This is a genomic window from Streptomyces sp. ACA25 (assembly GCF_028200735.1).
Taxonomy (GTDB): domain Bacteria; phylum Actinomycetota; class Actinomycetes; order Streptomycetales; family Streptomycetaceae; genus Streptomyces.
Genome location: NZ_JAQKPV010000002.1, coordinates 1 through 57,671, shown reverse-complemented (window position 1 = coordinate 57,671; position 57,671 = coordinate 1). Strand labels below are relative to the sequence as shown.

43 protein-coding genes and 2 tRNA genes (1 of these 45 running past the window's edge) are annotated in these 57,671 nt (G+C 69.0%); 34 read left to right on the top strand and 11 right to left on the bottom strand.

The features are described from left to right. From pepN (PJ985_RS04035) to PJ985_RS04025, 3 genes are all read right to left on the bottom strand, one after another. Positions 1–355: the beginning of an aminopeptidase N gene (gene pepN, locus PJ985_RS04035; RefSeq protein WP_271682131.1), read on the bottom strand. 2,234 nt of this gene lie to the left of the window's left edge; only the first 355 of its 2,589 coding nucleotides appear in the window; it begins with the start codon at positions 353–355; its stop codon lies beyond the left edge, outside the window. A gap of 192 nt (positions 356–547) precedes the next feature. Continuing rightward, the gene (locus PJ985_RS04030; protein WP_271682130.1) at positions 548–763 is read right to left on the bottom strand and encodes a DUF397 domain-containing protein; all 216 of its coding nucleotides are present in this window, start codon (positions 761–763) and stop codon (positions 548–550) included. Beyond that, positions 760–1,611, bottom strand: coding sequence for a helix-turn-helix domain-containing protein (locus PJ985_RS04025; protein WP_271682129.1), 852 nt, complete (start codon positions 1,609–1,611; stop codon positions 760–762). Before PJ985_RS04025 ends, PJ985_RS04030 begins: the two co-directional genes overlap by 4 nt. 234 nt (positions 1,612–1,845) lie before the next feature. Between PJ985_RS04025 and PJ985_RS04020 the strand changes: the two genes are divergently transcribed. Beyond that, the gene (locus PJ985_RS04020; RefSeq protein ID WP_271682128.1) at positions 1,846–2,277 is read left to right on the top strand and encodes an ATP-binding protein; all 432 of its coding nucleotides are present in this window, start codon (positions 1,846–1,848) and stop codon (positions 2,275–2,277) included. Then, positions 2,271–2,681, top strand: a complete 411-nt coding sequence (locus tag PJ985_RS04015; RefSeq protein WP_271682127.1) for a hypothetical protein — start codon at positions 2,271–2,273, stop codon at positions 2,679–2,681. Before PJ985_RS04020 ends, PJ985_RS04015 begins: the two co-directional genes overlap by 7 nt. Before the next feature lie 95 nt (positions 2,682–2,776). Here the strand turns inward: PJ985_RS04015 and PJ985_RS04010 are convergent, their stop codons facing one another. After that, a complete protein-coding gene (locus PJ985_RS04010) occupies positions 2,777–6,085 on the bottom strand; it encodes a S8 family serine peptidase (protein WP_271682126.1) in 3,309 nt (1,102 codons plus the stop codon). 323 nt (positions 6,086–6,408) lie between these two features. Between PJ985_RS04010 and PJ985_RS04005 the strand changes: the two genes are divergently transcribed. Continuing rightward, on the top strand, positions 6,409–8,115 hold the full coding sequence (locus PJ985_RS04005) for a TIGR03767 family metallophosphoesterase (RefSeq protein WP_271682125.1): 1,707 nt from the start codon (positions 6,409–6,411) through the stop codon (positions 8,113–8,115). 8 nt (positions 8,116–8,123) lie between these two features. Here the strand turns inward: PJ985_RS04005 and pepN (PJ985_RS04000) are convergent, their stop codons facing one another. After that, on the bottom strand, positions 8,124–10,757 hold the full coding sequence (gene pepN, locus PJ985_RS04000; protein ID WP_271682124.1) for an aminopeptidase N: 2,634 nt from the start codon (positions 10,755–10,757) through the stop codon (positions 8,124–8,126). A gap of 156 nt (positions 10,758–10,913) precedes the next feature. Between pepN (PJ985_RS04000) and PJ985_RS03995 the strand changes: the two genes are divergently transcribed. The 4 genes from PJ985_RS03995 (at position 10,914) to PJ985_RS03980 (ending at position 14,022) form a co-directional block, all read left to right on the top strand. Further along, positions 10,914–11,555 (top strand): mycothiol-dependent nitroreductase Rv2466c family protein, encoded by a 642-nt coding sequence (locus tag PJ985_RS03995; RefSeq protein WP_271682123.1) that lies wholly within the window; start codon positions 10,914–10,916, stop codon positions 11,553–11,555. Positions 11,556–11,923: 368 nt separating this feature from the next. Continuing rightward, positions 11,924–12,529 carry a biotin transporter BioY gene (locus tag PJ985_RS03990; RefSeq protein ID WP_271682122.1) on the top strand — a complete coding sequence of 202 codons (606 nt, stop codon included), beginning with the start codon at positions 11,924–11,926 and terminating at the stop codon, positions 12,527–12,529. Between the two features lie 133 nt (positions 12,530–12,662). Next, positions 12,663–13,151 (top strand): ribose-5-phosphate isomerase, encoded by a 489-nt coding sequence (locus PJ985_RS03985; protein ID WP_271682121.1) that lies wholly within the window; start codon positions 12,663–12,665, stop codon positions 13,149–13,151. A 19-nt stretch (positions 13,152–13,170) separates the two neighbouring features. Next, positions 13,171–14,022 carry an Fpg/Nei family DNA glycosylase gene (locus PJ985_RS03980; protein WP_271682120.1) on the top strand — a complete coding sequence of 284 codons (852 nt, stop codon included), beginning with the start codon at positions 13,171–13,173 and terminating at the stop codon, positions 14,020–14,022. Between the two features lie 35 nt (positions 14,023–14,057). Here the strand turns inward: PJ985_RS03980 and PJ985_RS03975 are convergent, their stop codons facing one another. Further along, positions 14,058–15,290, bottom strand: coding sequence for a GNAT family N-acetyltransferase (locus tag PJ985_RS03975; protein WP_271682119.1), 1,233 nt, complete (start codon positions 15,288–15,290; stop codon positions 14,058–14,060). Between the two features lie 126 nt (positions 15,291–15,416). Between PJ985_RS03975 and PJ985_RS03970 the strand changes: the two genes are divergently transcribed. Continuing rightward, positions 15,417–16,571, top strand: a complete 1,155-nt coding sequence (locus PJ985_RS03970) for a PP2C family protein-serine/threonine phosphatase (protein ID WP_271682118.1) — start codon at positions 15,417–15,419, stop codon at positions 16,569–16,571. A gap of 282 nt (positions 16,572–16,853) precedes the next feature. Beyond that, on the top strand, positions 16,854–17,663 hold the full coding sequence (locus PJ985_RS03965) for a M23 family metallopeptidase (protein WP_271682117.1): 810 nt from the start codon (positions 16,854–16,856) through the stop codon (positions 17,661–17,663). 51 nt (positions 17,664–17,714) lie between these two features. Here the strand turns inward: PJ985_RS03965 and PJ985_RS03960 are convergent, their stop codons facing one another. Continuing rightward, positions 17,715–18,515, bottom strand: a complete 801-nt coding sequence (locus PJ985_RS03960) for an SDR family NAD(P)-dependent oxidoreductase (protein WP_271682116.1) — start codon at positions 18,513–18,515, stop codon at positions 17,715–17,717. 148 nt (positions 18,516–18,663) lie between these two features. Then, positions 18,664–19,776 carry an acyltransferase family protein gene (locus PJ985_RS03955; protein ID WP_271682115.1) on the bottom strand — a complete coding sequence of 371 codons (1,113 nt, stop codon included), beginning with the start codon at positions 19,774–19,776 and terminating at the stop codon, positions 18,664–18,666. Between the two features lie 462 nt (positions 19,777–20,238). Between PJ985_RS03955 and PJ985_RS03950 the strand changes: the two genes are divergently transcribed. Beyond that, on the top strand, positions 20,239–20,457 hold the full coding sequence (locus PJ985_RS03950; RefSeq protein WP_271682114.1) for a hypothetical protein: 219 nt from the start codon (positions 20,239–20,241) through the stop codon (positions 20,455–20,457). Positions 20,458–20,516: 59 nt separating this feature from the next. Here PJ985_RS03950 and PJ985_RS03945 read toward each other — a convergent pair. Further along, positions 20,517–20,590 (bottom strand) — tRNA-Gly (locus PJ985_RS03945). 145 nt (positions 20,591–20,735) lie between these two features. Here PJ985_RS03945 and PJ985_RS03940 point away from each other — a divergent pair. The 5 genes from PJ985_RS03940 (at position 20,736) to clpX (ending at position 25,357) form a co-directional block, all read left to right on the top strand. Beyond that, positions 20,736–20,812 (top strand) — tRNA-Pro (locus tag PJ985_RS03940). Positions 20,813–20,911: 99 nt separating this feature from the next. Next, complete coding sequence (gene tig, locus PJ985_RS03935) at positions 20,912–22,333, top strand: trigger factor (protein ID WP_271682113.1); 1,422 nt, start codon at positions 20,912–20,914, stop codon at positions 22,331–22,333. 227 nt (positions 22,334–22,560) lie between these two features. Next, the gene (locus tag PJ985_RS03930) at positions 22,561–23,175 is read left to right on the top strand and encodes an ATP-dependent Clp protease proteolytic subunit (RefSeq protein ID WP_271682112.1); all 615 of its coding nucleotides are present in this window, start codon (positions 22,561–22,563) and stop codon (positions 23,173–23,175) included. A gap of 58 nt (positions 23,176–23,233) precedes the next feature. Then, complete coding sequence (locus PJ985_RS03925) at positions 23,234–23,890, top strand: ATP-dependent Clp protease proteolytic subunit (RefSeq protein ID WP_271682111.1); 657 nt, start codon at positions 23,234–23,236, stop codon at positions 23,888–23,890. 165 nt (positions 23,891–24,055) lie between these two features. Then, positions 24,056–25,357, top strand: coding sequence for an ATP-dependent Clp protease ATP-binding subunit ClpX (gene clpX / locus PJ985_RS03920; RefSeq protein WP_271682110.1), 1,302 nt, complete (start codon positions 24,056–24,058; stop codon positions 25,355–25,357). 135 nt (positions 25,358–25,492) lie between these two features. Here the strand turns inward: clpX and PJ985_RS03915 are convergent, their stop codons facing one another. Then, positions 25,493–26,584: a hypothetical protein gene (locus tag PJ985_RS03915; protein ID WP_271682109.1), complete on the bottom strand. Its 1,092-nt coding sequence runs from the start codon at positions 26,582–26,584 to the stop codon at positions 25,493–25,495. Positions 26,585–26,731: 147 nt separating this feature from the next. On the opposite strand from PJ985_RS03915, the gene PJ985_RS03910 reads away from it, so the two are divergent. The 18 genes from PJ985_RS03910 to PJ985_RS03825 all read left to right on the top strand — a co-directional run bounded on the left by PJ985_RS03910 (position 26,732) and on the right by PJ985_RS03825 (position 52,755). Beyond that, a complete protein-coding gene (locus PJ985_RS03910; protein WP_271682108.1) occupies positions 26,732–29,365 on the top strand; it encodes a valine--tRNA ligase in 2,634 nt (877 codons plus the stop codon). Between the two features lie 156 nt (positions 29,366–29,521). Further along, entirely contained in the window at positions 29,522–31,081 is a 1,560-nt protein-coding gene (folC, locus tag PJ985_RS03905; protein WP_271682107.1) for a bifunctional tetrahydrofolate synthase/dihydrofolate synthase, read from the top strand. Further along, positions 31,081–31,419, top strand: a complete 339-nt coding sequence (locus PJ985_RS03900) for a DUF4233 domain-containing protein (protein WP_271682106.1) — start codon at positions 31,081–31,083, stop codon at positions 31,417–31,419. Before folC ends, PJ985_RS03900 begins: the two co-directional genes overlap by 1 nt. Before the next feature lie 177 nt (positions 31,420–31,596). Then, on the top strand, positions 31,597–32,013 hold the full coding sequence (gene ndk, locus PJ985_RS03895) for a nucleoside-diphosphate kinase (protein WP_271682105.1): 417 nt from the start codon (positions 31,597–31,599) through the stop codon (positions 32,011–32,013). Positions 32,014–32,440: 427 nt separating this feature from the next. After that, positions 32,441–33,460: a rod shape-determining protein gene (locus PJ985_RS03890; protein WP_271682509.1), complete on the top strand. Its 1,020-nt coding sequence runs from the start codon at positions 32,441–32,443 to the stop codon at positions 33,458–33,460. 140 nt (positions 33,461–33,600) lie between these two features. Further along, complete coding sequence (gene mreC, locus PJ985_RS03885; RefSeq protein ID WP_271682104.1) at positions 33,601–34,647, top strand: rod shape-determining protein MreC; 1,047 nt, start codon at positions 33,601–33,603, stop codon at positions 34,645–34,647. Between the two features lie 2 nt (positions 34,648–34,649). Continuing rightward, positions 34,650–35,324 carry a rod shape-determining protein MreD gene (mreD, locus tag PJ985_RS03880; protein WP_271682103.1) on the top strand — a complete coding sequence of 225 codons (675 nt, stop codon included), beginning with the start codon at positions 34,650–34,652 and terminating at the stop codon, positions 35,322–35,324. Continuing rightward, positions 35,321–37,420, top strand: coding sequence for a penicillin-binding protein 2 (gene mrdA, locus PJ985_RS03875; RefSeq protein ID WP_271682102.1), 2,100 nt, complete (start codon positions 35,321–35,323; stop codon positions 37,418–37,420). The genes mreD and mrdA overlap by 4 nt, the downstream gene beginning before the upstream one ends. 7 nt (positions 37,421–37,427) lie before the next feature. Beyond that, positions 37,428–38,618, top strand: a complete 1,191-nt coding sequence (gene rodA, locus PJ985_RS03870) for a rod shape-determining protein RodA (RefSeq protein ID WP_271682101.1) — start codon at positions 37,428–37,430, stop codon at positions 38,616–38,618. A 178-nt stretch (positions 38,619–38,796) separates the two neighbouring features. Further along, complete coding sequence (locus PJ985_RS03865; protein ID WP_271682100.1) at positions 38,797–40,725, top strand: TIGR03960 family B12-binding radical SAM protein; 1,929 nt, start codon at positions 38,797–38,799, stop codon at positions 40,723–40,725. Between the two features lie 108 nt (positions 40,726–40,833). After that, the gene (locus tag PJ985_RS03860) at positions 40,834–41,208 is read left to right on the top strand and encodes a DUF4259 domain-containing protein (RefSeq protein ID WP_271682099.1); all 375 of its coding nucleotides are present in this window, start codon (positions 40,834–40,836) and stop codon (positions 41,206–41,208) included. Positions 41,209–41,428: 220 nt separating this feature from the next. Continuing rightward, on the top strand, positions 41,429–42,229 hold the full coding sequence (locus PJ985_RS03855; RefSeq protein ID WP_271682508.1) for a TIGR03936 family radical SAM-associated protein: 801 nt from the start codon (positions 41,429–41,431) through the stop codon (positions 42,227–42,229). A gap of 198 nt (positions 42,230–42,427) precedes the next feature. Then, positions 42,428–46,540 (top strand): ribonuclease E/G, encoded by a 4,113-nt coding sequence (locus PJ985_RS03850; RefSeq protein ID WP_271682098.1) that lies wholly within the window; start codon positions 42,428–42,430, stop codon positions 46,538–46,540. A 276-nt stretch (positions 46,541–46,816) separates the two neighbouring features. Beyond that, positions 46,817–47,137 carry a 50S ribosomal protein L21 gene (rplU, locus tag PJ985_RS03845; RefSeq protein WP_271682097.1) on the top strand — a complete coding sequence of 107 codons (321 nt, stop codon included), beginning with the start codon at positions 46,817–46,819 and terminating at the stop codon, positions 47,135–47,137. 15 nt (positions 47,138–47,152) lie between these two features. Continuing rightward, positions 47,153–47,410 carry a 50S ribosomal protein L27 gene (gene rpmA / locus PJ985_RS03840; RefSeq protein ID WP_271682096.1) on the top strand — a complete coding sequence of 86 codons (258 nt, stop codon included), beginning with the start codon at positions 47,153–47,155 and terminating at the stop codon, positions 47,408–47,410. Between the two features lie 124 nt (positions 47,411–47,534). Continuing rightward, positions 47,535–48,986, top strand: a complete 1,452-nt coding sequence (gene obgE, locus PJ985_RS03835; protein ID WP_271682095.1) for a GTPase ObgE — start codon at positions 47,535–47,537, stop codon at positions 48,984–48,986. Between the two features lie 144 nt (positions 48,987–49,130). Continuing rightward, entirely contained in the window at positions 49,131–50,630 is a 1,500-nt protein-coding gene (locus PJ985_RS03830; RefSeq protein ID WP_271682507.1) for a bifunctional cytidylyltransferase/SDR family oxidoreductase, read from the top strand. Beyond that, positions 50,623–52,755 carry a hypothetical protein gene (locus tag PJ985_RS03825; RefSeq protein ID WP_271682094.1) on the top strand — a complete coding sequence of 711 codons (2,133 nt, stop codon included), beginning with the start codon at positions 50,623–50,625 and terminating at the stop codon, positions 52,753–52,755. The genes PJ985_RS03830 and PJ985_RS03825 overlap by 8 nt, the downstream gene beginning before the upstream one ends. A gap of 232 nt (positions 52,756–52,987) precedes the next feature. On the opposite strand, the gene PJ985_RS03820 is transcribed toward PJ985_RS03825, so the two are convergent. After that, complete coding sequence (locus PJ985_RS03820) at positions 52,988–54,145, bottom strand: acyltransferase family protein (protein ID WP_271682093.1); 1,158 nt, start codon at positions 54,143–54,145, stop codon at positions 52,988–52,990. A gap of 416 nt (positions 54,146–54,561) precedes the next feature. Here PJ985_RS03820 and PJ985_RS23430 point away from each other — a divergent pair, with 416 nt between their 5' ends. Further along, positions 54,562–57,153 (top strand): glycosyltransferase family 2 protein, encoded by a 2,592-nt coding sequence (locus tag PJ985_RS23430; protein ID WP_443033395.1) that lies wholly within the window; start codon positions 54,562–54,564, stop codon positions 57,151–57,153. Positions 57,154–57,671: the final 518 nt, after the last annotated feature.

Here is a 57,671-nt window from a genome sequence, read left to right as displayed (position 1 = left end):
CGACGGGGTCGACGAAGCGGTGCAGCCCTTCACCGGTGTTGGTGTACTCGCAGTCGGCCACCACCCGCAGCTCATTGGGGCCGGCGATCAGTGCCGGCAGCACGATCCGGGAGTCCGCGAAGACGTCGGACACCTCCAGCGCCTCACCGTTCAGGACCACCGCGTGCACCGTCGGGGCTACCAGGTCGATGAAGCTCGCACCGGCCTCCCGGGCGGTGAAACGCACCGTTGTCTCGGACCGGAAGGTGCCGCCCTGCTGGGCACCGGACAGGTCCAGCGTGATGTCGTAACTCTCCACACCGAGCCGCCGCGCCCGCTCCTGCGCCTCTTCCCGTGTCAGATTCGTGCCAGGCACCTGGTGATCTCCTCGTGTGTGACGGCCAGCTGTCCGTTCATCCTTCCACGCCGCCCGTGCTGCTCCGGGCTCCCCCGCGTGGCGGCGCCCGCAGCACGCGAAAGGGCGCGTTTCCACGTCGGAAACGGCCTTCTCGACGTGGAAACGCGCCCTCCCCGGAGCGGGGGGTGACGGGCGGGCGGGTGCAGTGCGTCAGCGGGGGTGGGGTGCGGGTATGGAAGGGGCGTGGGAGACGAAGGTCTGCCAGGCGGTGGTGCTGAGGGTGAGGGTGCCGTGCCGGGGGTTCTTGCTGTCGCGGACCGCGACGCGCCGGCCCCCGTCGCGACGCCACTCCAGGCAATTGTTGGCCTCCGTGCCGCTGTGGCTGGACCTCGTCCAGGCCGTGGGGAGGGCGGGGTCGTCTGTCATGGCTGCTTCCTGCCGTCAGCTGACTCGTCGAACTCCTGAGCCAAGCGGTCGATAAGGCTTCGGGACTGTGGCGACGATAGGGCCATCGAACGAATATGGTCAAAAAGCGTTCGATAGGCGTTCACTTGCTCCTCTTCCTCCAGCCAGATACCGGAATACCTGTGATCCAGCAGGGCGACATCGAAGCCCGCATCCGGGGCGTAGGAGATGAGGTGGAAGGGGCCGTCGATGCCTGGATGGACCCCAAGGTTCAAGGGGAGCACGTGGATGGCCAAGCTGGGCGGGGAAGTGATCTCGTTGAGATGCCGTAGCTGCCGAGCCATCACCGAAGGGCCGCCAACGGGCCGGCGAAGAGCGGCTTCGTCAATGAGGGCGATCAGCCGCGGTGGGGTCACCTGGTTGAACAAGCTCTGCCGCTCCATGCGGAGTTTGACCAACGCCTCGGTGGTCTCCTCAGAGCTGGTACACACCCCGCCTCCAGCGATCAGCGCACGAGCGTATTCCTCCGTCTGCAACAGCCCGGGCACCAGGGACATCTCGAACGAGAAGATGGTGTCGGCGTCCGCTTCCATGTCGAACAGGTCGCGCGAGGAAGGGCGTAGCAGATCGTCGTACTGGTGCCACCAACCCTTCGTCCGTGACGTTCGGGAGATGGCGAGCAGAGCGGTCCTCTTCGCTCGGTCGGTCACGCCGTACATGTCGAGCATGGTCTCCAGTTCAACCTTGCGTACGCCGCTTCGGCCGAGCTCGATGCGTGAGATTTTCGTCAGATCGCACCCGAGACGCTCTGCCACTTCCTCGCGAGTCGCGCTCGCCGCTTCGCGGAGGCTCTTCAGCTCCCGTCCCATACGCCGGCGTCGGACCGTGGGCTGTTGATTCGCCGCCACTGGACAATCCTCCTCGGTTTCGGTGCCAGTCTGCCTGACGGACAGCGCCCCACTGGCCGTCATATGCCCGATAGGTATACCACCTTGGGTGTAAGTGCATGTGGGTACTTTGCTTTTCTTGATTTGTGCCTATGGGTAATGACACTCTGGGTGCTCGACCGATCACTCGATGGGTCCGATCGTCAAGGAGGTCCCGTGCAGGCATCACCACAGGCCGCGTCACAGAAGGTCACGACCCGCCGCTTGTGCGTCCGGCCGGACCAGGTGGCGGTGGCGCGCGGACTCGTCGCCCGGCAGCTCGTGCTGTGGGGGCAGCCCGGCCTGGTGGATTCGGCGGTGCTGATCGTCAGTGAGCTGGCCACAAACGTGGTGCGGCATGCGGGAGGAGCCGGGGGGACCTTCGCACTGACGCTGCGTCTGGAGACCGGCGCGCTGGTTGTGGAGGTGTCCGACTGCGGACGGCAGGGCCGGCCCGAGCCCCGGGAGGCCGGGACGGAGGAGGAGTCGGGACGAGGGCTGGCGCTGGTGGGGGCGCTCGCTCAGACCTGGGGTGTCCGGACCGGACAGGGTGGCAGGACGGTGTGGGTGAGGCTCGCCACTGAGGCGGGGGAGACATGCGGATGCTGATCGTCGCCCCGGTGTTCCCGGCACCGGTGCCGCTTGCGGTGCGGGTCTACGGTTGCGAGGCGGTGGCCTGGACCCGGGGCCGGACCGGTCTGTTCCGGCTCGGTGCCTGCACGGTCGGCTCGGCGTGGGGGGCGGTGCTGTGGCTGTGCTGGCGCGGGTCGCATGTCGCCGACCAGCTCGATGCGGCGGCCGCCCGTCCGGTACGGGCCTGGCTTGCCGACCGGGAGGAGACCGAGCGGGCCTGCGCCGCGCTGGAGGCAGGTCGCGGGTACGCCCACGTGGTGGCCGACGGTCCGGTCCGGTATGTGCTCTCTGCCGTCCCACGGCCGGCCGCGGGACCCGACTCGGGCCGTTCCGGCACCCCGCGGGCGGCCCCGCAGGGCCCTTCCCCGGAGCGGGGGTGACGGGCGGGCGGGGAACGGCGAACGGCGGAGGGGCGGGCACCCCTGGCTGGGGTGCCCGCCCCGGTGTTCACCGTTGCGGCTCGGTCAGGCGGGAGTTACAGCGCCTGGCCGATCTGGACGTGACCGGAGCCCGTCGCGGTGCCGCGCTCGTTGAGGAGCTTGACCTCGCCGAAGAACTCGCGGCCCTCGGGGGCGGCCGTCTCGACGGTGACCTCGGCGCCGACCGTGACGGTCTCTCCGGCGCCCAGGCTGATGGTCGTGCCGGAGTCCACGTCGACCGAGCCGAGGCCCGGGCTGTAGTAGACGTCGCGGTAGTCGTAGTCGGTGGAGCCGGCCGGAACCGACCAGGCGTGGACCTCCACGACGTAGGTGCCCGGCTGCGGGTCGGTGATCCGGACGAGCTCCTCCGAGTCGCCGGTGGTACCGCTGCCGACCGTCACACCGTCGCGGTAGACGTACAGGTCCAGGTCGGCGGAGGCATCGGACGGGTTGCCGATGACCGCCTCGAAGAGGGTCACGCCCTCACCGATCTCGACCGTGCTGACGGTCACCCAGTCGTCATCGGCGATGGTGGGCCGGTCGGTCTTCGCCGAGCCGAGGGCGCCGCCCTCGAGGGTGCCCTCGATCGCCGCGAAGTTGTTGGTGACCTCCCAGCTGACCGGGGCGGGGGTGCCGGTCTCGGCCTCCTCGATGACCTGCGTCGCCGGGTCGAACACGGTGCCCAGCGCCGAAGCGGTCAGGTTGTACGGGTTGTTCAGCATCGGCGAGGTGCGGCGGCTGTCGACCGCCAGTTCCCAGACCCCCGGCATCGGGTTGTCGTAGGAGCGCAGGTCGGGCCGGCAGGTGTTCCGCGGGTCGTCCAGGTTGTTGTAGCAGGAGAAGACGGCCTGGTTGTCGGCCGGGATGCCCCACGGGTTGATGGCCAGCCAGCGGGTCTGGCTGTCGTCGAGCAGACCGTCCATCGCCACCTCGAGCGACTGGGCGCCCTCGGGCACCCGGACGAAGTAGGAGACGGGGCCGTTGCGCTGCACGGTGCCGGAGGTCTCGAAGGAGAAGTCCGGAGCACCCAGCTCCTCGGGCACGACGACCGTGGCCATCATCTGGTGGCTGACACCACCGGTACGACCGTCGCTGACGTTGAGCAGGGCGCTGTGTACGCCCGTGGAACGGGGCTTGGCCTGCACCTTCACCGTCACCGGCTGGTTCAGCGGCAGGTTGACCGAGGACTTGCCGACGATCCGGAAGGTCTTGTCGTGGTTGTTGCTGAGCTTCAGCGAGTGGCGCAGCGCCCGGTCCGGACCGGTGGTCCGGGTGAGGGTGACGTCGTACACCTTCTTCTTGCCGACGGCCGGGCCGCTCTCCCGGTCGTAGATGCCGGTGCCGGAGCCCGGGGTGGCCAGGAACTCGGAGAGCTCGTGGCTCACCGGGGCCTGCACGCTGTACTCGTAGGCCGAGGTGGCGCGTGCCAGGTGCCGCCAGGCGCCGGCGGTGTCCATCAGGCCGGCGCCCTGCTCGTACGCCTGGACGCCCTTGATGGGCTTGGCCGAGCTGGCCAGCGCGGTGCGCAGGTCAGCGGGCGAGACGTCGAAACCGCGCTGGTCGGCCGCGGACAGCAGCAGCGCCGAGGCGCCCGCCACCTGCGGAGCCGACATCGAGGTGCCGTTGAACATGCCGTAGCCGGGGGGCAGCGTGTAGCCCGCGTCGGGAACGGCCGACCCGGCCTGCCAGGTCGGGATGGTGTTGATGGAGGCGCCGGGGCCGACGATGGTCGGCTTGAAGCCGCCGTCCGCGCGCGGGCCGCGCGAGGAGAAGGGGAAGAGCGCGTACTTGGCCTTCACCTCGGAGCCGTAGTTGGCGGCCCAGGTCTCCTTGGAGACGCCGGCGCCGACGCTGATCACCTTGTCGGCCACCGACGGGTCGCCGACGGTGTTCATGCCGGGGCCGCTGTTGCCCGCGGAGATGATCAGCTGGACGCCGTAGGTGTCGATCAGCTCGGTGTAGAGCCGGGCCCGGGCGTTGTTGCCGTCGTTCAGCGCGGGCAGGCCGCCGATCGACATGTTGACGATGTCGACGTCGCGGTTGACGACGAGATCGATCATGCCTTCGGTCAGCGCGGTGGCGGTGCAGCCGCCGGCCCACGAACAGGCGCGGGAGGAGACGACCTTGGCGCCGGGTGCGGCGCCGTTCATCTTGCCGCCGAACAGGCCGTTGGCGGCGGTGATGCCCGCGACGTGGGTGCCGTGAGCGGCGGAGACGATGCCGATGTTGACGAAGTCGGCGGTCTCACCGACCCAGTCGCCGCCGTAGGGGTCCATCGGGACGTCCTCGCGGATCTCCACCACGAACGGGATGCGCTCGGCGATGGCGGTGTCCGGGTCGTCCTCACCGAAGTAACCGACGTCGTAGTTCTCGGCGTACGGCTTCATCGCGGTGTCGTTGCGGAAGTCGCCGTCGTCGTCGAGGTCGACGGTGACGGTGCCGGACTCCGGGTCGTACAGCACGGCCCAGGAGCCGTCGGTGCTGCCGTCGCGGTTCAGGTCGCCGTTCATGTCGCCGCCGACAGTGGCGTTCTCACGGAACAGGCTGATCAGGTAGTCGCCTTCAGGAGCCTTGTACTCGCGGCCGTTGAAGGTGAAGACCTCGCCCGACACCTCGGTGACCATCGGCCGCCAGGTGGCGTCGCTGTCGACGATCGGGTCGGTCGCGGTCGTCCAGTCGACGATCTTGCGTTCGCCGGTGGTGGTCTCCTGGAGAGCCGGGTGCTCCAGGTCGACGCCGGTGTCGATGACACCGATGGTGACGCCGCGGCCGTCCGCGGTCCGGTTCTTCTTGATCCAGTCGACCGTGCCGATCTCGTGGGACGGCTGGTACGGGTTCTTGTCCGGCGTACTGGCGTCCGGTCCGGGGTAACTCTTGCTCGGTTTGCCCGGCTTGCCGCCCTTGCCGCCCTCCGGGTCGGGATCCGGGAGCTTGATCTCCTCATTGAGGTCGATCGCGTGCACCGCGGTCTTCTTCGTGCTCCGCTCGATGGCGTTGTCCGCCTGGGCCGTGGGCACGGTGGCGCGCACGTAACCGATCGAGTCATCGGTGTAGCCCACTGAGGCGCCGGCGATGGACTCGAGGTCCGCGGTGACCTCAGCGGTTCCGCCCGGTTCGGTGGCGATCAGCAGGGTGACGTTCGCTTCGCCACCGGCCTTGGCCTCGGCCAGCCGGTTCGCGTCGGCGGTGCTGAACTTTTCGTCCAGCGGCTTGCCCAGCTCCGTGCCAGGGGTTTCCTCGGCAGCGAATGCGGCGGGCGCGGTGGTGGCAGCCAGGGTGATTGCCACGCCTGCGGCCAGCGCCGCCCGTGTGACGCGTCTCCGCCCAGGAGATTGGGCGGATATGAGGGACGGGGTCCGTTTCATGACCATCCTTGTTCGTTATCCGAGACAGGGTGGCCGGTAAGCATACGGAAGTGCCCTGTATTTGGGAGGGGTTGAAGAAAAACTCGACAAGTATCTGCAGATACATGCGAAATTGTCGCCGGCGCGAAAGTCACCGGCAGGTTTCGAATGGTTCACGTCAAGCCATCGGGCCGGATTGAGTGGCCGCGAGTGGGGGAGACTGGCAGGCGCGTCTCCTTCGGCGGACCCTTTCTGCCTGCCGCACCCTGTCCCACCCGGGGCCGGCGACGGGGTGCGTCATGCTCGGCGGAGGGAACGCGGCACCACCGACCCCAGGAGAGCCGATGCCCGGCGCGCAGCGCTTCACCGAGACCGTCGCCGACCGCCGGACGGTGCTGGGCGCCGTGGGCGGCGCGGCCCTGGCCACCGCGGGGGCCGTGGCACTCAGCGGCCGGCGCGGCAGGGCCGAGGCCCAGGACGAACGCACGGGTCCGGCCTCCGGGGAGCACGCGGAGGCCGGCACCACCCTGGAACGGGTCGCGACCGGCTCCGGCACCGGCCCCTACCGGCAGCTGACAGCCGGCTCCGGCTGGCCGCGCGTCCTGCGGGAGGACCTCGTCGCGGCCCGGTCCGGGCGCCAGGGGCGCGGCACGCCCCTGGCAGCGTTCGTCCAGTTCACCGACACCCACGTGACCGACGTCCAGCACCCGGTGCGTTTCGAAATGCTGCGGTCCGCCTGGCTGCCCGGCTGGCGCCCCCAGGAGGCGCTGACCGTGCAAGGCCTGGTCTCCCTGGTCGAGAAGGTCAACACCTTGCGGACCGGGCCGGCCACCGGGGAGCCGCTCGGCTTCGTCATGACCACGGGCGACAACACGGACAACAACTCCCGCAACGAGCTGGAGTGGTTCCTCACGGTGATGACCGGAGGCCGGATCACCCCGAACTCCGGTGACCCGCAGCGCTACGAGGGGGTTCAGAACAGCGGGCTCACCCAGTTCTGGCAGCCGGAGGACGAGCTCGCCGACGTCGACAAGCAGCTCGGCTTCCCCCACATCGAGGGCTTCCTGCGGGCCGCTGTGCGAGAGGTCAACAGCCCCGGCCTCACCGTGCCGTGGTACTCCACCGTCGGCAACCACGACGCCCTGCCCGGCGGCTGCTACGGGCGCGGGGACGGCGCCGCGGCCGAACTCGCCGTGGGGGACCGCAAACTGCTCGAGCTGCCCGGTGACGTCGCCCGGCCCCTGCGGGAGAGCCTGCGCGCGGGGGACGACCCGCTCGGGGAGGGGTACTTCGAGGTCACCCGTCGGCACGCCCGGTCCATGCGTCCGGTGACCGCCGACGAGTCCCGCGCACCCTTCACCCATCGCGGCTACGCGGAGGCCCACCTCGAGGAGCGGTTCACCGGCGCCGGACCGCGCGGCCACGGCTACGAGGCGGAGGACGCCGCGGCGGGCCGCCTCCACTACTCCTTCCGGATAGCCGACGGGGTCCTGGGGATCAGCCTGGACACCACCGTCCCCGGCGGTCACTGGCAGGGATCCCTCGGCACCCGTCAGCTCCGCTGGCTGGCCGCGCTGCTCGAACAGCACGCGGACGATCACGTCCTGGTCTTCAGCCACCACGCCAGCTGGTCCATGACCAACGGCAGTCCGGACCCGGAACACCCGGACGAGGAGCGGCACCTCGGTGAGGAGCTCGTCGCGCTGCTGCAGCGGCACCGCAACGTGCTGGCCTGGATATCCGGCCACAGCCACCGCAACCGCATCGTGGCGCGTGAGACGTTCTGGGAGATCAACACCGCCTCGCACGTCGACCACCCGCAGCTGGCCCGGGTCGTCGAGCTGACCGACAACGGCGACGGGACGCTCTCGCTGTTCACCACCCTGATCGAATCGGGCGCCCCGTACGCCACCACGCCCGAGGACCTCTCCCAGACCGGGCTTGCCGCGTACTACCGTGAGCTGGCCTTCAACGCGCCCGGCGCGCCGCTCGACGAGCGGCTGGGCGCGCCGAAGGATCTCAACGCCGAACTCCTGGTGCCGAAACGGTGACCGGGCCCTCAGAGGCGGGGGGCCGTCGGAGTTCCCGCGTCGCAGGCCTGGGCCCGTAGCGCCCGCGCCAGGTCGTCCCGGGCCTCCAGCACCAGCCGGCGCAGCGCCGGGGCCGCGCCCTCGTGCGACGAGAGCCAGGCGTCGGTGGCCTCGAGCGTGGACCGGTCGCCCTGCAGCGAGGGGAACATGCCGCGCACGACCGCCATGCCGATCTCGATGCTGCGCTCCGTCCACACCTGCTCCAGGACACTGAAGTACGGCTCGCTGTAGGGGGCGAGCAGCTCGCGCTGCCCGCTCCGCTGGAAGCCGTCGATGGTGGCCTCGATGAGGGCGTTGGACAGCTGGTCGGACTCCACCACGTCCCGCCAGGCCTGGGCCTTGACTTCGGGGGACGGCCGCGCCGCGAGGCACCGCACCAGATGCCGGTTGCCGGAGGCGGTGTCGTCCCTGGCCAGCTCCGCCCGCAGCTCCTGCTCACCGACGGCCGCGTGCGCGGCCAGCGGTAGCAGGAAGGTCCAGCGCAGCTCCTGGTCCACCTCCAGGCCGTCGATCCGGCCCGTGCCGGCCAGCAGGCCCCGCAGCAGCTGGAAGTCGGCCTCCGTGCCGGCGCAGGCGGCGAAGAAGCGCGCCCAGGCCAGCTGGTGGTCGCTTCCGGGCTCGGCAAGCCGCAGCTCGCGCAGTGCGGCCTCGGCGAGAGCGGCCTCGGCGGCCGTCCGCCGGGGCGGGGCGGTGTAGTCCACGAGGGCCTGGCGGGCCCAGGAGTGCACCATCTGCAGCACCCCGATGTCGGTCTCCGCACCGCCGAACCGGCTTACCAGGGTGAGGAAGTCCCGGGCGGGCATCAGCCCGTCCCGGGTCATGTTCCACAGGGCGGACCAGCACAGCGCACGGGCCAGCGGGTCCTCCACGGACCCGAGGTGTTCGCGCAGCGTGTCCAGGGACGCGGCGTCGAAGCGTGTCTTGCAGTACGTCAGGTCCTCGTCGTTGACCAGAATCAGGTCGGGGCGTTCCTGTCCGGCGAGCGCACCCACCACGCTGCGGATGCCGGTCACGTCGGTCCCGGCCTGCGCGTAGCGCACGAGTGTGCCCTGCACGCCCTCCCGCCGGTACAGGCCGACGGCGATCCGGTGCGGGCGGAGGGTCTGCCCGGTGCCGTCGTCCTCCGTCCCGGAGGCCTCCTGGAGCACGGCCAGCTCGGTGATCCGGCCGGCGGAGTCGTACACGGCCTGCGGGGTCAGTGAGTTGACCCCCGCGGTCTGCAGCCAGGCCTTGGCCCACTCGCCCATGTCGCGGCCGGAGGTCTCCTCCAGCACCGAGAGGAGGTCCTCCAGCCGGGTGTTGCCGTACGCGTGCCGCTGGAAGTACCGCCGGCAGCCCTCCAGGAAGGCGTCCCGCCCGGCATAGGCCACCAGTTGCTTGAGTACGGAGGCACCCTTGGCGTAGGTGATGCCGTCGAAGTTGAGCTTGGCGTCCTGCAGATCGCGGATGTCGGCGGTGACCGGGTGCGTGGAGGGCAGCTGATCGGCCCGGTACGCCCATGCCTTGCGCCGGTTGGCGAAGGTGATCCACCCTTCGGTGAAGCGGGTGGCTTCCACGCCGGCGAAGGCGCCCATGAAGTCCGCGAAGGACTCCTTGAGCCACAGGTCGTCCCACCACTCCATGGTGACGAGATCGCCGAACCACATGTGGGCCATCTCGTGCAGCAGCGTGTTGGCCCGGCTCTGGTAGGCAGCCCGGGTGGTGCGCCCGCGGAAGACGTACTCCTCACGGAACGTCACACAGCCCGGGTTCTCCATCGCGCCGATGTTGTACTCCGGCACGAACGCCTGGTCGTACTTCCCGAAGGGGTACGGGAAGGCGAAGTGCTCGTGGAAGAAGTCCAGGCCCTGCTTGGTCGTCGTGAAGATCTCCTCGGCGTCGAAGTGCCTGGCAAGGCCCTTGCGGCACAGCGCGCCGAGCGGGATCTCCAGCGTGGAGCCGTCCTCGAGACGCCGCGTGTAGTGGTCGCGCTCGTAGTGGTACGGGCCGGCCACCACGGCCGTGATGTAGGTGGAGATGGGCTTGGTCCGCAGGAACCGCCGGGTGGCCGCCCGGCCGCCGTCGACGGGCACCGCTTCGCCGTCCTGTGCGCCGTTGCTCAGCACGGTCCACCCGGCCGGGGCGGTGACCTCGAAGTCGAAGGGCGCCTTCAGGTCGGGCTGCTCGAAGTTGGCGAACACGCGTCGGGCGTCCGCCGGTTCGTACTGCGTGTAGAGATAGGTCTCACCGTCCTCCGGGTCCTGGAAGTGGTGGAGACCTTCACCGGTGCGGCTGTAGGCGCACTGGGCGTCGACGATCAGCTCGTTCTCCGCCCGCAGGCCGCCGAGCGCGATCCGGGTGCCGTCGAAGACCTGGTCGACGTTGAGGGAGATGCCGTTCAGGGTGACCGAGTGGAGGTGCGGGGCCACGAGGTCCACGAAGCTCAGGGCGTCCTCTTCGGCGCAGCGGAAGCGGATCGTGGTGGTGGAGCGGAAGGTGCGCGGTCCCCCGGCCGGTGCCGGCCCGCTCGCGGACCGCAGGTCGAGTGCCACCCGGTACCCGTCGACGGTCAGCAGCCGGGCTCGCTCACGGGCCTCGTCACGAGTCAGGTTCTCTCCGGGCACGGGGGTGACTCCCTTGTCTCCACAGGTCGAGTTGATGCGAGCGGTGCACGCCGCGTGACAGCATCCCATGGGAGAGCGACCGGCTGCACGGGAATGCTGCCCTTGTGCGGGGTGTTGCAGGGGGGTGACAGGCCCTTCACACTTCGAGGAGTGCGCATGCCCGAGAACAGCGCTGCCGGGACGACCGTGGCGGACTTCTGGTTCGATCCGCTGTGTCCCTGGGCCTGGATCACCTCGCGCTGGATGACGGAGGTCGAGAAGGTCCGGCCCGTGCGGGTGCGCTGGCACGTGATGAGCCTGGCGGTGCTCAACGAGAAGGCGGAGGACCTGCCGGAGCAGTACCGGGAGTTGCTGGCCACCGCCTGGGGCCCGGTGCGGGTGGGCATCGCGGTGGAGCAGGCGTACGGTCAGGACGCCCTCGGCCGCTACTACACCGCGGTCGGCACCCGCCGGCACGACAACGGCGAGGAGGACATCGCTGCCCTCCTGCCGGCCGCCCTCAAGGAAGCCGGCCTGCCGGAGGAGTTGGCTGATGCCGCCTCCTCCACCGAGTACGACGAGGCGCTCCGCGCCTCGCACAAGGCGGGCATCGACCTGGTCGGCCAGGATGTCGGCACTCCGGTGATCGCCGTGCCGGGCAGCGACGGCGAGCCGATCGCCTTCTTCGGTCCGGTCGTCACCCCTGCTCCCCGGGGCGAGGCCGCGGGCCGGCTCTGGGACGGCACCCTGCTGGTGGCCGGGACCCCGGGGTTCTACGAGCTGAAGCGCACCCGGGACGCGGAGCCGTCCTTCGAGTGACCGCGCCGCGGTGAGGCTCCCGAGGCGCTGCCGGGCAGCGGCGCCCCGGGCGGAGGAGTCCCGCACGTCACATCCGTGCGGGACTTCTCCTTCTTGCCGCCTGCCGGTGAACGGTGAGAAGACGATCACGCGGGCAGGCCGCGCCCTGCACCTTGCGGGGTGCCTCTTGCCCATACTGCCTTATTGCGAGTGATGTGCAATAGTGCCGCGTGAGCTCCGGTGGGGACTCCCCGGGAGACGGCGGGGCCCAGGGGCGGAACCGGACAGCGTGCGCCGCGATGCTTTGTCGTCAAGCTCACGCCGCCGATCACGCACCGGTCGGCTAGCGTCGATGCGTTCCCTGTCCACGTACCTTCTGGAGTCCTCGCATGAGCACAGCAGTCGCCCCGGTCCGGCCGGGCGCCGTCCTCGCGGACATCCTGCCCGCCGGCACCGCCGCGCGGGCCCGCGCCCGGGACGTGGCGCTGGTCGTCGGCGGCGCCGCCCTCACCGGCATCGCCGCGCAGTTCGCCGTCCCCCTCCCCGGGTCCCCCGTCCCGGTGACCGGCCAGACCTTCGCCGTCCTGCTCATCGGCGCCTCGTTCGGCCCGGTCCGCGCCTTCCTTTCCCTGCTGCTCTACGCGCTGGCCGGCATGGCCGGCATGCCGTGGTTCGCCGAGGGTGCCTCCGGCTACGGCATGCCCAGCTTCGGATACGTCATCGGCATGGTGCTCGCCGCGGTGGCCGTCGGCGCCCTCGCCCGGCGCGGCGGCGACCGCACGGTACTGCGTACCGCCGGCACGATGCTGCTCGGCAGCGCCCTCATCTACGCCGTGGGCGTCCCCTACCTGGCGCTGGCCACCGGCATGTCCGCCGGACAGGCCATCGCGGCGGGCCTGGTGCCCTTCCTCATCGGTGACGCGCTCAAGGCCGCCCTGGCGATGGGCGCGCTCCCGACGGCCTGGCGGCTGATCGGACGCCGGGGGAGCAACTGACCCGACCGCCGCTGGACCCCGTCGCGCCGGCCCCGGCCCCTGCCGGCGGCCGGCGCGACCGCTTCACCCGCTTCACCCGCTCCGCCCGGGAGCCGGTGGCGCACAGCCATCGGGCCCGTGCCACACTCGTCCCATGCGTGTCTACCTCGGCTCTGATCACGCCGGATACGATCTCAAGAACCACCTCGTCGACTGGCTCACGGAGCACGGGCACGAGCCCGTCGACTGCGGCCCGCACATCCACGACGCCCAGGACGACTACCCGCCGTTCTGCCTCCGGGCCGCCGAGCGCGCCGCCGCCGACCCCGACGCGCTGGGCATCGTCATCGGCGGTTCCGGCAACGGGGAGGCCATCGCCGCCAACAAGGTGACGGGCGTCCGCTGCGCGCTCGCCTGGAGCGAGGAGACCGCCAAGCTGGGGCGCGAGCACAACAACGCCAACGTCATGAGCGTCGGCGCACGGATGCACAGCACCGACGAGGCCACCTCGTTCGTCGCGGTGTTCCTGGCCACCCCGTACTCGGGCGAGGAGCGCCACACCCGCCGCATCGAGATGCTCGCGGCCTACGAGACCGAAGGCACCATGCCGCCGGTCCCCGCCCACCACCCGCAGCAGGACTGACGGAGCAGGACACCCCGCGATGCCCGAAGGGCACACCCTTCACCGGCTGGCCGCCGGTCACCGGGAACGGTTCGGCGGCCGGCTGGTGCGGGCCTCCAGCCCGCAGGGCAAGTTCGCGGACGGCGCGGCTCTCATCGACGGCCGGCCGCTGACCGCTGCCGAGGCCCACGGCAAGCACCTCTTCCTCGGCTTCGGCACGCACGGACCCGACGCCGCCCCCGCCCAGTGGGTGCACATCCACCTCGGCCTGTACGGCAAGGTCGGCTTCGGTACCGGCCCGGCCCCCGCCCCGGTCGGCCAGGTGCGGCTGCGGCTCACCACCCCGGACGCCTACGCGGACCTGCGCGGACCCACCACCTGCGCCCTCCTCACCGGCGGCGAGAGGCAACTGGTCCGCGCCCGCCTCGGCCCCGACCCGCTGCGCGCGGACTCCGACCCCGAACCGGCCTGGACACGGATATCCCGCAGCCGCAGCAGCGTCGCTGCTCTCCTGATGGACCAGCGGATCATCGCCGGCATCGGCAACATCTACCGCGCCGAGATTCTTTTCCGGCACGGCATCGACCCCTACCGCGCGGGCCGGGACCTCACCCGGCTCGAATGGGACGCCCTGTGGGCCGACCTCGGCGTCCTGATGCGCGAGGGCGTGCGCACCGGACGCATCGACACTGTCCGTCCGGAACACACCCCCGAGGCGATGGGCCGTCCGCCCCGTTCCGACCGGCACGGCGGCGAGGTGTACGTCTACCGGCGGGCCGGCCGCGCCTGCCACCTGTGCGGCGGTGAGATCCGCACCGCCGCCCTCGTCGCCCGCAGCCTGTACTGGTGCCCCCGCTGCCAGCACGGCCCGGGCCCGGCAGCCGCGGCCTGACAGCCGAACGGGCGGCCCGACAAGCCGGGTGGTGTTCAGAACCCGTGCGGAAGCCAAGGGGCGACCGGGCTGGAGAACGCTGTGGCGGCCTCGGTCAGCGCGCCGCCCCGCAGCTCCCGCACCCGCCCGGCCCGGGCCAGCGACACCAGCGACACGCCGCCCAGGTAGGCGGCTCCCAACTCCCGTACGGACAACTCCAGGTCGGCCGGGCCGTCGGTGCGCACGCAGGAAGCCCCGTCGGTGCCGCCGGTCAGCCGCCACCGGCCCTCGTTCCACGGACAGAACCCGTCCGTCACTTCCAGTACCACGTCCACCCCCGCGGCGTAACTCCGTGCGGACAACGCGGCCCCCACCTCCACGGGCCGCAGGTACAGGCTGTCCCGGAGCTGCACCCGGCACTGCCGGATGTCGGACACCAGATGCTGCCAGGCGTCGTCCACCGGACGGTCCGGCACCGTCACCGAGGAAGTCAGGTCGATGTCGAACAGGAAGCGCCACAACGACGCGTAGGCGTCGAGGTCATCGGCCTCCAGCCCGCGCAGCAGGACGGAACGGGCGACGACACCCGGAGCGTTCGGCTCACGCCTGATCGCGTAACGGGCGTACCCCACGACCTCGCCCCCGCGCTCCGCCAGGACGCACTGGAGCGGTGATCCGTCGTTCCGCTCGCCCGGCGGGTCCAGTACCTCCACCTGCTCCCAGCCCGGCCGCCGCTCCAGCATCCCCGGCCGCTCGGTGACCCGCCGGGCGTACACCTCCTCGCACCGTGGGAGCGCCTCCACCGGGTCCGCAAGCCGCAGCCGGATACCGCCCGCCCCCTCCGGTACCTGCAGCCGGACCCGGCCCGTGTCGATCCGGGCGGACAACAGCTGAGTGGCGGCGCCGTAACCGAAGCGTCCATAGATGGCCGGTTCGGAAGCGGTCAGCACCGACAGCGGCTCACCACGCTGCCGCACGTCCTCCAGATGATGCCGGATCATCCGGCGCAGAATGCCTCTGCGGCGATGCGTCGGCAGCACCCCCACCATGGTCAGCCCGCCCGCGGGCACGATTGCGCCCCCGGGGACGGAGAGCCCGAAGGAGTACGTGCCCGCGGTCCCCACGAGCTCCTTGCCGTCCCACATCCCGAAAGAGCGGTCCGTTTCCGTCACCGAGCGGTCGAACGCCCGGTTCTCGGGCGGCTCAGGGATCTTGTTGAAGGCCGCGACCAGGGTCTCGTACCACTCGTCCCAGCCGTCCGGGCCCAGCTCCCGCAGCTCAGTAGTCATATCTGTATGACTACCAGCACGGACGTCACCCCGCGAGGGCATTTCCGGGGGCCTCATCCGGCCCGGCGCGCATCAATACCCGCGAGGAATCGACGTGCCGCCGAACGGTGGATAAGGTCCCAGTTCATGGCACGCGGCAGCGACACCGCCTCGACGAGGCCCCGGAACCTGAAGGTGCACAAGATGCTGCACCGCCTCCGTACGGCGCTGCGCCGCTCCGCGGTCGACTACTTCCGGGGCGGCGGTTCGGACTGGGGCGCCCTCACCGCACTGCTGCTGACGGTCCCGCTGCTCGCCGCCGCCACCCTCCGCTGGCCCGAATGGTGCCCGCCCGAAGCGCTGGTACTGCCGCTGGTGGCCGGCGGGCTGCTGCTCCGCCCCGCCAGCGTGCTCGGCCTCTACGCGGCCACCGCCGTCGCACTGGTGGTGGAGACGGCGCTGCTGGAGAGCCGCGGCGGTCCCGCGGAACCCATCAGCCCCGGCACCATCCTGGTGGTGGCCGCCGTCGCGCTCTCCGGGCTGCTCGTCGCCCAGTTCCGCAGCCGGGTCGGGGTGCCCTGGAGGCGCGGCGGCACCATGCTCTTCGACCTGCGGGAACGGATCCGCACCCAGAGCGCGCTCCCTCCGCTCCCGAAGGGCTGGCACCGCGAGATGTCCCTGCGCCCCGCCGGAGGCCAGCTGTTCTCCGGCGACTTCGTGGTGGCGGCCCGCACCGGGCCCGACCGGCGCACCCTGGAAGCGGTACTGACAGACGTCTCCGGCAAGGGCATGGACGCCGCCTCGCGGTCGCTGCTGCTCTCCGGAGCCTTCGGCGGGCTGCTCGGCTCCCTGCCGCCACACGCCTTCCTGCCCGCCGCCAACGGCTACCTGCTCCGGCAGAACTGGGACGAGGGCTTCGCCACCTCCGTGCACCTGGTGCTCGATCTGGACACCGGCGACTACGAGCTCCTGTCCGCCGGTCACCTCCCGGGCATGCAACTGAGCGCCGGCACCGGCCAGTGGCAGGAGATCACTGCCGACGGTCCGCTGCTGGGCGTCTGGGAGGGAGCCGAGTTCCACCCGGCGAAGGGCACCCTGAGGCGCGGTGACGTACTCATGCTGTTCACCGACGGCCTGGTGGAACGCTCCGACCGCGACCTCTCGGAGGGCATCGACCGGCTCATCGGGGAAGCCGACCGCTACGTCACCACCGGCTTCCACGGCGCCGCCTGGCATCTCATCGAGTCGGTGGCCAGGGACGTCAACGACGACCGCGCGCTGCTGCTGATCTGCCGCGACTGACCGGCGTCCCCGCGTCCCGGCGGCCCCGGTGGCCCGGTGACCCGGTCCCGCACACCGCCGCTCTCGCGCGCCCGCGCAGTCGGCCGTGCGCGTGTCACCCGCCGGGGCGGTTCGCCGCAGACCGGCAACCGCGGTCCCGAACCGCCGCGCTGAGCTGGGGCAACCGGCTCCGCCGTCCCGGCAGCGCGCTCCCCACCTGCTGCGCCGAACGGCGGAGCGGGCTCGTGGCGGGGGATGCGGGCCGTCGTCCGTCGGCATTTGCTACAGGACATGAGTGCAGTGATGCCACGTCAGAAACAGATCCTGCGAGCGCTCCGGGCCGGCTTCCTCGGTGCCCTGGTGTGCGGTATGACGGGCACCCTGCTGATAGCCGGTCACGGCTCCGTTCCCGCCGCCACCCGTCCGTCCCCGCCCGGGGCGGTACCCGCTCCGGGGACCTGGACCGGCCCCGCCGGCCTCGCAGCGGACACGGCGGGGCGGAACGAGCCCATTGCGCCGCGCCTCGGCGACCTGTTCCCCGGTGACCCGCGCCCCGGCCCCTGGGGCCCGGAAGACCTCCACCCCGGAGGCCGCCACCCGGCCGCAGAGCTCCCGCCACCCCCGTACCCGCCGTCCGGGACGGCCCCCGGGCAGTTCCGTCCCGAAGCGGGGGGCGTCCGCGGAGGACCGGGCGACGAGGACGGGACCCCGCATGTTCATCCGGTCCCCGGCCACCCGGTCTCCGCCCCGTACGGGATCCCCGGCAGCTGGCTGGCCGGCCGGCACACCGGGGTGGACTTCGCCACTCCCATCGGTGTCCCGGTGCTCTCGGTGGGTCCGGGCAAGGTGGTCGAGGCCGGCCGGTCGGAGTTCTACGGGAACGTCGTGATCATCCGGATGGCGGACGGCATCCACGCCCTCTACGCCCACCTCTCCCGGATCTCGGTCAGGAAGGGAGAGCGGGTGGAGGCGGGCGCCCCCGCCGGTCTGACCGGCAACACCGGCCGCTCCACCGGCCCGCACCTGCACTTCGAGATCCGCACCGGCCGGGAGTACGGAACCGACGTGGACCCGCTGGCGTATCTCCGGGATCGCGGGGTCCAAGACCTGTGACCGGGCCGGTGGCCACACCGCCCCAGGGCCCACGGTGTGGCCACCGGATCGTCAGGTCCGCAGGTGGGACGCTCCGTTCAGGTCGAGCACGGTGCCCGAACTCCACTCGGCCTCCGGCGAGGCGAGCCACAGCACGGCGGCGGCGATCTCCTCCGGAACGGCGACCCGGCCGAACGGACTCTGTCCCCGGATGGCCTCGCCTTCCTCACCGTCGAGCCGGGCGGCCACCCGTTCGGTGGCGAAGAAGCCGGGCGCCACCGACGCCACCGCGATGCGGTGGGGGGCCAGCGCCACCGCGAGGGACTGGCCCAGCGCGTGGACCGCGGCCTTGGTGGCGCCGTAGGCCGGGTGGTCGGGTTCTCCCCGGAAGGCCCCGCGCGACCCGATGTTGACGATCCGGCCGCCCGAGCCCTGCCTGATCATGTGCTGCGCCGCCTGATGACTGAGATGCGCCGTGCCCAGCAGATTCACCGCGGTGTGCTGCTGCCAGGCGGCGGCCCAGGCGGAAAAGTCCGTGGTGACGGGCGGATGCGCGGTGTTCACCGCCGCGTTGTTGACGAGCACATCGATGCCGTCCATCAGCCCGGCGGCCTCCTCCACCAGCCGTGCGGCCTCCGCGGGCACGGCCAGGTCGGCCTGCAGCAGGGCGTGCCGGCGGCCGGGCAGGCCCGCCACGGTCGCCTCGGCCTCCTCCCGGCGGGTCCCGTAGTGCACGGTGACGAGGTCACCGTTGGCGGCGAACGCCTCGGCCAGCGCTCGGCCCAGGCCGCGCGCGCCCCCGCTGACCAGCACCCGTCGGCCGGACGCCGGGAACCGGGGAAGACCCTCCACCGCTCCGGAAAGCCGCACCATTCCTCCTCGGACCTCGGACCTTCGGACTTCGGCCCCCAGCGGGCGCCGGTGCCCGGGCCGGGCGGACGGCCCGCCCGGAGCGACCGTACCTGCCCGGGGGCACGGACACCTGCGATGCCGGGCCGTTCACCGGTGCGGATCCAGGGGGTCAGCGGCGGTCCGGGGCCGTGGCGTCCGGCCGGAAGGCCCAGCTCATCGACGGCTCCACCACGAAGCGCAGCGCCCGGCGGACCGGTCCGGTGCACAGCAGTGTGACCAGTGCCGCGGCGAGGACGGTGACGCCCACGTGCCCCCAGGGCGTACCGACCCACGAGGCCTCGTACCAGTCCCACCAGCGCGATCCCTTGGCCAGGAATCCGTGCAGGAGGTAGCCGTACAGTGTCCCCGCCCCGAGTGTGGTGAACCAGGTCAACCGGGACGGGACCCAGGACAGGAACGCCACGGTGAGCAGCAGACCGCAGCCGAAGAGCGCCAGCGTCATGATGATGCCCAGCCACCACTCGTGGCCCAGTTCCTGCGCGCTGTTGGTGCGGAAGAACCACCGGGCGCTGAGCCGGGGCACGGCCCAGTAGGCGACCAGCAGCGCGCAGAGGAACGCGGGCACGGCGAGCGCGCGGACCTCGGGGCGCCGCAGGATCCGGAAGTGCTCGGGACGCAGGTGCAGGCCGAGCACGAAGAACGGCAGGAACTGCAGCACGCGTTGGATGTTCAGGTCGTCGCCGAGGTGCGGGGAGACGGAAGCCAGCGCGGCGATCCCCAGGGCGATCGGGACCGGCCAGCGCACCACCTGCCAGATCGGGGCGGTCAGCCGCCAGACGAACAGGGCGATCAGGAACCAGGTCACGTAGTAGGGGTCGAGCAGGCTGATCGGGTAGGCGGACCCGTGGGCCCAGCGGTGGAAGAGGACGTAGGCGACCTCGAAGATCACGTAGGGCACGGCGATGCCGGTGATCAGCCGCTTCAGTTGATCGGGACGTCCCTGGAAGCTGCGGGAGAAGTAGCCGGCGATGAGCACGAACGCGGGCATGTGGAAGGTGTATACGAAAATGTAGAGCGCGGCGGCAGCCTGTGAGTCGTTCCGCAGCGGTGTCCAGGCGTGGCCGACGGCCACCAGCACGATCGCCAGGTACTTGGCGTTGTCGAAGAAGGGATCGCGCGGCTTCGCCCCCGCGGCGGCATCCGAGACCGTTGCCGGTGGGGGGTCGGCCGCCTTCGTCCGGCCGGCGGCAGGCGGAGCAGTCTGATAACGAACGTGCAACATCGGCCGCACCTTAGCGCCCGGCACCCTGTCGCGTAAACCGGGACGTGCGGGTGGGGCGCCGGAATTTGAAGGTACCGCCGGAATTTCGCAACGATGTGGTGCGAGTGAGCACACCTGGCCCGGGAAAATGCCTGCATAGGGTGATGAGGCTGCCCGTGTTGCCCCGCACATAAGTGCGAGTGGCGTCACTCGGAAACCTGTTCGGTGGATACGCCGAGACGTGCGGCGGGAAGAACGCCACGCTCTCCGGGTGAGCAGAATTCGCCCGCTTGATCCGTCCTCCGAGGTAACAGACAGGCAACGGCGCGTGGTTGGGGAGTGACGGATCAGGCATCGGACGGGGCGTCAGTGGGCTCCACTACCGGCGCCGTTGGTGGCACGATGGTCTTGTGTTCGGGGGTGTGCCCTCAGGGAAAGGCCCCCGCCGGAGATGTGGCGATACGTCCGAGGGTGTGATCAGTTGTGATTATCCAGTTCTCCCTGGTGCTACTTCTGGGAGTGGTCCTGTTTGTGATGATCCGTGGGGGGTCGATCAAGTGGGGGCCGGCCATCGTGGCGATCCTCTTCGGTTTCTCACTCGCCTTCACCGGAGCGGCCGATCCGATACAGAACTTCCTGGAGTCGATCAGCGACTCCCTGGGCTCCGTCGACGACAGCCTGCGCTCCGGGGGTGGCTCCTGACACACGGACGGCCCGGGCCCTCCGGGGGAGGGTGCCGGGCCGACGGGCTGCCGGAGCAGTGGAGCGGGCGACGGGAATCGAACCCGCGTAGCTGGTTTGGAAGACCAGGGCTCTACCATTGAGCTACGCCCGCGAACGGCCGGACGATCATGCGGTGCACCGCAAGATCCGGCTCGGCCAGTAGCCTACCAGCGCGGGCGAGGGACGCGTGCAAGGTCCCCGGGGGAAACCGGAGGGCGTGCGGGGCTGTACGCTACGTGTCGCGTCGTGGGCATTGGCGGGGTGTGGCGCAGCTTGGTAGCGCGTCCGCTTTGGGAGCGGAAGGTCGTCGGTTCGAATCCGGCCACCCCGACCACGTACCATGAGAGGCGCGCGTGCCTGTGTCGTGTCCGCATACGCCGCATACGGGGCGCCTCCGTCATACCCCCAGCAGTCAGCCCCAAGGAGACCGACCGTGAAGAGCGCCGTGGAGACCCTGAACCCGACCCGGGTTCGGCTCACTATTGAGGTGCCCTTCGAGGAGCTCAAGCCCAGCCTCGACGCGGCGTACAAGAAGATCAACCAGCAGGTGAGCGTTCCGGGCTTCCGGAAGGGCAAGATCCCCGCGCGCGTCATCGACCAGCGCTTCGGCCGCGGCGCGGTCCTCGAGGAGGCCGTCAACGACGCCCTCCCGAAGCTCTACACCGAGGCCGTCAACGAGGGCGAGCTCAACCCGCTGGGCCAGCCCGAGGTGGACATCACCGAGCTGAAGGACAACGAGCTGCTGACCTTCACCGCCGAGGTGGATGTCCGTCCCGAGATCGAGATCCCCGACTACTCCGGCATCGAGGTCACCGTGGACGCCACGGAGATCTCCGACGAGGAGGTCGGCCAGGCCGTCGATCAGCTCCGTGAGCGCTTCGCGACCACGAGCCCGGTCGAGCGGGCGGCAGCCGAGGGCGACATCGTCAAGGTCGACCTGGAGGCCAGCGTCGACGGCGAGGTCCTGGAGGACGGTGTCGCCCAGGGTGTCGACTACACCATCGGTTCCGGCAGGCTGCTGGACGGCATCGACGAGGCCGTCACCGGCCTGGAGGCCGGCGGCAGCGCCACCTTCACCACCGAGCTCAAGGGCGGCTCCGCGGCCGGCCGCGAGGCCGAGGTGAAGGTCACCGTCCAGTCCGTCTCCAGCCGTGAGCTGCCTGAGCTGGACGACGAGTTCGCCCAGCTCGCCAGCGAGTTCGACACGCTCGAGGAGGTCCGCGAGGACAGCCGGAAGCGGCTCGGCCGGCAGAAGAAGTACGAGCAGGCCACCCAGGCGCAGGAGAAGGTCCTGGACGCCCTGCTGGAGATCGTTGAGGTCCCGGTTCCGGAGAAGCTGCTCGCGGACGAGATCGAGACCCGCAAGCACAACCTGGTGAACCACCAGTTGTCGCAGCTCGGCATGGACCTCGACCGCTACCTCGAGATGCAGGAGAAGACGGCCGAGGAATTCGACGCCGAGCTCAAGGAGCAGGCCGAGAAGGGCATCCGCACGCAGTTCGTGCTCGACGCGATCGCCCGGCGGGAGAACCTGAACGTCAGCCAGGAGGAGCTCACCGAGCACCTCATGCGCCGCGCCCAGTCCTCCAACATGAGCCCGGACCAGTTCGCGCAGGCCGTCGTCGAGGGCGGCCAGGTGCCGATGCTCGTCGGTGAGGTCAGCCGCGGCAAGGCCCTCGCCACGGTCGTGGAGGCGGTCAAGGTCACCGACACCAACGGTGACACCGTCGATCTGGACGACGAGGACGAGACCGCCGAGACCGTCAACGCGTCCGACGGGACCCCCGAGCCCGCCGAGGCGGCGGAGACCCCCGCGGCGGACGAGCCGGCCGCGGAGAAGAAGTCCGACGCCTGAGGCACACGCACTCCCGGAACGGGGCCCGACGTGATCACGTCCGGCCCCGTTCGCGCACAGCGTCGCCCCCGGTGGATCCGGAGCGGAACCGTACCTGCGCCCACAGCGAACAGTTCCCCGGCCGGGATGGGTCCGTCCCGGCCGCGCGTTAGGGTCCGTAAGGACAACGAATGACGTCAAGTGACGGCGGGCAGTACGCCGCCGTCCGAGAATGAGCAGGTGGATACGTGACGCTCCCGATGCCTTCCGCCGCCGCTGAGTCGATGAACGGCGGCCTCGGCGACCAGGTCTACAATCGGCTGCTCAACGAGAGGATCATCTTCCTGGGGCAGCCGGTCGATGACGACATCGCCAACCGGATCACGGCGCAGCTCCTCCTCCTCGCGGCGGACCCGGACAAGGACATCAACCTCTACATCAACAGCCCCGGCGGCTCCATCACCGCGGGCATGGCGATCTACGACACCATGCAGTTCATCAAGAACGATGTCGTGACGATTGCGATGGGCATGGCCGCCTCGATGGGGCAGTTCCTGCTCAGCGCGGGCACCCCCGGCAAGCGCTTCGCGCTGCCGAACGCCGAGGTGCTGATCCACCAGCCGTCGGCCGGTCTGGCGGGATCCGCCTCCGATATCAAGATCCACGCCGAGTGGCTGCTGCGCACCAAGCGGAAGATGGCGGAGCTCTCCGCGCGGCACACCGGCCAGTCCGTGGAGCAGTGGACGCGGGACGCCGACCGTGACCGCTGGTTCTCGGCGGAAGAGGCCCGCGACTACGGACTGGTCGATGCGGTCATCGCCGATGCCGCGGACATCCCCGGCAGCGGTGGTACGGGTGCCTGATCCCGCCGCCCGCACGGGCACCCACCCGCAGCCAGTTCCCTACCAGGAGACACCGAAGATGGCTCAGCCCTCAGGCCTTTCCGGCTCCGGTCTCTATGCCGGCCCGCAGGTCGATTCCCGCTACATCCTCCCGCGTTTCGTCGAGCGCACCTCGCAGGGGGTGCGGGAGTACGACCCGTACGCCAAGCTCTTCGAGGAGCGGGTGATCTTCCTCGGCGTGCAGATCGATGACGCGTCGGCCAACGATGTCATGGCGCAGCTGCTGTGCCTGGAGTCGATGGACCCGGACCGGGACATTCAGATCTACATCAACAGCCCCGGTGGTTCTTTCACCGCGCTGACGGCGATCTACGACACCATGCAGTTCGTGAAGCCGGAGATCCAGACGGTCTGCATGGGCCAGGCGGCCTCGGCCGCCGCCGTGCTGCTCGCGGCCGGCACCCCCGGCAAGCGGATGGCACTGCCCAACGCCCGGATCCTGATCCATCAGCCGTACAGCGAGACCGGCCGTGGACAGGTCTCCGACCTGGAGATCGCGGCCAACGAGATCCAGCGGATGCGTGTCCAGCTCGAGGAGATGCTCGCCGAGCACTCGACCAAGCCGATCGAGCAGATCCGTGAGGACATCGAGCGGGACAAGATTCTCACCGCTGCGGACGCCGTCGAGTACGGCCTGATCGACCAGATCATCACCACCCGCGCAACCAGCGTCTGACACCCGCTGTCCCACGCGGGACAGTCGCCCCTCTTCGGCGGGACATTCCCCACACCGGGGGATTCCCGCCAAGGGGGGCATTCCGTCCGGGCGACAGGGTACCGTCGTCGATACAAGCACCAGGCACCGTCCCCGGGCGGTGCGCAGGCGAAGGGGAAGCACCTCGTGGCACGCATCGGTGACGGCGGCGATCTGCTCAAGTGCTCGTTCTGCGGGAAGAGTCAGAAGCAGGTGAAGAAGCTTATCGCAGGCCCGGGGGTCTATATCTGCGATGAGTGCATCGAGCTCTGCAACGAGATCATCGAGGAGGAGCTCGCGGAGTCCCCCGACTCCGGCTTCAGTGAGCTCCCCAAGCCTCGGGAGATCTACGAGTTCCTCGAGAGCTACGTGGTGGGCCAGGACGACGCGAAGAAGGCGCTGTCGGTGGCCGTGTACAACCACTACAAGCGGGTCCGGGCGAACGAGAGCGACGCGAACCAGCCGCGGGACGAGGACATCGAGCTGGCGAAGTCCAACATCCTGCTGCTCGGCCCCACCGGCTCGGGCAAGACCTTGCTCGCCCAGACCCTGGCCCGGATGCTCAACGTCCCCTTCGCGATCACCGATGCCACCGCCCTGACCGAGGCCGGTTATGTCGGTGAGGACGTCGAGAACATCCTGCTGAAGCTGATCCAGTCGGCCGACTACGACATCAAGAAGGCCGAGCAGGGGATTATTTACATCGATGAGATCGACAAGGTCGCGCGCAAGAGCGAGAACCCGTCGATCACCCGTGACGTGTCCGGGGAAGGCGTCCAGCAGGCGCTGCTGAAGATCATCGAAGGCACCACGGCGGCAGTTCCGCCGCAGGGCGGGCGCAAACACCCGCACCAGGAGTTCCTCCAGATCGACACCTCCAACGTGCTGTTCATCGTCGGCGGCGCCTTCGCCGGCCTGGACGACATCATCCGGGCCCGGTCCGGCGGCCGGGGCATCGGCTTCGGTGCGGACATCCGCTCCCAGCGTGACCGGGGCTCCTCGGAGCTGCTCGGCGAGGTGCTGCCCGAGGACATGGTCAAGTACGGCATGATCCCCGAGTTCATCGGGCGGTTGCCGGTGATCACCTCCGTGCACAACCTCGACCGGGTCGCCCTGCTCCGCATTCTGCGGGAGCCGCGCAACGCGCTCGTGAAGCAGTACCAGCGGCTCTTCGAAATCGACGGCGTGGAGCTGGAGTTCGACCTTCCCGCACTGGAGGCCATCGCCGACCAGGCGATCCTCCGCGGCACCGGCGCCCGTGGCCTGCGCGCCATCATGGAAGAGGTGCTGATGTCGGTGATGTACGAGGTGCCCTCCCGCCAGGACGTCGGCCAGGTGGTCATCACCGAGGATGTGGTCCGCTCCAACGTGAACCCCACTCTCGTGCCGCGGTCCCGGCTGAAGAAGGGCGGCGCCGCACCCGGGGCGCCGCAGGAGCGCACCGCCTGACCGCCGCAGCCCGGACGTGCGGGCCCCTGGCGGGGGCGGGCGCGGTCAGGCCTTCTCCGCGACAGTGAACGGCGGGGTGCGGGACCGTAACGGTCCCGCACCCCGCCGTTCCGCCTGTCGGCCCGGAGCCCGGCCTCAGTGCTCGGCGCCCTCGATCTCCTGCAGGGAGTCGAGCCGGAGCTGCTTGCTGCTCTCCGCCGCCATTTCGGTGCTGAGGTCCTCCGGCGGGTCCAGCTGGTGCTCGGTGCCGTCGTAGGGGTCGAAGTCCTCGGGGAAGGTGGGGAAGGGCAAGAAGTAGGTGATGCCCATGGTGCTGTAGTCGGCCCAGACGCAGAAGGTGACCCGCATCGGATAGCCGAACTCGGCGTCCGGCTCGGTGCCCTCCGCCTGCTGACACTTCATCGCCACGTCGTCGTCGGTGAAGGAATCCCCGCTGCCGATCAGCTCGACCTCGCCGATGTCGTCCCCGGCCGCGGACTCGGCGATCTGGCTGAAGAGCAGGTCGATGGTCTGCTGCGGGTTCTCGATCTCGCCCCACGCACCGCCGAAACCCATCACGGAGCTGCCCGGCTCCGGCAGCGGAGCGTTCAGGTCACCGGTCATGTAGGTGCCGCTGAGCGCTTCCATGTCTTCGAGTCCGGCATCCGAGAGGTCGTCCTCGGGGGGCATGATCTCCGAGGGGTCGTTCGTCTCGGCCAGGGTGTAGTCGCCGCTCTCCTGCGGAAGGGTCAGCTCGTACCGGGTGCCGTCGTCCGCGCCGATCGTGCCGTTGCCGCCGCTCAGTACCACGTACAGGCCCGTGCCGAGCAGCGCGAGTGCCGCCACGACCGCGACGCCGATGCCGATCGTCCTGCCGCTGCCGCCGCCACCGGGCGGCGGCGGGGGCACCTGGCCGTAGGGCGGCTGACCCGGGTACTGCCCGGGCGGACCGGGTGGCTGCTGCCCGTACGGTCCCGGCTGCTGCGGCGCCCCGTACGGCCCCGGCTGGCCAGGTTGCTGCGGCGCCCCGTACGGCCCGGGCTGACCCGGCTGCTGCTGCCCGTAGGGACCGGGCGGGGGTGTCTGCGGATACCCGTACCCCGGGGCGCCCGGAGCTCCCCCGTGCGCGTACGGGTTCGGGCCGCCCGGCGGCTGGCCCTGCTGCGGCGCCCCGTACGGGCCGGGCTGTCCGGGCGGCGGGCCCGGCGGGGGCTGCTGCCCGTACGGACCCGGCTGGTTGTGACTCATGGTGCTTCCCCTCACGAGCATGCGGGGAAGGACCCCCGCGCTCATCCTGAATGCCTGCGCACATCCTGTCGGACGAGATACCCGGATGTACATCGCGGCCCGGAAACCGATGGGGAGCCGGTACCTTCCCGTAGATAGACTGGGCCGGTGACCGAGAATCCTCAGCAGCCCGCCCACGGGCCCCACAGCGCTCCCACCGACCTGCCGACCCAGTACGCGCCGGCCGAGGTAGAGGGGAAACTGTACGAGCGCTGGGTAGAACACGGTTACTTCCGGGCGGACGCCCGGAGCGAGAAGCCCCCGTACACGGTCGTCATCCCGCCGCCGAACGTCACCGGCAGCCTGCACCTCGGCCATGCCCTGGAACACACCATCATCGACGCCGTTACCCGCCGGAAGCGGATGCAGGGGCACGAGACGCTGTGGCAGCCCGGCATGGACCACGCGGGCATCGCCACGCAGAACGTCGTCGAAAGGCAACTGGGCGGTGAGGGCAAGTCCCGGCACGACCTGGGCCGGGAGCAGTTCGTCGAGCGTGTCTGGCAGTGGAAGGCCGAGTCGGGCGGGCAGATCACCGGGCAGATGCGGCGCCTCGGTGACGGGGTCGACTGGTCGCGGGAACGCTTCACCATGGACGAAGGGCTCTCCCGCGCCGTCCAGACCATCTTCAAGCGGCTCTTCGACGACGAGCTGATCTACCGCGCCGAACGCATCATCAACTGGTGCCCGCGTTGCCTCACCGCACTGTCCGACATCGAGGTCGAGCACCAGGACGACGCCGGCGAGCTGGTCTCCCTGCGTTACGGCGACGGCGAGGACAGCGTGGTCGTGGCGACCACCCGGGCGGAGACCATGCTGGGCGACACCGCGGTCGCGGTGCACCCCGACGACGAGCGGTACGCCCACCTGATCGGCCGGCTGATCCCGCTGCCGCTCACCGACCGCAGCATCCCCGTGGTCGCCGACAAGCACGTCGACCCGGAGTTCGGCTCCGGGGCGGTCAAGGTCACTCCGGCGCACGACCCCAACGACTTCGAGATCGGCCGCCGGCACGACCTGCCGCAGCTCACCGTCATGGACGAGCACGCGGTCATCACCGTCCACGGGCCGTTCCAGGGCCTGGACCGGCTGGAAGCCCGCTCGGCCATCGTCGCCGCGCTGCGGGCCGAGGGCCGGGTCGTCGAGGAGAAGCGCCCCTACACCCACTCGGTCGGGCACTGCGGCCGGTGCAAGACGACGGTCGAGCCGCGGCTGTCCCTGCAGTGGTGGGTCAGGGTCGGGCCGCTGGCGAAGGCGGCCGGGGACGCCGTCCGCGACGGCCGGGTCGCCATCCACCCCAAGGACATGGAGTCCCGGTACTTCGGCTGGGTCGACAACCTGCACGACTGGTGCATCTCCCGGCAGCTCTGGTGGGGCCACCGGATTCCGGTCTGGTACGGCCCGGCCGGCGAAGTGGTGTGTGTCGGGCCCGGCGAGACCCCCCCCTCCGGTGAGGGCTGGCGGCAGGACCCGGACGTTCTCGACACCTGGTTCTCGTCCGGCCTGTGGCCGTTCTCCACCCTCGGCTGGCCCGACCAGACCGAGAGCCTGGAGAAGTTCTATCCGAACTCCGTCCTGATCACCGGATACGACATCCTGTTCTTCTGGGTCGCCCGGATGATGATGTTCGGCCTCTACGCGATGGACGGCACCCCGCCGTTCCACACCATCGCGCTGCACGGCATGGTGCGCGACCAGCTGGGCAAGAAGATGTCCAAGTCCTTCGGGAACGCGGTCGATCCGCTGGACTGGATGGACACCTACGGCGCCGACGCGGTGCGTTTCACCCTCGCGCGCGGCGCCAACCCGGGAGTGGACGTCCCGATCGGTGAGGACTGGGTGCAGGCCTCCCGGAACTTCGCCAACAAGCTCTGGAACGCCACCCGCTTCGCGCTGCTCAACGGGGCGACCGTGCAGGGCGGCCTGCCGGCCGCGGACGAGCTGTCCCCCGCCGACCGCTGGATCCTCTCCCGGCTCAACTCCGTGGTCGCCGAGGCGGACGCCCATTACGAGGACTACCAGCTCGCGAAAGTGAGCGATCTGCTCTTCCACTTCGCCTGGGACGAGGTCTTCGACTGGTATGTCGAGCTGAGCAAGACCACCTTCCAGCAGGGCGGCCGGGAGGCCGAGGTCTCCCGGCGGGTGCTCGGCGAGGTCCTGGACGTCCAGCTGCGGCTGCTCCACCCGGTGATCCCGTTCGTCACCGAGGAGCTGTGGACGACGCTGACCGGCCGGGAGTCGGTGGTCGTCGCCGACTGGCCGCAGGACTCCGGGTTCCGGGACGAGGCCGCCGAGCAGGAGCTCGCCGCGGTCCGGCAACTGGTCACCGAGGTCCGCCGGTTCCGTGCCGACCAGGGTCTGCAGCCGGGACAGCGGGTCCCCGCCCGGCTGGAGCTGGCCGGCACCTCGCTGCGGCTGCACGAGGAGGCCATGCGCGCCCTGCTGCGGCTCCAGCCGCCGGGGGAGGGCTTCACCGCCACCGCCTCGCTGCCCGTCGCCGGCGCCACCGTCGCCCTGGACCTGTCCGGTGCGATCGACTTCGAGGCTGAGCGCAAGCGCCTGCGGAAGGACCTCGCGGCGGCCGAGAAGGAGCTCGCGCAGACCACCGCGAAGCTGGGGAACGAAGGCTTCCTGGCGAAGGCCCCCGGGCAGGTGGTGGAGAAGATCCGGGCCCGGCAGGAGGCGGCCCGGTCCGACATCGAGCGGCTCACCGCCCAGCTGGACGCACTGCCGCAGAACTGAGGGCACGGGCGGCACGAGCCGAAGCGGGGGCACCCCCCCGGTGCGGGCTCGTGCCTCCCCGCCCTGCCGGCCGCCTCGCCCCGCCGGGCCGCGCGCTCCCGGGTGCCGGGTGCTCCCGGTCCGAGGCCGCGGCCCCCGCTCCGTAGACTGGGGTCCGTGAGCGATCGCCCCCCTTATGACGCAGACGCACCCGAGCCCGGCAACCACGACACGTCCGGCGAGTCCGGCGCATCCGGTGACCCCTTCGAGGAGATCGTCGGAGCCGAGACGGAACGCGACCCGGACCTTGCCGTCATCGAGGCGGGCAGCCGTACGCTGCGGGCCCAGGCAGGCCCCCCGTCCGGTGACGACACGCCGGGCCGGCCGGCTGACCCCGAGACCGACCGGGCGCTGCGTGAGGTGGAGGCCGAGCTGGCCGCCCGCTGGCCCGAGACCAAGCTGGACCCCTCGCTGGTACGCATCCAGGCCCTGATGGAGGTGCTCGGCGATCCGCAGCGTGCCTTCCCCTCCGTGCACATCACCGGCACCAACGGCAAGACCAGTACCGCGCGCATGATCGAGTCCCTGCTGGGCGCCTTCGAGCTTCGCACCGGCCGGTACAGCAGCCCGCATGTGCAGTCCATCACCGAGCGGATCAGCCTGGACCGGGCACCCATCGCACCCGAGCGGTTCGTCGAGACCTACCGGGACATCCAGCCGTACGTGACCCTGGTCGACGAGCGGCAGGAGCACCGGCTGTCCTTCTTCGAGGTGCTGACGGCGATGGCGTACGCCGCCTTCTCCGACGCCCCCGTGGACGTCGGGGTCGTCGAGGTCGGTATGGGCGGTGAGTGGGACTGCACCAACGTCATCGACGCGAGCGTCGCCGTGATCACGCCGATCGCCCTGGACCACACCGACCGGCTGGGCAGCACTCCTGAGGAGATCGCGGTCGAGAAGTCGGGGATCATCAAGCCGGGCAGCGTCGTGGTGCTCGCCCAGCAGCCCGTCGAGGCCGCTTCCGTCGTGCTGAAGCGGGCGGTCGAGGAGGACGCCACGGTCGCCCGGGAGGGCATGGAGTTCGGGGTGGCCGCCCGGGAGGTCGCCGTCGGCGGCCAGCTGCTGACGCTGCGCGGCCTGGGTGGTGAGTACCCGGACATCTTCCTGCCGCTGCACGGCGCCCACATGGCGCACAACGCCGCGGTCGCGCTCGCGGCCGTCGAGGCGTTCTTCGGTATCGGCGCCACCCAGACGCGCACGCTGGACCCCGGCATCGTCCGGGAGGCCTTCGCGGCTGTGACCTCCCCGGGCCGGCTGGAGACCCTGCGGACCAGTCCGACGGTCCTGCTGGACGCCGCCCACAACCCGGCGGGCGCCCGCGCCGCTGCTGCGGCCGTCACCGAGGCGTTCAGCTTCAGCCGCCTCGTCGGCGTGGTCGGGCCGAGCCGCGACAAGGACGTCAGAGGGCTGCTGGAAGCCTTCGAGCCGGTGTTCTCCGAGATCGTGGTCACCCGGAACTCCACGCACCGCTCGATGGACGTGGACGCGCTCGCGGCGGTGGCGGTCGAGGTCTTCGGCGAGGACCGCGTCCAGGTCGAGCCGCGGCTCGACGACGCGCTGGAAGCGGCGGTCACCCTGGCCGAGGAGTCCGACGAGTACGCCGGAGCCGGCGTGCTCGTGACCGGCTCGGTGATCACCGTCGGAGAAGCCCGCCTGCTCCTGGGGAAGGAACACTGATGCGCACTCTCTGCGCCTCCACCCTGATCGGGGAGTTCTTCGTCATCGGCCTCGCCGGCCTGGTTGCCATGCAGCTGTCGGAGGTACCCACGGGCACCCTCTGGGCGGTCTGCGGGGTGGCCATGACGCTCGCCCTGCTGCTGTGCGGCATGGTCGGCCGGCCCGGCGGAGTCCAGTTGGGCTGGGTGCTGCAGGCCGGGCTGATCGCCGCCGGCTTCGTCGTGCCGATCATGTTCTTCCTGGGTGGCTGCTTCGCCGCCCTGTGGTGGGCCTCGGTGCACTACGGCCGTGAGGTGGACCGGATCAAGGCCCGGCACGCGGCGCACGCCGCCTCCTGAGCCCGAGCGGCCACACCTTTCCCTTGCCCGTACGCCCCGCACGCCTTCCCGGCCGGTGCGGACCGGCACGGAAGGCCCGGATGCGACTCCTCCGTGCCGTACCGGTATTGTGCGGCGCACCCCTGCCACTGACATCCGTTCAGTGTTGCCGAACCTCTGAGTATGCGGAGCCGCCTCATGAGCCAGCGCACCCTTGTTCTTCTCAAGCCGGACGCGGTCAGGCGCGGCCTCATCGGTGAGATCATCCGACGAATCGAAAGCAAGGACGGCTGGCGGATCACCGCTCTGGAAATGCGTGAGCTGGACCGGACGGCACTGGAGACGCATTACGCGGAGCACGAGGGCAAGGCCTTCCATCTCCCGCTGCTCGACTTCATGAGCTCCGGACCTTCCGTGGTCATGGTGGTGGAAGGCGAGCGGGTCGTCGAAGGCGTGCGCACACTGGCCGGGCCGACCGACCCGATCGCCGCCGCGCCCGGCTCGATCCGGGGGGACTTCGGCACCATCGTGCGCGAGAATCTCATTCACGCTTCGGACTCCCCGGAGTCGGCGGAACGGGAACTCAAGATCTTTTTCCCCTCGCAGAGCCGCTGACCCGGCCGGCACCGCCGCCGGTCAGCCGGCCCGCTCCTGCCCCGCTCCGGCGGCACCGCCGCGTGCGACGGAGTGCCGCCGGGACCGCTGACGCGGGCCGCACCCCCCAAGGGCCTTCCCGGCGCGAGCTGACCGGCCGTCACCCCACAGGGGCACGTCAACGGGACGTCTCCCGAATGCGCTACTCCATCAGGGTATGTCCGGGCCGTCAGGGGAAGCCTTCACCCGAACACGACGTCCCACAACAGAGGGCGAGCGCGGGTTCCCCTGACAATGTCCGGAGAAGCGCTCCCGTACTTCGCGTTCGGCCGACCGTGGATACGATGTCAGTAACGTGTTCCGCGGCGCAGCTCTCCGCAGCCCCCTGCCGACCTCCCGCACACATCGCTCCAGCTGGAAGGCCAGACGTATCCCTATGGCGAACAATATGTCCTTCATGGGACGAGACATGGCAGTCGACCTCGGGACGGCCAATACGCTGGTGTACGTCAGAGGGCGCGGAATCGTCCTCAACGAGCCCTCGGTCGTCGCCATCAACACCAACACCGGCGGCATTCTCGCCGTGGGTGCCGAAGCGAAGAAGATGATCGGCCGCACCCCCGGCAACATCGTCGCGGTACGCCCCCTCAAGGACGGCGTCATCGCCGATTTCGAGATCACCGAGCGGATGCTCCGCTACTTCATCCTCAAAATCCACAAGCGCCGCTATCTCGCACGCCCCCGGGTCGTCGTCTGCGTACCGTCCGGTATCACCGGAGTGGAGCGCCGCGCGGTCATCGAGGCGTCCACCCAGGCCGGCGCGCGCCAAGTGCACATCATCGAGGAGCCGATGGCCGCCGCGATCGGCTCCGGGCTGCCGGTGCACGAGGCCACCGGCAACATGGTCGTCGACATCGGCGGCGGCACCACCGAGGTCGCGGTCATCTCGCTCGGCGGCATCGTCACCGCGCAGTCCATCCGGGTCGCCGGTGACGAGCTCGACAACGCGATCATTCAGCACGTCAAGAAGGAGTACAGCCTGCTGCTCGGCGAGCGCAGTGCCGAAAACATCAAGATCACCATCGGTTCGGCCTTCGACCTGGAGAAGGACGAGCACACCGAGATCCGCGGCCGTGACCTGGTCAGCGGGCTCCCCAAGACCGTGATCATCACCGCCGCAGAAGTCCGCAAGGCCATCGAGGAGCCGGTCAACTCCATTGTCGACGCGGTGAAGACCACTCTCGACAAGTGCCCGCCGGAACTGTCCGGGGACGTCATGGACCGCGGCATCGTCCTCACCGGAGGCGGCGCGCTGCTGCGCGGTCTGGACGAACGGCTCCGCCACGAGACCGGCATGCCGATCCACATCGCCGAGGACCCGCTGGACTCCGTCGCCCTGGGCTCGGGGAAGTGCGTGGAGGAGTTCGACGCCCTGCAGCAGGTCCTGGACGCGCAGCCCCGGCGCTGACGCCGGCACCGTACGTGACGGGCACAGCCGGTACCGCGGTACCGGCAGCACCGCCGACCGGTGCGAGGGACACCGAACCACCCGCCGGTCGTCAGCACCGCTGAGACCCGGACCGATCCAGAAAGGCACGGCCGCCGCACGTGAGGGACACCCGAGAGAGCCGGCTGCTTCTCGTACTGCTGGTCTCCATCGCATTCGCACTCATCACGATGGACATCCGCGGCGGCGAGAAGTCGCCGCTCGACGGCCCGCGGCAGGTCGCCGCCACCATCCTCGGACCCGTGGAGTCCGGCGTCGCGTCAGCGGTGGACCCGATCGGAAACGCCATCGGCGCCGTCCGCGACTCCGGCAAACGCCACGACCGGGTGAGCGAGCTGGAGCGGGAGAACGCCGAGCTGCAGCAGCAACTCGGCAACTCCGTCCACCGCGACTCGCGCATGGCACAGCTGGACAGCCTGCTGCAGACCGCCGGCGCCGGTCAGTACGGCGTCGTCGGAGCCCAGGTCATCGCCATAGGGCCGACCCAGGGCTTCTCCTGGACCATCACCATCGACGCCGGCCGCGAGGACGGCCTCGCCCGGGACATGACCGTGCTCAACGGTGACGGCCTGGTCGGCCGCGTCACCACGGTCGGCCCCCGCACAGCGACCGTGCTGCTGGCCAACGACCCCAACTTCACCGTGGGCACCCGGATGGAGGGCACAGACGAGCTGGGCTTCGCCACCGGCCGCGGCACCGACGCCCTCGACGTGCAGCTCCTCAACCACGAGGCCAAGGTGAAGACGGGCGACCGGCTGGTCACCTTCGGTTCCGAGGGCAACAAGCCGTTCGTGCCCGGCGTGCCGGTCGGCGAGGTCGTCGGAGTGGAGGCCGCCGCCGGAGACCTCACCCGCACCGTCCGCGTCCGCCCCTACGTCTCCTTCTCCCGGCTCGACCTCGTCGGGGTGGTGGTGGAGCCTCCCCGGGAGAACCCCCGGGACGTCGTGCTCCCGGAGAGACCCGACGTCAAACAGGAGAAGGCCGCCGAGCCGGAGGACGAGACCGAGGCCGAGGAGGACGCCGACGCGGACTCCGGCCCGGACACCGACCTCGGCCCGGACGCCGGCTACGACGCCGACGGCGGATACGACTACGGATACGACGACGACTGGGGCTTCGAGTCCGACGCCGCACCGGGAGCTGACTGACCATGCGCCTCCATCGCACCCTCCTCGCGGGCGTCCTGGTGGTCGTCGCGCTGGTCCTGCAGGTCAGCGTGCTGGCCCGGCTGCAACTGCCAGGCGCGGTCCCCGACCTGCTGCTCCTGACCGTGCTCGGCCTCGCCCTCGTCTACGGACACGTGGGCGGCGCACTCGTCGGCTTCGGAGCCGGCCTGCTCGCCGACCTCGCCCCGCCGGCCGACCACGCCGTCGGCCGCTACGCCCTGGTGCTGTGCCTGGTCGGCTACGTGGCCGGGCTGACCAAGCCCGAGACCGGACAGCACCGTTCGGCCACCCTCCCGATGCTTGTCGTCGCCGCTGCCGCGGTCTCCTCCACGCTGCTGTACGCCGGCGTGGGGACCCTCGTCGGTGACACCGCGGTCAACCAGTCCGGCCTGCTGACACTGGTCCTCACCGCCACCCTCTACGACCTGCTGCTCGCTCCCTTCACCGTCCCGCTGATCATGACGATGGCCCGCCGGCTGGAATCCGATCCGCTCGCCGCCGATGGCTCCGGTTCGGTCGGCGGTGACAGTCCCGCATGGTCCGGAGCGGGCGCCGCCGGATACGGAAAGAGTCTTGCCCCGGCGAACCGCCGCGGCTCTCTGCTCAGCCGCACGGTCCGCAGCCGGGCCGGCCGCATCAAGGGGGTGAAACGCCTGTGACCAACATTCCGGAAACCGGAAGGACCTCCCGGGTCACGATCCGGCTCATCGTCCTCCAGGTACTGGTCTTCTCGCTGCTGCTGACCCTGGGCGGGCGGCTGTGGTACCTGCAGATCCGGCAGGGCGACGAATTCGCCGCCGAGGCCGCGGGCAACCACGTCCAGCAGGTCGTGCAGCCCGCCGTGCGGGGCGCGGTCCTGGACGCCCGCGGGGTGCCGCTGGCCGACAACGAGACCCGGCTCGTCGTCTCGGCGGACCGCACCGACCTCATGCGCATGCGGGACGGCGGACAGCAGGTGCTGGCCGAACTCGCCGAAGTCCTCGGCATGGACGAGGAAGAGGTCGCCCACCGGGTCCGGCTGTGCAACGCCGACACCCCGAAGCCCTGCTGGAACGGCTCCCCCTACCAGCCGATCCCGATCACCGATGAGGCGACCACCCAGCAGGCCCTGCAGATCCGTGAGCGGGCCGAGGACTTTCCCGGCATCAGCGCCGAGCCGACCGCCGTGCGCCGCTACCCCGCCCCGTACGACGCGCAGACCGCTCAGGTGCTCGGCTATCTCTCTCCCGTCACCGACGAGGAGGTGGAGGAGGCCAAGGACACCCCCTCGCCCCTGCTGCGCTCCGACCAGGTCGGCCGCTCCGGACTGGAGCGCACCTACGACAGCCACCTGCGGGGCAGCGCCGGCATCACCCGGTACGAGGTGGACAAGCTCGGCCGGGTCATCGGCGAAGCCGAGGGCGAGCCCGCACGGGCCGGCGCGAACGTCGTCACCAGCATCGACGCCCGGGTCCAGGGACTGCTGGAGAAGGAGCTCTCGCAGGCCATGGAGGACGCCCGCAACGAACGCGACTCCATCACGGGCCGCAACTACGAGGCCGACTCCGGCGCGGCGGTCATCATGGAGACGAAGACCGGCCGGGTGGTCGCCATGGCCTCCTACCCGGACTACGACCCCAACGTCTGGATCGGCGGCATCGCCAGCGACGAGTACGAGCGGCTCACCGGCGAGGACGCCAACCACCCGCTGCTCAACCGCGCCATCCAGGGACAGTCCGCGCCCGGTTCCACCTTCAAGGTGGTCACCTCCGCCGGCGCGGTGAACGCCGGGTACGACTTCGACGGCCGGTACAACTGCTCGTCCTCCTACAGCGCCGGCGGACAGTCCTTCCGGAACTTCGAGAGCCGCGGCTACGGCCCGATCGGCCTCGCGCAGGCGCTGGAGGTGTCCTGCAACACCGTCTTCTACGCGCTGGCCCACCAGGAGTGGCTGAAGGACGGCGGCACCAAGCCCAAGGAGGACCCCGGGGACTGGCTGTTCAGGGCGGCCCACGACTTCGGACTGGGCAGCCCCACCGGCATCGATCTCCCCAACGAGGTGGCCGGCCGGATCCCCGACCGGAAGTGGAAGCAGGACTACTACGACGGCATGAAGGACACCTGGTGTTCGATGGCCGAGTCCGACAGCAACGACCTGGCCCACCAGATCGCCCGGGAGAACTGCGTCGACGGCTACGTGATGCGGGCCGGTGACGCCATCAACTTCGCCATCGGCCAGGGGGACGTCCTGGTCACGCCGATCCAGATGGCCACGATCTACGCGGCGCTCGGCAACGGCGGCACGCTGTTCCAGCCGGCCATAGGGAAAGCCGTCATCGGCGCCGACGGCAGCGTCGTCGAGGAGATCGTGCCCGAGGCCGCCGGCACGCTGCCCGCCAGTGAGCAGACGATCCGCAAGATCGACAACGCCCTGCGGGACGTCATCACCCGGGGCACCGCCTCGTGGCGGTTCGTCGGCTGGCCGCAGGACCACATCCCGCTGCGCGCGAAGACCGGCACCGGTGAGGTCGCGAACAAGCAGACGACCTCCTGGCTCGCCACCTACTCCGACGACTTCAGCGTCGTCATGACCATCTCGCAGGCCGGTACCGGTTCAGGCGCCTCCGGCCCCGCGATAAGAAACGTGTACGACGCCCTCTACGGCGTCCAGGAGGACGGCACCATCGACCCGGACGCCGCGCTGCTGCCCAAGCCCGAGGAAGGGCTTCCGGAGATCGACGAGAACGGCACCATCGTCGCGCAACGGGACGAGTGAGGGCCGCATGAGTACCCGCTCCTACACCATCGGCCGGCTGTCCCCGGAGAAGTCCGGGCTGCGCAAGCTCCTCGCCCGCGGCTCGGTGTTCCGCCGGGTGGACTGGATCCTGGTGCTGGCGGCGTCGGCGCTGTCCCTGCTGGGCACCGTCCTGGTCTACTCCGCGACCCGCAACCGCACCGGCATCACCGGCGGGGACCCGCAGTACTTCGTCACCCGGCAGGTCCTCAACCTGGCGATCGGCGCGACCCTCGCCGTCGGTGTGATGTGGCTGGGCCATCACCGGCTGCGCACCGCAGTGCCGGTGTTCTACGGCCTGTCCGTACTGCTGATGCTGCTGGTCTTCACCCCCATGGGCACCGAGATCAACGGCCAGCGCGCCTGGATCTCGATCGGCGACTACACCCTCCAGCCCGGGGAGTTCGCCAAGGTCGCCGTCATCCTCAGCATGGCGATGGTGCTCGCCGCCAAGGTGGACGCCGGTGACCGGGAGCACCCCGACCACCGCACCGTGCTGCAGTCGCTCGGGCTCGCCGCGATACCCCTGGCGATCGTCCTGGTCGACGACATGGGCATGGCCATGGTCCTCGGGGTCATCATCCTCGGGGTCCTGCTGGCCTCCGGCGCCCGGCTCGCCTGGACCCTCGGGCTGGTCCTCGCCGGCGCGGTGGGAGCCGTGCTGGTGTGGCTCCTCGGCATCCTCGACGAATACCAGATCAACCGGTTCGCGGCGTTCGCCAACCCCGCGCTGGACCCCTCGGGCGTCGGTTACAACACCAACCAGGCCCGAATAGCCATCGGCTCCGGCGGCCTGGACGGCAAGGGCCTGTTCCAGGGCACCCAGACGACCGGGCAGTTCGTGCCCGAGCAGCACACCGACTTCATCTTCACCGTGGCGGGGGAGGAGCTCGGCTTCCTGGGCGCCGGGGGAATCATCCTGCTGCTGGGCATCGTGCTGTGGCGGGCCCTGCGCATCGCCCGGGGCGCCAGCGAGCTGTACGGCACCATCATCGCCACCGGAATCGTCGCCTGGTTCGCTTTCCAGTCCTTCGAGAACATCGGCATGGCCCTGGGCATCATGCCGGTCGCCGGGCTCCCGCTGCCCTTCGTGTCCTACGGGGGGACCTCGATGTTCGTCTCCTGGATCGCGATCGGCCTGCTCCAGTCGATCCGGATGAAGCGCACGCTGACGGCCTGACCTCCGTAACCGCCGGACCGCCCGGCCGTCCGGGCGGTCCCGTCCGGCTCTCGCCCGTGCCCGCCGGATCCGTTGCCGGACACGGGCCGGCCGGACACCCAGTAGTCTGAATGGTCAGCCATGCTGACGCCCGATCGCGGGCCCGGCCCACCAGCCTCGTTCCCCGGAGACACCATCCATGCCTGTCGAGTCGGTCTTCCCGCGCCTGGAGGCCCTCCTCCCGCACGTCCAGAAGCCGATCCAGTACGTCGGCGGTGAACTCAACTCCACCGTCAAGGACTGGGACGCCTGCGACGTCCGCTGGGCGCTGATGTACCCCGACGCCTACGAGGTGGGCCTCCCCAACCAGGGCGTCATGATCCTCTACGAGGTGCTCAACGAGCGCGAGGGCGTGCTCGCCGAGCGCACCTACAGCGTCTGGCCGGACCTGGAGAAGCTGATGCGGGAGCACGGCGTCCCGCAGTTCACGGTGGACGCCCACCGCCCCGTCGGCGCCTTCGACGTGCTCGGTGTCTCCTTCTCCACCGAGCTCGGCTACACCAACCTGCTCACCGCCCTCGACCTGGCGGACGTGCCGCTGGAGGCCGCGGACCGCACCGACGACCACCCCCTGATCGTCGCGGGCGGCCACGCCGCGTTCAACCCGGAGCCGGTCGCCGACTTCATCGACTGTGCCGTGATCGGTGACGGCGAGCAGGCCGTGCTCGACATGACGGAGACCATCCGGACCTGGAAGCAGGAGGGCCGCCCCGGCGGCCGCACCGAGCTCCTCCTGCGGCTTGCCCGCGGCGGCGGCGTCTACGTCCCGCAGTTCTACGACGTCGAGTACCTGCCGGACGGCCGGATCGCCCGCGTCGTGCCCAACCGGCCGGGCGTCCCGTGGCGGGTCTCCAAGCACACCGTGATGGACCTCGACGAGTGGCCCTACCCCAAGCAGCCGCTCGTCCCGCTGGCCGAGACCGTGCACGAGCGGATGTCGGTGGAGATCTTCCGCGGCTGCACCCGCGGCTGCCGCTTCTGCCAGGCCGGCATGATCACCCGGCCCGTCCGGGAGCGCTCCATCACCGGTGTCGGCGAGATGGTCGACAAGGGCCTGCGGGCCACCGGCTTCGAAGAGGTCGGCCTGCTGTCGCTGTCCTCCGCCGACCACAGCGAGATCGGTGACATCGCCAAGGGCCTGGCCGACCGCTACGAGGAAGACAAGATCGGCCTGTCCCTGCCGTCCACCCGGGTCGACGCCTTCAACATCGACCTCGCCAACGAGCTCACCCGCAACGGCCGCCGCTCCGGCCTCACGTTCGCGCCCGAGGGCGGCTCGGAGCGGATCCGGAAGGTCATCAACAAGATGGTCTCCGAGGAGGACCTGATCCGCACCGTCGCCACCGCCTACGGCAACGGCTGGCGTCAGGTGAAGCTCTACTTCATGTGCGGCCTCCCCACCGAGACCGACGAGGACGTCCTGCAGATCGGCGACATGGCCGTCAACGTCATCGCCAAGGGCCGCGAGGTCGCCGGCTCCTCCGACATCCGCTGCACCGTCTCGATCGGCGGGTTCGTGCCCAAGCCGCACACCCCCTTCCAGTGGGCGCCGCAGCTGTCCGCGGAGGACACCGACGCCCGGCTGAAGAAGCTGCGCGACCAGATCCGTGCCGACAAGAAGTACGGCCGGTCCATCGGCTTCCGCTACCACGACGGACGGCCCGGCATTGTCGAAGGGCTGCTGTCCCGCGGTGACCGCCGCCTCGGCTCGGTCATCCGCGCTGTCTACGAGGCCGGTGGCCGCTTCGACGGCTGGCGGGAGTACTTCTCCTACGACCAGTGGATGACGGCCGCCGAGAAGGTGCTGCCGGCCCAGGGCGTGGACGTGGACTGGTACACCACCCGGGAGCGCACCTACGAGGAGGTCCTGCCCTGGGACCACCTCGACTCCGGCCTGGACAAGGACTGGCTCTGGGAGGACTGGCAGGACGCCCTGGACGAGACCGAGGTCGAGGACTGCCGCTGGACCCCCTGCTTCGACTGCGGGGTGTGCCCGCAGCTCGATACCGAGATCCAGATCGGCCCCACCGGCCGGAAGCTCCTTCCTCTGACCGTGAAAAGCCCGTGACGACCAGCGGGAATGCCGTCACCGTCCGCTGCTTGGCCGGGACGGTGTTGTCAGGGCTGCCTGTTTCGATGGTCCCCTCGTGAGACGACACCCGGACGAGGGGAAACCGTGGGTACGTGGGGCAGTGGAAACTTCGAGAGCGACACGGCCAGGGACTACCTGTCGTCGTTCGTCGACCGGCTCGTCGCCGAAGTCGCCGAGGCGATGGACGGCGACCCGGTCGCCATCGAACCCGACGAGTACGAGGGCGTCGCCGTGCCGTGCCGGCTGGAGCTGCTGCACGTCCTCACCCGGGCCGGCCACACCTCGGACACCCCGCTGCGTCCGGAGCTGGTGGAGCAATGGAAGAAGCACTTCATGGCCGTCTGGGAGCGCACGATCGACGGCCTGGAGCCCGCGCAGGGCTTCAAGGAACAACGGCGCGCGGTACTGATCCGCACCTTCGATCAGCTTGCCGAGGCAACTGCCGCACACGGAGCGTAGCCGGCTCGGCCCCGTGGGCGGCAACCCGACAGGAACCTCCCCGGAGCCGTTGCCGGCGAGCAGCCGGTGGCTCCGTCCCCGTCCGGTGTCCCCGGCGCCCGGGCGGGGACGGAGCGGACGAGCGGGCCGCGTACCCTGGGAGGAAGATCCGACACCGACCCTGAGGGACTGAACGACACTGGGCAAGCGACAGCCCGTGGGCCCGCCGCCGGCAGCCGTGGTGCAGCGCATCCGGTTGCGGTACACCAAGCGCGACCGCCTGCGGTTCACCAGCCACCGCGACTTCCAGCGCGCGTTCGAGCGCGCCCTGCGCCGCGCCGAAGTCCCCATGGCCTACTCCGCCGGTTTCACCCCGCACCCCCGGGTCAGCTACGCCAACGCGGCACCCACCGGTACCGCGAGCGAGGCGGAGTTCCTGGAGATCGCCCTGGCCGAGCACCGCGACCCCGCCCTCCTGCGGGCACTCCTCGATGACTCGCTGCCCACCGGGCTCGACGTCACCGACGCGGTGGAGGCCCGCACCACCGGCTTCGCCGACCGGCTGACCGCCTCCCACTGGGAGCTCCGGCTCGTCGGAGTGGACCCGGCCGAGGCCGAGCGCGCGGTGCGCGCCTTCCTTGCTGCCGACCACGTGGAGGTGCAGCGGCAGACCAAGAAGGGCCTCCGCACCTTCGACACCCGCGCAGCGGTCGCCTCTCTGAGCGTGGTCCCCGGCAGTGTGGCCGGGGCCATGTCCCGGTCCACTGGGTCCGAGGGCTCACTCTGTGCGATACTGCGCCTGGTGGTACGGCACCTCACACCTGCTGTACGACCCGACGACGTCCTTTCCGGTCTCCGCGCTACGGCCGACCTGGCGCCGCCGGTCCCCGCAGCGGTGACCAGGCTGGCGCAGGGGCCGCTCGATGAGGAGTCCGGAACGGTGACCGACCCGTTCGCGCCTGACCGCGACGCCGCCACGGCCGCCCCATCCACGGCCGCCGGGCTGCATGCCGCGGCGGCGCCGGAGGGCCCCGGCCAGTGACGGCGTCGCTGCTCCGCCGAACCGCCAGGGCCCAGAGAGCCACTCGGGCCCCGGTGACCGGACCGGCGCACCGACCACAAGACTTTCGCCGTAGCCGCACCCATGGGACGCGGAACCGGCGAGTGACACGAACAGCTCCCGTGCGGCGCCCGCTGTCCTTGACGCGGCGCCCGGGAGCGTGACGGGAGAACCGCCCGCATGCACGAGCACCATGAGTCCGCCGAGGCGGACGGGCCAGAACGCACCCCGGACGGCAAAGCCCCGGAGAGCACCCCGAGCGGCACGCTGCCGCCCCGCCGCCGCCGCGCGGCCTCCCGGCCCGCCGGCCCGCCGGCTGTCGAGGGGCGGGTGACCTCGGCCGAGGCCGCGGTGGTGACCGAGGCGTCCGCTGCCGTTGACCGGGCCGAGTCGCCCGCCGTCGAGCAGTCGGCGGAGGCGCAGCCGGTGGAGGAGAAGCCCGCGCGTACGCGTCGTCGGGCGACGCGGAAGGCGACGGCACCGGAGGGCGCGCCTGCGGAGGTGGCGCCGGAGGGTGCTGCTGTGGCGCAGCAGGAGCCGGTGGCGGAGCCGGCTGCGGAGGAGAAGCCTGCGCGTACGCGTCGTCGGGCGACGCGGAAGGCGACGGCGCCGGTGACCGCGCCGGAGAGCGCCGCGGTTGCCGAGCCCGTTGAGGAGCCTGCGGCCGAGTCGCCCGCCGTCGAGCAGCCGGCGGAGGCGCAGCCGGTGGAGGAGAAGCCCGCGCGTACGCGTCGTCGGGCGACGCGGAAGGCGACCGCGCCGGAGGGCGCGCCTGCGGAGGTGGCGCCGGAGGGTGCTGCTGTGGCGCAGCAGGAGCCGGTGGTGGAGCCGGCTGCGGAGGAGAAGCCTGCGCGTACGCGTCGTCGGGCGACGCGGAAGGCGACCGCGCCGGTGACCGCGCCGGAGAGCGCCGCGGTTGCCGAGCCCGTTGAGGAGCCTGCGGCCGAGTCGCCCGCCGTCGAGCAGCCGGCGGAGGCGCAGCCGGTGGAGGAGAAGCCCACCCGCAGCCGCCGCCGGACCGCCCGCAGCAGGGCCGGCGCCCCGGAGCCGAAGCCCGAGCCTGCCCCCGTGTCGGAGCCTGAGCCGGCCGCCGCACCCGGGCCCGAGCCCGCGGCCGAAACCTCCGGCGGCGCCCCTGCGCCGGACGCTCCGCGGGCCGGCCGACGGGCCACCCGCAAGGCCACGGCCACCGCTCCCGCCGCCCCGAGCGCGGTGTTCCAGGCCCCCGTGTTCCAGGCACCCATGTTCCAGACCCCGCAGCGGGCCGCGGAGGAGGCCGCCTTCGACGCGGACGAGGACGAGGACGAGGTCCTCGAGGCCGGCGCGACCCCGGAACCGTCCGCCGCCGAACCGCAGGCCGCCCCCGTGGATGACGCCGACGAGGACGACGAGGAGCAGGCGGAGCGTCCCGGCCGTCGCCGTCGCCGTGGAGGGCGCCGTCGTCGTCGCAGTGAGACTGTCGAGCAGGCTGCCGAGGCCGCCGCGGGCGGGAACGGTGCCTCGCGGCAGGAGGAGCCGGCCGGGTCCGGCTCCGGGCAGCAGTCCGCCGAGTCCGGCGCGGACGAGGAAGAGAGCACCGGGACAACGGGCACCGACACCGCGGACGGTGGGGACGACCGTGCCGAGGACAACGGTGACGAGGGGGCCGGAGGCGGTTCCCGTCGCCGTCGCCGCCGCCGTCGGCGGACGGGGGACGACACCGAACCCGCCCCCGTGGCAGGCGACGACCCGGAGCGCACGGTCGTCAAGGTCCGTGAGCCGCGCGGCAAGAAGAAGGACGAGTTCCCCGAGGCGTCCGACGGTGTGCAGTCCATCCGCGGCTCCACCCGGCTGGAGGCCAAGAAGCAGCGTCGCCGCGAGGGGCGCGAGCAGGGCCGCCGCCGCGTTCCGATCATCACCGAGGCCGAGTTCCTGGCCCGCCGCGAAGCGGTCGAGCGGGTCATGGTCGTCCGGGAGAGCGGCGAGCGCACCCAGATCGGCGTGCTCGAGGACGATGTGCTCGTCGAGCACTACGTGAACAAGGAGGAGGCCTCCTCCTACGTCGGCAACGTGTACCTGGGCAAGGTGCAGAACGTCCTGCCGTCCATGGAGGCCGCCTTCGTCGACATCGGCAAGGGCCGCAACGCGGTCCTCTACGCCGGTGAGGTCAACTTCGAGGCTCTCGGCCTCGGCCACGGACCGCGCCGCATCGAGAGCGCGCTGAAGTCCGGCCAGCCGGTCCTCGCGCAGGTCACCAAGGACCCCATCGGCCACAAGGGCGCCCGGCTGACCAGCCAGATCTCACTCCCCGGCCGGTACCTGGTCTACGTGCCCGAGGGCTCGATGACCGGCATCAGCCGCAAGCTCCCGGACACCGAGCGCGCCCGGCTCAAGCAGATCCTCAAGAAGATCCTCCCGGAGAACGCCGGGGTCATCGTCCGCACCGCCGCGGAGGGCGCCAGCGAGGAAGAGCTGACCCGCGACGTCGAGCGGCTGCACGCGCAGTGGGCGGAGATCCAGCAGAACGCCAAGAAGGGCGCCGCGCCCAAGCTGCTCTACGGTGAGCCCGACATGACCGTCCGCGTCGTCCGGGACATCTTCAACGAGGACTTCACCAAGGTCATCGTCAGCGGCGAGCAGGCCTGGAACACCATCCACGACTACGTCAGCCACGTCGCTCCCGACCTTGTGGGCCGGCTGCAGAAGTGGACCTCCGACGTCGATGTCTTCGCCGCGAACCGGATCGACGAGCAGCTGATGAAGGCGCTGGACCGCAAGGTCTGGCTGCCGAGCGGCGGCTCGCTGGTCATCGACCGCACCGAAGCCATGATCGTGGTCGATGTGAACACCGGCCGGTTCACCGGCCAGGGCGGCAACCTCGAGGAGACCGTCACCAGGAACAACCTGGAGGCGGCGGAGGAGATCGTGCGCCAGCTGCGGCTGCGCGACCTCGGCGGCATCATCGTCATCGACTTCATCGACATGGTGCTGGAGTCCAACCGGGACCTCGTGCTGCGCCGCCTGCTGGAGTGCCTGGGCCGCGACCGCACCAAGCACCAGGTCGCCGAGGTCACCTCGCTGGGCCTGGTGCAGATGACGCGCAAGCGCGTCGGTCAGGGCCTGCTGGAGTCCTTCTCCGAGTCCTGCGTGCACTGCAACGGGCGCGGCGTGATCGTGCACATGGACCAGCCGCATGTGCACACCGCTGTCGGTACGAGCAGCAAGAAGGCCAAGCGGAAGCAGAAGCAGCAGGAAGAGCTGGAGGCGCAGCAGGCAGCCGTGGCGGCGCCCGCCGAGCCGGAGGCTGAGGCCCCGGCAGCCGTGGAGCCGCGGCCGGAGCCTGTTGCCGAGCCCGCGGCGACGGAGTTCGTCCCGGACGCGGACCTGTACAGCAGTGCCGCGGAGGCCGAGGAGGCCGCCCGCGGAGGCCGCAGCCGCCGGCGTCCGGGCCGCAGGTCGGCGGCCGCCGCGGAGGCGGAAGCCGCGGGGGCGGAAGCCGTGGGGGAGGAGAAGCCCGCGCGCAGCCGTCGTCGGAGCCGCAAGGCCGTCGCCCCGGTCGGTCCCCCGAAGTCCTCGGAGGACATCGGGGTGACGGTCGAGGCGTCCACCGCCGGTCCTGGCGCACCTGCCGAGTCCGCGCCCGAGCAGCCCGTCGCGGCAACCGAGCCCGTGCCGGCTCCCGAGCCGCAGGACGCCCCGACCGGCGCGGCCCGTCCGCGCCGCCGGGCCGTCCGCCGGGCCGGTGCGCCCGCCGGGCCGCCGAAGGCCGCCGCGCCGGAGGTCGGCGTGGTGGTCGTCAGTGGCGAGCCCGCTCCTTCGGCACCTGCCGCCGAGCCCCGGCCCGAGCCCGCTGCTCAGGCCGTCGCGGAGCCGGAGGCCGCTCCGGCGGCCCGGCCCCGTCGCCGGGCGGTCCGCCGGGCATCGGCCCCCGCGGGTTCGCCCGGTGGAGCGGCCGAGGCCGCGGAAGCGGCGGTGACGGTCGTCCCGGCCGAGCCCGCTGCTGTCCAGCCCGCTCCGGAGCCGGTGGCCGAGGAAGCGCCGGCGAAGAAGAAGGCCGCGAAGAAGAGCACGGCCAAGAAGACGGCAGCCAGGAAGAGCACGGCGAAGAAGACGGCGAAGAAGTCCGAGCCGAAGGCCGCGGAAGCGGACGGGGCGGAGGCGGCGGAGCCCGGGGCGGAGGGGAAGAAGGCGGCCAGGAAGGCGCCCGCGAAGAAGTCCGCTCCGCGCAAGTCCGCGAAGAAGGCCACCGCCGCGGCGGAGCAGCCCGCTCCTTCCACGGTTTCGGCCTCGGCCGGCCAGGACGGCCAGGACTGATCCCCGTCCCGCCCGGCACGAACACTGCTGAGCCGTACGCGTGGCCGCCCGGCCCGGCATCCGCCGGGCCGGGCGGCCACGTCACCGGAGTTGATTTGACCTGGTCGTCGGCGCGTCCGTATTCTTGACCGTCGGCGTGTTGTGTTCCTGCGCCACGCCTCCGAGCAACCCACCCTCCCGGTTCCGGGAGAGGGCGGACTCACCCCATTTCGGCTGTGTGCCGGGCAGGGGCCGCCTGGCATCGGAGGCTCCGCATCGAGTGAGAGAGAGTTCCGCGTGTACGCCATCGTGCGCACCGGCGGTCGCCAGCAGAAGGTTGCTGAAGGCGACGTCATCGAGGTTGACCGCTTGTCCACCAACGAGGTCGGCGACAGCGTCGAGCTCTCGACCCTGCTCCTCGTCGACGGCGAGTCGGTCACCAGTGACCCGTGGGTGCTGGCCGGAGTGAAGGTCCAGGCAGAGGTGCTGGACCACCACAAGGGCGAAAAGATCCGGATCCAGAAGTACAAGAACAAGACGGGCTACCGCCGGCGGATCGGTCACCGTCAGCTGCACACCCAGCTGCGGATCACCAGCATCCCCACCCCGACGAAGTAAGGGACTGAGGAAGACATGGCACACAAAAAGGGCGCATCGTCCACTCGGAACGGCCGCGATTCCAACGCGCAGTTCCTCGGTGTGAAGCGCTTCGGCGGTCAGGTCGTCAACGCGGGCGAGATTCTGGTCCGCCAGCGCGGCACCCACTTCCACCCCGGCAACGGCGTCGGCCGCGGCAAGGACGACACCCTGTTCGCGCTGCAGCCCGGCTCGGTGCAGTTCGGCCGGAGCCGTGACCGCAAGGTCGTCAACATCGTCCCGGCCGAGGCCTGAGACACCGTTGACTCACCGGCTCTGCCGGTGAACCGCACGTAACCCGAGGGCGGATGCGAACGCGCATCCGCCCTCTGCGTGCTATCGAAGCCATACCCCACCACCTGAACACCGGAGGCACCCCATGACCACCTTCGTGGACCGCGTCGAACTGCACGTCGCCGCGGGCAGCGGAGGCCACGGCTGTGCCTCCGTTCACCGGGAGAAGTTCAAACCGCTCGGCGGCCCGGACGGCGGCAACGGAGGCCGTGGCGGTGACGTGATGCTGGTCGTCGACCAGGACGTCACCACGCTGCTCGAATACCATCACCACCCGCACCGCAAGGCCACCAACGGCAAGCCGGGCGAGGGCGGGAACCGTTCCGGCGCGCACGGCAAGGACCTGGTCCTGCCCGTCCCGGACGGCACCGTGGTCCTCGACCGGCAGGGCAACGTCCTCGCCGACCTCGTCGGACACGGCACCACCTTCGTCGCCGCCCAGGGGGGCCGCGGAGGGCTGGGCAACGCCGCTCTCGCGTCCGCCCGCCGCAAGGCACCCGGTTTCGCCCTGCTCGGTGAGCCCGGGCGGGCCCGCGAGATCGTCCTGGAGCTGAAGACGGTCGCGGATGTGGCGCTCGTCGGTTACCCCAGTGCCGGGAAGTCCTCGCTCATCGCGGTGCTCTCGGCGGCCAAGCCGAAGATCGCCGACTACCCCTTCACCACCCTGGTCCCGAACCTGGGCGTGGTCTCCGCGGGCAGCACCGTCTACACCATTGCCGACGTCCCCGGGCTCATCCCGGGTGCCAGCGAGGGCAAGGGCCTGGGCCTGGAGTTCCTGCGGCACGTGGAGCGCTGCTCCGTGCTGGTGCATGTGCTGGACTGCGCGACCCTGGAGTCGGACCGGGACCCGATCACCGACCTCGACGTCATCGAGGGAGAGCTGGCCGCTTACGGCGGGCTGCAGGACCGTCCCCGTCTCATCGTCCTCAACAAGACGGACATCCCCGACGGGCAGGACCTCGCGGACCTCGTCCGTGCGGAGCTCCAGGACCGCGGCCTGCCCGTGTACGAGGTCTCCGCGGTCTCCCGCAAGGGCCTGCGGGAGCTGTCCTTCGCCCTGGCCGGGATGGTCACCGAGGCCCGTGCCGCCCGCCCGGCGGAGGAGGCGACCCGTATCGTCATCCGCCCGAAGGCCGTGAACGACGCCGGCTTCACGGTCACCCGTGAGGACGAGGGTCTGTTCCGGGTGCGGGGTGAGAAGCCCGAGCGCTGGGTGCGGCAGACCGACTTCAACAACGACGAGGCCGTCGGCTACCTCGCCGACCGGCTGAACCGTCTCGGTGTCGAGGACCAGCTCGTGAAGGCCGGCGCCCGGGAGGGCGACGGGGTGGCGATCGGCCCCGAGGACGACGCCGTCGTGTTCGACTGGGAGCCCTCGCTGTCGGCCGGGGCCGAGATGCTCGGCCGACGTGGCGAGGATCACCGTTTGGAAGCTCCCCGCCCTGCCGCGCAGCGCCGGCGTGACCGCGAGGCCGAGCGTGCCGAAGACCGGGTCAACCCGGATCAGGAGTACGACGAATTCCGCCCATTCGACTGATATTTCCCCAGGGTTCACCTGTGGTTGTCACAACACCGTAACGGACAACAACTGTTCACCTCACGTATCAGTCATGGTTCCGTGAGGGTTAGTCTTTTCCCTGCACGCGCGTATCACATCAGACCGGCAGGAGCGGTTTTGTCCATCCAGAACAATGGGGCACGCCCTCGGACCACAGCGGTCGTTCTCGCGGGCGGCACCGGGCAGCGAGTCGGCCTGTCCATCCCGAAGCAGTTGATCAAAATTGCCGGGAAGGCCGTCATTGAGCACACCCTGACGGTGTTCGAACAGGCTGAGGACATCGACGACGTCATCGTGCTGATGGCTCCCGGCTACGTGCCGGATGTACAGAAGATCGTGGCCAAAGCCGGTCTGACCAAGGTCAGCCAGGTCATCGAGGGCGGCGCCACCCGCAACGACACCACCGAGCGGGCGATCGCCGCCCTGGGGGAAGGGCTCGCAGAGGGTGAGGACCGCAACGTCCTCTTCCACGACGCCGTCCGCCCGCTGCTCTCCCAGCGCGTGATCAGCGACTGCGTCGCCGCCCTGGACCGCTACCAGGCGGTGGACGTCGCCATCCCCTCCGCCGACACCATCATCGTCACCCGCACCCACGGTGCGGACGGCGAGTTCATCACCGAGGTGCCGGACCGCTCCCGGCTGCGCCGCGGCCAGACCCCGCAGGCGTTCAAACTCTCCACCATCCGGCGCGCCTACGAAGTCGCCGCGGGAGACCCCAACTTCCAAGCCACGGACGACTGTTCAGTTGTTCTGAAGTACCTGCCGAACGTACCGATCCACGTCGTGGCGGGCGACGAGTTCAACATGAAGGTCACCCAGCCTGTCGACGTCTACATCGCCGACAAGCTCTTCCAGCTGGCCTCCTCCGCCGCCCCCGTCCAGTCGGACGAGGCGGCCTACCGCGAGCGGCTCACGGGCCGGACCGTGGTGGTCTTCGGCGGCTCCTACGGCATAGGCCAGGACATCGCCCAGCTCGCCGAGCGGTACGGCGCGAAGGTCTACGCGCTGGGCCGGTCCACCACCGGCACGCACGTCGAGAACCCGCAGGACATCGATGACGCGCTGTCCAAGGCGTACGCCGACACCGGCCGCATCGACTACGTGGTGAACACCGCGGGAGTGTTGCGAATAGGTAAACTAGCCGAAACCGACAATGCCACGATCGAAGAAGCTCTTCGGGTCAACTATCTCGCTCCGGTGAACATAGCCCGGGCAGCCCACAAGTATCTCGTCGAAAGCGCCGGACAGCTCCTTCTCTACACGTCCAGCAGTTACACCCGCGGTCGCGCCGAATACAGCCTTTACTCCTCCACCAAAGCCGCCATGGTCAATCTCACCCAGGCGCTGGCCGATGAATGGGCCCCGGACGGTATCCGCGTCAACTGTGTCAACCCCGAGCGCACCGCCACGCCGATGCGGGTCAAGGCCTTCGGCCAGGAGCCGGCCGGGACGCTGCTCTCCTCGGAAGCGGTTGCCCGCACCTCCCTCGACGTCCTGCTCTCCACGCTCACGGGCCACGTCATCGACGTCCGTCAGCAGGACCCCACAGCGGACGCCACCACCGCCAACACCTTCGAACGCGCCCTCGCCGTGGCGCTGAACGCGGAGGCCGCAAGTGAGTGAGACGAGCCGAGCTGAATCTTCCTGCAGGCCCGGCAAGTTGCGCGCCGTGGTGGATCTGATCGAACAGGCTGGTCGCTGGCCGAGTGCATTGTTCGTCGGTTACATTCTGAGTGCCGTGGCCCTGGCACTTGCCACGATGAGTGGTTCGCTGCCTCTCTTCTTCACTGTTTTTTTGATCAATTATTTGTGTGACTGGGCCCTACGCGTCCGGGGTGACTATGTTAATCGAAAGATGCAGCGCTTTGGTTTTGGAGAGCGTATACGCGACCTCAACCGCATCCTGCTCTTCATGGCTCTGGCTCTCATTACCTCCTCACCGGCGATGATGCCCTTGGCGCTCCTTCTCGGTGCGCTTTTTGGGCTTAACAGTCTGCATGAGCCCTTGGTTTCCTTTCGCATGCGGCGGCGCAATCTTCCGGTTGCGGTACTGAATATCTCCCTTGGGAAAACATCAATTCCGGATTCTCCACGAGGAGGTACATGGCAACGATACGGCCTCAACCGGATACCCGGGCCCGAACTGCTTCTCGTGGGTGCCGGAGCGGCAGTCATTGCTGGGGCGGACTCGAGGTGGCTCCTCCTTGGTGCGATTGCGCCACTCGCTTCGCTTCTTGCGGTACTTCACGCCGCCTTGCACGCCCTGCGTAACGCAACTCTTCCGCAGGCCGAAGACTTGATAGAAAGAATCAATGAACGGCTTGATGAGTACCGTCCCGAGGTCGTTCTGTACTTCACTTTCGCCTCAAACGGCCAAGATTTCATGTACCAGGTCAATATGTGGGTCGATGCGCTGGAGAACATCGACCGTCGGGCGGTGATCATCCTCCGGGAAACCGGGGCTTTGGCTCAGCTTGATCAGACACGGCTTCCTGTTGTGTGTGTCCGCAAGGCGGATCATCTGGCCATGCTGAACCTGCCAGCGGTGAGAGTGGTGCTCTACCCGGGTAACGCGGGAAAGAATGTTCATATGCTGCAGAAAGCTGAAGCGCGGCACGTGTTCATCGGCCATGGGGACAGCGACAAGCTGGCGAGCAGCAATCGGGTGAGCAGGGTATTCGATGAGATCTGGGTGGCTGGGAAGGCCGGCAGAGATCGGTACCAGCGTGTGCGTCACGCTATTGATGACTCGACGATCGTAGAGGTCGGCAGGCCCCAGCTCAGCGCTGTGCGGGCAGCTGGTCCCAAGCACGCAGACGGTGTATTGACGGTTCTTTACGGTCCGACGTGGGAGGGCTGGACCGACGAGGCATGTCACACTTCGCTGATCCCCATGGGCGAAAAAATCATCAGCGAACTGCTGCAGATCGACCGGGTACGTGTGATCTACAAGCCCCATCCGCTGACGGGTAGGCGATCCGATGCCGCTGCACGAGCCGATCAGCGTGTGCAGCAGTTGCTGCGGGCTGATAACGAACGGCGCATGTCGGCACGGGATAACAAGCGCGCTGCTGTGGTGGAAGAGCGCCTTGGGGAGTTGGAGCGGCTCATAGCAGACCGCTCAGGTTCCCTCGGTGAAGGAGATCGACTGCAGCGCACCAGGGATGCCCGATGGGGTCAAGGGGAAGTTCGCGCGGAGCTTGAGCGGCTGACTCGGCAGTGGAATGAATTGTTCTGGGGCGAGGAGTATCAAGGCGGACAGCATCTAGTGGTGCGGGGGCGACAGCCGTCGCTCTATGATTGCTTCAATCAGTCGGACCTCTTGATCAGTGACATGTCAAGCGTCATCTCTGACTTTGTTGCCAGCTGCAAGCCATATGTGGTGACCAACGCAGCAGACACGGACCCCGATGCCTACCGGCTCCAGAATCCCACAGCGGGTGCGGCATACCTGCTCGGGAGTGATTGCAGTGAGCTTTCGCATATTCTGGAACTTGTCCGGAGAAGTGACGGAGATCCGCTTGCTGGTAGGCGCCTGGAGCTCAGGGAGTACCTGCTCGGACCTCACGAGCCGACTTCGATGATGCTTTTCAACGCAGCGGTGGAGAATCTCTACCAAAAGGGCGAGCGAACATTTCCTCTGGGGTCCACTGCGGTCCCGGTGCCAACAGCACCTGTATACACCGATATTATCCCTCGCCAGTCCGTTGGGGAACGTCTCATACAGAAGGCCCCAGAAATGACGTGAGCGTCACAGCCGGACGAAGGCGGCACTTCCTGCTCGATGAGCACGCTCGATGAAGAGAGGGTGGGGCAGCACTGGAAAGTGCTGCCCCACCCTCTTGAGGATTTGCGGACTCCATGGGCGAGACAAGGCATCAGGGGAAGCGGGAAGCCTTTACCCGCCTGTTAGCGACCTCGACGTCTCACGGGGGCTGCCGTCCTGGATATGCCCAGGAAGGCGGCAGGCAGTATGTGAGTCATCGCGCCGAAGCCGTGCGACCCGTCTCTGAACTGCTGTTGTCATCCGAGTCCTTTGGTCCCCGTTGCGCCCCAATTCTTACCGCTTCAACTACAGGCTTCCTTTGAGAGTCTTGACGGATCTTCTTAGAGAAGAGCCACGGGATATTTGGCTGTACAACAGGGCGGGCCAATCTGCGGACTGGTGGTGAGGCAAGCAGAGCGGCGAGCAGTATCGCGGCCATAACGGTGAAAACCTGCTCATGCTTGCTGTCCACCCTCTCGAAAATCCCGTATTCACGGAGGGGACGGAGGACCAGCGGATGCAGAAGGAAAATGTACATTCCACCAGCGCCCAGATAGGTGACAAAGGGAATGTTCCTTCGAGGGACAAGATTGATGAGGCACAGGGCCAGCGTGAAGCCCCACATCAGCAGTCCAGCTCGGAAAGTCCACGCCCACAACGTCCCGAATGCATCGGCTTGAGTGCCGTACGGGGCACTCATCGATAGCCATCCAAGCCCTACCTCATCACGGACCAGCCAGGCAATGGCAGCTGACCCGGTGATCAGTCCCGCACCGGCGTACCGGGTCCACCGAGTGCTCAACAGTTGAGAGAAAAGACCTTGCTTGATTTTCCAGCCCAGGATAAAGAAGGGGAGGAATGCGACAGTGCGAGATGCGGAATAGGCTGATCCGAATTCATCGAAATAGCCAATGGCCAAAGAGGCAATAATGCTGAGAGTGAGTGGGAAGCGCAGAGCCGCAATGTAGGGAAGCAGAACTCGCCAGATGATGAGAGAGAAGAGAAACCAAAGGGTCCACTTCGGAAGGGCGAGCGCTACTTTCCACTCGCCCGTCAGCCACTTGATCTGCACAGTTTGAAAGGCAGTGAAGAAGAGGTAGGGAAGCGCTATGGACTCGACGATGCGGCGTATTTCACGGGCTGTGAGAGGACCGGCTGTGCTGAAGTATCCACAAACCATCACGAACACGGGAAGCCGGAGTGCCCAGGTGGCGAGGTAGAGCCACAGCGGTCCGTCGAAATTCCGAAGTGGCTCGATCGTGTGCCCGACGACGACGAGTGTTCCGGAGATGTAGCGGATATTGTCCCACCAGGGATCGCGTGACTTGCTTGGCGCTCGGCCAGAGAAGAGTCTCTTTTTTATACCCACCACGTGAACTCCGCATTCTCACTACTGAGGCCGAGGTACGAGCCTCCGTGGTAGCCGGTCCATCCACGATGTCTGGCGTGCAGGGTGAGTGAGCTACCTGCCGAGGCTCGCAACAGGAAATCCCTCCTAGGTTACCGTGGCCTCCTTGGCAGGCGGTGGCTGGGATACTGATCTGTGTGTTCAGCTAGCAGAGCCTGAGAAGAATCGCTGAGGCCGACATTTTCCAGGCAGCGGAAGCCCGTGGGGCAACGTCTAGTAGTGTTAGCCTGACTCAGGGTGTCGCCCACTGAGTAAGGCTGGGGAGGCCGGCCATAGTGATGGCTCGTCAGTCTGTGACTTGAGAAAATGTGCGCAGGAAGACTTGACAGATCGCTGTTGATTCGGGGCGCTCTTCCTGTGCCTCGGATGAGGGGGAGCGAATGAATATGGTGCCTGACGTCACTGTCATCTTGCCCGTTTACAACTCGATGCCATACCTGACAGAGTGCCTCACTTCCATTGCATCGCAGTCTCTCGGTGAGAAGCGCATCGAAGTTGTCGCAATCAATGACGCATCCACAGACGAAAGCGGAGACGAACTCGACAGATATGCAGTGCTCCATCCGGGAGTACGTGTAATCCATCGATCGCAGGGTTCAGGTGGTCCAAGCGTCCCGCGTAACCAAGGTCTTGACGTCGCGCGCGGACGGTACATCTTCTTTGCGGATGCTGACGACATTCTAGGAGTAGAAGCACTGGAGCGCCTGGTGCGTATGGCCGACAGCCATGACTCTGATGTTGTCTTGGGGAAAATGATCGGCTGGGGTCGAGGGGTATCGGTCAAGGCATTCAGGCATGCGACGCAAGCCGATCTGTTCACTTCGGAAGTGAACAGATCTCTTGGTCCTCAGAAGCTTTTCCGGCGCCAGCTTATCGAGAAGGAAGGATTACGCTTCCGAGAAGATGTGTGGTTCGGGGAAGATCAAATCTTCTCCACGTCCGCCTACCTTGCCGCATCGGGTATATCCGTAGTCGGAGACTACGATTGCTATTATCTGCGACATCGAGACGATGGCGGAAACATTACGCTTCGCAGGAAAAGTGTCGACGAGCTTGTGGGGCACACCGAAATTTGCATGGAGATCATCGATAACAGAGTCTCGTCTGTATACGGGCGTAACCGGATGATTGCTCGGCATTTTCGTGCAATGCTTGACAGGTCATTGCGCCCTGCTCTGGCACACACAGATCGCGATTATCAGGACCAAGTATGGGACCGTTGTCTCGCCATGTATCACAAATTCTGGCATAAGGACATGCTCCCCGAGGTGACTGCACTGCATGTGGTGCTCTTGCATTGTCTCAGCAACAGCCTGAAGAAGCAGGCTCGACTTTTGGCTCAGGATAGGACGAGGGTTGAACGATCGGCTGATCTCGTCGAGAATGGGCGTGTGTATCGTTGCTTTCCGTTCTTTCGTGATCCTGCATTGAGAATTCCCGATAGCGTATTTGAAGTCACTGGCCGCCTCAAAGCTCGAGCGAGTCTTGAGGATGCCAGATGGAGTGGAGACAATCTTGTCCTGACTGGATACGGGTACATCGACCGAGTTGATACTCGTGATGTTCGGACAACTCTCGTAATGAGAGAGCGCTCCTCCGGTCGACAGGTTAGTCAGCCCACGCAGGCACTGCCTTCACCTGACGTGACCGTAAAAAATGGAAAAGGGAGGTGGGATTATGGATTCGCAGGCTGGAAGGCCAAGATAGATTTGGCCTCCATGGGTACCGGGGGTCCCCTTAGTCAAGGGGTTTGGGATGCATATCTGCTTATCAGTGCTCAGGGAGTAGTCAAGGAGAGGCGCCTGCCATGTCCAAAGGTAGCAGCCAGTATCACTATGCCCTCCGGAAGAAAGCTTCGAGTCGGCAACGCAGAAGCGGTCGCTGTCGTTCCCTATGAGACCAAGAGCGGCCGTTTCTCAGTGGATATTGGGGGCACGCTGCGACCTATAGTTCCTGGTGGGCATGTCACGAGCGTGAGCTGGCACGGGAACTCGCTTCGGATTGTCGGTCTTGGATGGTTGTCCGAGGTCTCCACTCGGGAAGTCAGCATGCGTGTAATTCTGAGAAGGCGCACAAAGCCAGGTCGTGGTGGGCTTCGGACGCTACTAGGTGGAAGGTTCAGAAAAGAGATGAACCTTTCCACTCGATTGCTCTCAGCACATGCCTCCCTGTCAACGGAAGAATCGGAGCGTGCTCACGCTCAAGGATTTCTTGCGACGCTGCAGCCGCTTGGATCCGAGAGCCAGCAGGCGCTTTCCTCTGGTGTGTGGGATGTGTACCTCCAAGTGTCGTCTCAAGACGTAGTGGAAGAGGTCCGTTTGAGAGGGGTGAAAACCCTTTCGGAGGAACATCTTTGGCGAGTCCGTCTACTCAAAGCGCGACGCGGTATGTGGCGCAGTTGTACTGCCTATCTGACAAAGGCGGGCTACGCGGCGATCGACAGTGGTGGCCAATACTTCTTACCGGCTAAACAGTTGCTGCTGTGCCGCCCCGTCGGCGATGGGACGGCAGGAACCCCTCGCGTCGTGACCGGGAGAATCGGGCCGGCGGGGCACAGCCCAGATGCGTTGCGGATGGAATTTCTCCGCTCGGGGAAGGTATTCCGTTCAATCTCCGTGTCCCCGTCTCTTGCTGGAGAGGGAGACTCAATTCCTGAGCACTCTGGGCCGGAACGGAACCTGCAAAGGTGGCCCATGTTCCGTTCGTCAGTTCCTGAAGACGTTATTTCCAGTATCCTTGCGTCAGCTAATGATCGATGGTCGGTCCGTTTGAGGATTCGAGAAAACGGAATGGACGTAAGGTCTTCTGCTGTCGACCTCCTCGATACTGTCGAACACGCTTTGACTCCCAGTGGCCCTGTCGCGCCAGAGCGTTGCTCTTGGGGAGAGTCTGGCTCGAAGGGTGTGGGGCTGGATCCGGGTGAGACAGAGACTGGGACGTCTTCCGGGGATCATGAGGTGTCGAATCCCTGAGCACCACAATGGGAGACTGGCCTGCGCGTGCACCAGCGCCCGACTGTGCCGGCAGTCGCGAACGCGACTCCGCAGCACCCTCGCATGGCGACGACCAGCCCATACTCCTGGCCCGTCTGGTCTCTGCCTGTAGCGTGCCTTTAGCCCGCGCCACCAACGGGTCTTCGTCCTGGCACCCGCCCCTGATTGGTTCTGTCCGCGCTTCGCTCTTGCCGCGTTCGAAGGGTGGGCCGTGTGCAGGCACTGCGCGCCCTGCCGTAGGCGGGCGGCACCTACCTGGGCCTGAGCTACGCCGGTTCCTCAACGTTGGTAGCCCACCCCCATGAACCCGTCGATGTCTGACGGTGGTGCTTCTGCAATGACTGTGTGTCAGCGCTTCTCGTGACTGTCAGGCAAGTAGTTCACTTCTCGGTCGCCTGCTTGCGCTGAGGGTCGTCGGTGAACAACCCAGGGATGCGCCGATGGTGACTCCACAGACCACAGGCTGTGTGAGTCATGTCACCATGACAGGCGCATGA

Coding starts and splice junctions, on each gene's coding strand:
- PJ985_RS03990 (WP_271682122.1), top strand. CDS start 11,924: ATGAGCACAGCAGTCGCCCCGGTCCGGCCGGGCGCCGTCCTCGCGGAC.
- PJ985_RS03995 (WP_271682123.1), top strand. CDS start 10,914: ATGCCCGAGAACAGCGCTGCCGGGACGACCGTGGCGGACTTCTGGTTC.
- PJ985_RS03975 (WP_271682119.1), bottom strand. CDS start 15,290: ATGACTACTGAGCTGCGGGAGCTGGGCCCGGACGGCTGGGACGAGTGG.
- PJ985_RS03850 (WP_271682098.1), top strand. CDS start 42,428: ATGCACGAGCACCATGAGTCCGCCGAGGCGGACGGGCCAGAACGCACC.
- PJ985_RS03980 (WP_271682120.1), top strand. CDS start 13,171: ATGCCCGAAGGGCACACCCTTCACCGGCTGGCCGCCGGTCACCGGGAA.
- mreD (WP_271682103.1), top strand. CDS start 34,650: ATGCGCCTCCATCGCACCCTCCTCGCGGGCGTCCTGGTGGTCGTCGCG.
- PJ985_RS04005 (WP_271682125.1), top strand. CDS start 6,409: ATGCCCGGCGCGCAGCGCTTCACCGAGACCGTCGCCGACCGCCGGACG.
- ndk (WP_271682105.1), top strand. CDS start 31,597: ATGAGCCAGCGCACCCTTGTTCTTCTCAAGCCGGACGCGGTCAGGCGC.
- PJ985_RS03960 (WP_271682116.1), bottom strand. CDS start 18,515: ATGGTGCGGCTTTCCGGAGCGGTGGAGGGTCTTCCCCGGTTCCCGGCG.
- PJ985_RS04015 (WP_271682127.1), top strand. CDS start 2,271: ATGCTGATCGTCGCCCCGGTGTTCCCGGCACCGGTGCCGCTTGCGGTG.
- obgE (WP_271682095.1), top strand. CDS start 47,535: ATGACCACCTTCGTGGACCGCGTCGAACTGCACGTCGCCGCGGGCAGC.
- PJ985_RS04025 (WP_271682129.1), bottom strand. CDS start 1,611: ATGGGACGGGAGCTGAAGAGCCTCCGCGAAGCGGCGAGCGCGACTCGC.
- PJ985_RS03925 (WP_271682111.1), top strand. CDS start 23,234: ATGGCTCAGCCCTCAGGCCTTTCCGGCTCCGGTCTCTATGCCGGCCCG.
- PJ985_RS03955 (WP_271682115.1), bottom strand. CDS start 19,776: ATGTTGCACGTTCGTTATCAGACTGCTCCGCCTGCCGCCGGCCGGACG.
- PJ985_RS03970 (WP_271682118.1), top strand. CDS start 15,417: ATGGCACGCGGCAGCGACACCGCCTCGACGAGGCCCCGGAACCTGAAG.
- rodA (WP_271682101.1), top strand. CDS start 37,428: ATGAGTACCCGCTCCTACACCATCGGCCGGCTGTCCCCGGAGAAGTCC.
- rpmA (WP_271682096.1), top strand. CDS start 47,153: ATGGCACACAAAAAGGGCGCATCGTCCACTCGGAACGGCCGCGATTCC.
- PJ985_RS04010 (WP_271682126.1), bottom strand. CDS start 6,085: ATGAAACGGACCCCGTCCCTCATATCCGCCCAATCTCCTGGGCGGAGA.
- PJ985_RS03890 (WP_271682509.1), top strand. CDS start 32,441: ATGTCCTTCATGGGACGAGACATGGCAGTCGACCTCGGGACGGCCAAT.
- PJ985_RS23430 (WP_443033395.1), top strand. CDS start 54,562: ATGAATATGGTGCCTGACGTCACTGTCATCTTGCCCGTTTACAACTCG.
- PJ985_RS04030 (WP_271682130.1), bottom strand. CDS start 763: ATGACAGACGACCCCGCCCTCCCCACGGCCTGGACGAGGTCCAGCCAC.
- PJ985_RS03985 (WP_271682121.1), top strand. CDS start 12,663: ATGCGTGTCTACCTCGGCTCTGATCACGCCGGATACGATCTCAAGAAC.
- PJ985_RS03965 (WP_271682117.1), top strand. CDS start 16,854: ATGCCACGTCAGAAACAGATCCTGCGAGCGCTCCGGGCCGGCTTCCTC.
- PJ985_RS03915 (WP_271682109.1), bottom strand. CDS start 26,584: ATGAGTCACAACCAGCCGGGTCCGTACGGGCAGCAGCCCCCGCCGGGC.
- PJ985_RS03865 (WP_271682100.1), top strand. CDS start 38,797: ATGCCTGTCGAGTCGGTCTTCCCGCGCCTGGAGGCCCTCCTCCCGCAC.
- PJ985_RS03900 (WP_271682106.1), top strand. CDS start 31,081: ATGCGCACTCTCTGCGCCTCCACCCTGATCGGGGAGTTCTTCGTCATC.